The following is a 55,701-nucleotide window of genomic DNA, read 5'->3' as shown; positions in this document are numbered from 1 at the left end:
TACTCGTCCAGCTATCTCCAGGCGGCCGCACGCAAGGATCGTAACTACCTGCCTGTCGACGCTCGCTTATTTTCGGAGGCCCGGGCGCCGACCGAACCCTATTTCCCCAAGATTGGTCCGATTGTCGGTGCGGCCTTTGTCGGCTCGTTGCTCCTCATGGCGATCGTCACGTTGCTGCAGGAACTGTTTTCCGGCCGCGCCATGCGTCCGGCCGCCGGTGCCCATTTCGAACGCATCGAGCAGGTTGCGATGCCGGCTGTCCAGGCCGAACGCGTAGTGGCCGAGCCCGGCCCGCCGGTTGCCCGGCCCGAACCGGCAGTCGCCGTGATCGACCGGCTCGGTGAGTCCGACAACAGTGTCACTGAAACCAAACTGGAGCCGGAACCCGTCGCGGTGGCGGAAGCGGCTGCCGAGAAAATCGAACCGGAGTACTCTGAGATGGCTGCTGCAGACATTGAACCGGCACGTTCCACCCTCGGTGAGGTCGACATCGACAAGGCCGCGGAAAAACTGATCGCCACCGGTGCCGCCCGCGCCATATTCGTGTCGCCGGAAGGCGACGAGGCGGCTGCCTCGGCGGTGCTGGTGGCGCGCGCAGTCTCTGACGCCGGGCTACGCGTGCTGCTGCTTGATCTCACCGCTTCGGGTGCTGCCTCGCGGCCGATGCTGGACAGCGGGCTGTTTCCGGGCATCACCGATCTGCTCGCCTCGCAAGCGCAGTTCAGCGATGTGATCCACCCCGATCTCTATTCGGACTGCCACGTGATTCCCGTCGGCACAGCCGATCCGGTCCGTGCCATGCGCGCCGCCGACCGGCTGCCGATCATCATGCAGTCGCTGACCACCGCCTATGACCTGGTCGTTGTCGAATGCGGGCCAGCGGACGCGCAAGGCATCAGCCGCCTAGTGGGCGAGGGCACCGAGGTGCTGCTCTCCATGCTGGAGCCGGACGACGAGGTGACGCAAGCCGCAGTCGCGCTCATCGAGAGCGGCTATCCCGACCTGACGCTGGTCACGCCAATCGGCCATGTGGCGCCGGGGCCAATGCCGGGGCGGCGCTCGGCCGCCTGAGGCAGTTTTCTCAAATCGAAATCAGCTGTCGTCTTCGCCTGCGGCCGGTGCTGTCTGTCCCACAGCCTTGCGGCGCAGCAGCTTGGTCAGCTTCCAGACCATTGGGCTGTGCTTGATGAATGCTTTCAGGCTTGCGCCGTGCCTGAGCGCAAGCGCAAGCGCGCGGCCCTTCAGCGTCAGCGGAACCAGCACCTCGAAATGCTGCGTTTCGACATCGCACCACAATCGCTTATAGGGTTCGTCGCCGACTGAGAAATCATAGATTTCAAAACCCGTCTCGCAGGCTTCCTGGATGTTCTCGAAGAACAGGAAGTCGCCGGGGCTGGTGTGTGCGAGGTCGTCCTCGGCGATCGCCCCGAATTCGCAGATCAGCCGCTTGCCCGAGCGGCTCGACCCGGTGACCGCACGAAGCTTGCCGGCGACTTCCAGCCCATGCAGCACGAAGCACGGGTTTTCCTCTTGAAGCGCTTCGGCAAACAGCGAGCGGAAAAAGGCGCGCACCTCCGCTTCACCGAAAACATTGACGATGCCCATCTTGCGGAAGCGGAATTCCTTCATCTCGAAAAAGGCGTCGAGCAGCCTGTTCACCTCGTCCGCAGTCCTCGCCTCGATGCGACGATAGCTGCCGACGGCCTCGAACTTGCGCGCCTGCGAGCGATGCTTCTTGCGCCTGCGCTTGCCGCTCACGCGGGTGAGCAGTGCATCAAACCCTCCGACAAGACCGGCGGCCAGCGACAGATTGGGGCTCGAAAAATGCGGCAAGGCGGAGAGCGGGTTGGCAACGCCGTCGAGATCAGGCAGCAGCCGCTCTAGCGCGACAAGATCGATGTCGCGCCGCGCCTTGGCAATCGCGGCCAGCATCGAACGGATCGCCGCGATATCGGCATTCGCCAGCCATTGCAGGTCGGCAGCGGCAAAATTGCCGTTGGCATGCCGCCCGCCCATGAAGCGCGCAACGCGGAATGCTCCGCTGCGGGTGACCTCCAGCGCCAGCGAGAAAACCGGCCTGTCGTCGGCGCGCAGCGTCGCAACGACAACGTCGGCGCCGGTATGTGCGGCCCAGTTCAGGATCCAGCCTGCGCTCTGCGCCGGGGCAAAAAGCGCCGAACGGCAGAATTCGGCGTACGCCGCCAGCGCCGCACTATCGGCAACCGAGGTCGACAGGCCGGCTTTGCCGGCCGGCAAGGCACACGGCGACGCCTCGCTGCTTGCCAGCCGATTGCCGTCAAATGACGCGGTGGCGTCAACCATACCTCAATCCTTAGGGCGTATTCGTCGCGATTGGGGGTCCGCGCAGGCGCATTCCATGCTTGATGAGCTTAGGCGCAAAAGGTGAATGAATGATCGACGGGGGCGAGGCAATCCGCAAACTGGCGCTCAATCTCGCCCGCTATTCCGGTCTTGCGCCGCTGGCCAAGCCGTTCATCGGCGGCCTTGGCGCCATCCTGATGCTGCATCGGGTCACCGCGACGCCGGAAAAGCCGAACGGCGTCAACCGCCACTTGAACATCGCGCCTGGGTTCCTCGACATCGTGATCGCCGACATGAAGGCGAACGGCTACACGTTCGTTACTCTGGACGAGGCAATCGAGCGCATCAAGGCTGGCGACAAGGACGGCCAGTTCGCGACGATCACCGCCGACGACGCCTATCGAGACAACATGACCGAGGCGCTGCCCGTGCTGGAGAAGCACGGCGCGCCGATCACCATCTACGTCGCGCCGGGACTGATTGATGGCGCTGCCGATTTGTGGTGGGACGTGGTCGAGGACATCGTCAATGCGCGCGATCGCCTGACGCTGACGACGCCGGACGGCCCGGTGACGATCGATTGCTCGAACCCAGGAAAAAAGGTCCAGGCCAATGCGCGCCTGCACGCTCATCTGACGCTGAAGGTGCGCGAGCAGGACCAGCGTGCGGTATTGCGCGATCTGGCGCGTTCGAACGGCATCGAGTTGGGCGGTTCGCGCCCGAACACGCTGATGAACTGGGACGAGCTCCGCACCATGGCCGCGCACCCGCTGGTGACGATCGGAGCGCATAGCGTCAATCATTGCAATCTGAAGCGGCTTTCCGAGAGCGACGCGCGGCATGAGATCGGCGACGTCAAGCGCATATTGCAGGCCGAACTCGGCGAGGAGCCGCGCCATTTCGCCTATCCCTACGGTTATGCCAGCGCCGTCGGCCGTCGCGAAGTGGGCCTTGTCCGCGATGCCGGCTATGCCTCGGCCGTGACGACCCGCCACGGCATACTCCGCGCCGAGCATGCCGGGTTCCTGCATGCCCTGCCGCGCATTTCGGTCAATGGCCGCTATCAGAGCGTCGCCCACATCCGAACAATGTTGTCGGGCGTGACGACGCCGCTGGCCAATGCCGGCAAAACGGTGGTGACGATCTAACTGTTGCCTCGGCCCTTCGGCCGCGGCTCCAGGATCAGCCATTTGATGATGCCCATCGCCGGCAGCACCCACAAAAGCCCGCTCAGCAGGAAGAAGATGAAGTGCGCCAGCGGCCCGGACTGTGACAATTGGGCGACTGCCACGATCGAGGCGACCATCGCATAGACGACGACCAGCAGTACCAGCAGGAAGCTTCCGATCAGCTTTTTCAGGCGAATGGGCATAACGCGATCTCGTTGATCGCTATCGCTTAAGCCGAACAGCCAATACGCGCAACCCGCCAGAAACGGCGCGACGGCGTGCCGCGCTGTCCGGTCTTGCAAGCCGGGTTGCGATGGTTCACCAATCCGCGACTTCAACTGCCGGGACAAAGCCATGGCTGCTGCCATATCCGATGCTGTGCCTTTCGCAGCCCGCGATCGCGACCTTCGCAACCGCGCGCTGGTACGTGGTTGGCTCTATGTCGTGCTCCTCGTGCTGTTTGCGCTGGTGGTGGTCGGCGGCGCTACGAGGCTCACCGATTCGGGCCTGTCGATCACCGAATGGCAGCCGATTCACGGCGTCATCCCGCCACTCAATGATGCCGAGTGGCAGGAGGAGTTCCTGCGCTACCAGCAGATCCCGCAATATGCCGAACTCAACAAGGGCATGAGCATCGAGGCGTTCAAGTCGATCTTCTGGTGGGAGTGGGTGCACCGCATCCTGGCGCGTAGTGTCGGCGTGGTCTTCGCCCTGCCGTTGCTGTTCTTCTGGGCGACGCGCCGCATCGAGCGCGGCCTCGGCACGAAATTGTCGGGCATCCTCCTTCTCGGCGCCCTGCAGGGCGCGATAGGCTGGTGGATGGTGGCGTCCGGGTTGGCCGACCGGGTTTCGGTCAGCCAATACCGGCTGGCGACGCATCTGACGCTGGCGGCGCTGATCTTCACGGCGACCATGGTGGTCGCGCGCGGACTGGCCCCACACTCCGAACCGGCCGCCGACCGATCGACGCAACGTCTGGCCGGCTTTCTGGTGCTGCTGGCGCTGGTCCAGATCTATCTCGGCGGGCTGGTCGCAGGGCTCGATGCCGGCTTGAGCTACAACACCTGGCCGCTGATGGACGGCAAACTGGTCCCCGGCGACCTGCTGCTGCTCGAGCCGGCATGGCGCAATTTCTTCGAAAACCCGAAGACGGTGCAGTTCATCCACCGGGTCGGCGCCTACACGATCTTCGCGGTCGCGCTCTGGCACATGATTGCGACACGCCGGCGTCTGCCGGGCACGACGCATGCCCGACGCGCGACGCTGCTGTTCCTGATTGTCGTGGTGCAGGCGTCGATCGGCATCGGCACCCTATTGATGCATGTGCCGCTGCACATGGCCCTGACGCATCAGGCATTCGCGCTGTTCCTGCTGGGTTTTGCCGCCGCGCACTGGCGCGGCACCAAGGGCGCTTATCCGCTGCCCCACGAGATTGCTCTCAGAGGCTGAGCCGCACCGTCCGGATCGCCATGGCGATCGCCAGCTCGCGGTCCTCGTCGACCGCATTGCGATCTTCATGATGCCATGCAGCCGACAGGCAGCCATAGGCGATGGCGTGGTCCAGTATCGCGGGCGGCGACTGGCCGAGCGTTGCGGCAAAGACTTGCGCCATATGGCCGATCCGCCGCGTATCGAGGCAAAGATCGTCTCGGTCGAGTGGGTTGTAGAACATGTTGGCCGCGTCGAAGCCGGGGTCGCCGAGAACGCCCTTCGGGTCGATCGCCAGCCAGCCGCGCGGACCGTGCATGACGTTGTCGTGGTGCAGGTCGCCATGCAGCGGCCGCACGTCATGCGGATTGGACAGCAGCCGTTCCGCGATTTCGGCTGCTTCGACATACAGGCTCTTTTCGCCGGCGGCGCGATCGGCCTTGGCCTTTTTGAACAGGCTGGAGAACCGGGTCCGCAACGGCTGGAGATCCGGCGGGGCAGGGTGCTTCGACGGCGAGACCAGTCTTGCCATTACCTCGGCCGCGATCGCGGTGGCGGCATTGTCGCCTTGTTCGGCAAGATGGTGTGACAGCATCCTGTCGCCGGCGTATTCGAGCAGCATGCGGTGGCCGTCGCGGCCGAGCAGCCGCACCGCGCCTTCGCCGCGTCGCCAGGCGAGGAAATGCTCGCCACGCAACTCGTCCTCGACATCGTCGAAAGGCTTTAGATCCTTGACGATTGCCGGTGAGTCGTCCTCGCGAGCAACCTTCCAGATGCGGCTGCTGAAGGTTTCGGCGATGAGTTCGGGCGCGCCGACCTTCCAGCGCTTCGGAAATGCCGGCGCATCCATTCAGAGGCCGAGCATCAGATCCATGTTCTGCACGGCTGCACCCGAGGCACCCTTGCCGAGATTGTCGTAGACGGCAAGCAGCAGCGCCTGCGCCCTGTCGTCATTGGCAAAGACATAGAGCTTCATCCGGTTGGTGCCGTTGTAGATCTCCGGATCGATGTCAGGCATGCGTTCCTGATGCAGATACGGCGCCACCTCGACCACGCCACGATCAATGGAAGCAAAATGGTCGGCGATCGCCGCGTGAAGCTCAGCGCCGGTCGGTACATGGTCGAGACCGCCGAGTTGCAGCGGCACTACCGTGATCATGCCTTGCGCGAAATTGCCGACTGCCGGCTGCATGATCGGATCCTGCGAAAGCCTGGCATAGGTCCTGAGCTCCGGCACGTGCTTGTGCTGCAGCGTCAGCCCGTAGGGCAGGAATTCCGACGCATCCTCGCCCTTGGCGACATAATCCTCGATCATTGGCCGGCCGCCGCCGGAATAGCCAGAAATGCCGTTGACGGTGACCGGAAAATCGGCTGGCAACAGCCCCGCCGCAACCAGCGGCCGCAGCGTCGCGATCGGTCCTTGCGGCCAGCAGCCCGGATTGGCGACGCGCTTCGCCGAAGCGATCTTCTTCGCCTGGTCCTTGTCCATTTCGGCGAAACCATATTCCCAGCCCTCGGCGACGCGATGTGCCGTCGAGGCGTCGATCACCTTGGTGGTGTCATTGGCGATCAGCGAAACGCTTTCCTTGGCTGCCGCGTCCGGTAGGCAGAGGATCGCGACATCGGCGGCATTGAGGAACTCGGCGCGCGCTGCCGTTTCCTTGCGGCGCTCAGTCGGGATGGAGATGATTTCCAGGTCGCCGCGCTCGGCAAGCAGCGCCCTGATCTGCAGACCGGTGGTGCCGTGCTCGCCGTCGATGAAGATTTTCGGTTTCATTGCCTGCCAAAATTCCTGTTAGCTATATGCCGCTTGCCTGATTCAATCCGGCAACGCTGTGATTGCCCTGGTTCATTTCCTCGAGCCGGGCCTTTCGTTCCGCCAGCAGCCCGAGATAGTGCATGGCCACCATCGAGCCGGCAATTGCCGTTATATCGGCGTGATCATAGGCTGGCGCAACCTCGACGACGTCGGCGCCGACGATATCGACCTGGTTGATCTGGCGCAGCACCGACAGGATCTTTGCCGAAGACGGGCCTCCCGCTACCGGCGTTCCGGTGCCGGGCGCAAAAGCCGGATCCAGGCAATCGATGTCGAAAGTGACGTAGGTCTTCTTGCCGCCCGTACGGTCGACGATGGCATAGGCGATGTCGGACGCCCGCATTTCCTCCACTTCATGGCCATACAGGATCTTGATGCCGAACGTATCGGGCGCGTGGGTGCGGATGCCGATCTGGATCGACCGGTCGGGGTCGATGATGCCCTCCTTGACCGCACGGCCGACGAAGGAGCCGTGATCGATGCGCTTGCCGTCGTCGGGCCAGGTGTCCTGATGAGCGTCGAACTGCACCAGGGCCAGCGGGCCGTAGATGGCGGCATGCGCCTTGAGCAGCGGCCAGGTGACGAAATGGTCACCGCCGAGCGATAGCAGAAAGGCGCCGGATTTCAGGATCCTCGCCGCTTCGCGTTCGATCGTGGCAGGGGTCTTCTGGTGATTGCCGCTGTCGAGCAGGCAATCGCCAAAATCGACCACGGCAAGCTGTTCGAACAGGTCGCGCGAAAACGGATATTGCGGATCGTTGTCGAGGATGGCCGACGCGCGGCGAATCGCCTGCGGTCCGAAACGCGCGCCCGGCCGATTGGTGACCGCCGCGTCGAAGGGAATGCCCCACACCACCGCATCGGCGCCCTTCACATCCTTCGAATATTTGCGCCGCATGAACGACAGCGCGCCGGCATAGGTCGGCTCGAACGACGCGCCCGTCCTGGAGCGGGTGGTGAAGGCGTGATCGATGGTCCTTGGCGGCATGAAGCGATCTCCTGTGCGTCGACGCGCAACCTTATTGGCCATAATTCTCAGAATTGCGACCCCTTCGGAAGAACATGGCTATTCGGCCCGGTCACAAATCCTTGCTTGCCAGGAGAGCCCCGCATGGCTGGCCCGGAGATTGCCTAGTTAGCAACCGAAAGTAGCCGCTACGGCCGTTTCGGCCGGCATTAACCTGATTTTCCAGCGTTTGCGAAGCCGGCTTCGTTCACTAGGCTGTCACGAGCGTCGCTTAACCGGGTGTCGATCCGGTACGGAGCGATTCTCATGCGAACGACCTGTCTCATGCGAACGACTTGGCTGAGCCTTCTGCTTTCCGCGGCGCTGGCGGCCTCCCTTGGCCATGCATCGGCAGGCGAAACGCGCGCCAGGCAGATTCTCGACCGGTTCGAGCACGCCAACCAATGGCGCGACCATGTGATGGTGGCCGCGCACCGCGCCGGCGGCATGCAGGCCGGCAAGACGCTCTATCCCGAAAATTCGATCGCCGCCGTCGAGGCGTCGATTGCAATGGGCGCCGAAATCGTCGAGGTCGATATCAGGCGCTCGAAGGACGGACAGTTCGTCGTCATGCATGACAGCTGGCTCGACCGCACCACGAACTGCAAGGGCGAGGTGGTCAAGCGCACGCTGGCCGAACTCAAGACGTGCCGGTTGGTGATCGAAGGCACCGGCGCCTTTACGGGCGAGACAGTCTCGACGTTGCGCGAAATGTTGATGGCGACCAGGGACAGGATCCTCATCAATCTCGACGATAAGCTCGATACCGAAAGCCTCGCCGGCATGGTCGCGGTCGCGCGCGACCTCGGCATGGCCGAACAGGTGATCGTCAAGGAGAACCTGTGGGATGCGGAGAGGATCGCCACGGTTGCGGCCGCCATGGACGCGATCGACGGCGGCTTCCAGTTCATGCCGATCATTGCCGACGATGCGGTTCACGACGCCATGTTTGCCGAAAAAGTCAGCCGGGCGTTCCCGGTGCGGGCGATCGAACTGATCAATTGGCGGGCTGGCGCCGAGACACTGACCGAGACCGGCGGCCCGCTGTTCAGCCCGCGCATGCGCGCGCTGGCGGTGAGGGGTGACTGGCACATCTGGGCCGACACCTATGCCATCGTCAACAAGCCGGGTGGCTTCCTCGCCGGTGGCCGCGGCGACGAGCTGGCGGTCGCGGCCAGCCTGCCGCGCGAGACTTATGGCTTCTGGGTCGAGCGCGGCGCCACCATCATCCAGACCGACGAACCGAAGGCCGCCATCGATTGGCTGGCGGCGAACGGTTTTCGCGTGCCCTATGCCGGCCCGGCCGAGCCGGCGAATACGGCCAGCATTAACTAGGAGCGGCGGTCGCGCTGCCAATCTCCCCCCTTGTGGGGGAGATGCCCGGCAGGGCAGAGGGGGGCGCTGTCCCTCCAGCCTATCGGGTCGATTGAGATTGCAATTGGCGTCAATTGTCACGCAGGGTTCAACAAGAGGCAGGCGATCCTTCGCGCCCCCCTCTGTCCTGCCGGACATCTCCCCCACGAGGGGGGAGATTGGCTCATCACCGCCTTCGCTAGTCTCCAACACCGGCTGGCGGCACCTCGCGCCTCGTGCGCAGGTCAAGCGGCCATCGCCACGCCCTCTAGCGCCTCGAGCGCATCCTCCGGCAGCGCGAGATCGCCTGCGGCGAGGTTCTCCCTGAGATGCGCAACTGAAGACGTGCCGGGGATCAGAAGAATGTTGGGCGCGCGGCGAAGCAGCCAGGCGAGCGCGACCTGCATGCGCGTGGCGCCGAGGCGTGCGGTGACCTTGGACAAGGTCGACGACTGCAGCGGGTTGAAGCCGCCAAGCGGGAAGAACGGCACATAGGCGATGCCGCCGTGGGCCAGATCGTCGATCAACGCATCGTCGCCCCGATGCGCCAGATTGTACTGGTTCTGCACGCAGACGATCTTGCAAATCCTGCGGCCTTCGGCGATTTGTGCAGCGGTGACGTTGCTCAGCCCGATGTGACGCACAAGGCCCTGTCGCTGAAGCTCGGTAAGCGTTGCAAGCGGGGCCTCGATCGACCCTTCGGCGGGGCCATGCGCGTCGAACATGACTCGAAGGTTGACCACCTCCAGCACGTCGAGCCCGAGATTGCGCAGATTGTCGTGCACCGCCTTGGTCAGCTCGTCGGCCGAGAAGGCCGGCAGCCATGCTCCGTCCCGGCCGCGCCGGGCGCCGATCTTGGTGACGATAACGAGGTCGTCGCGATAGGGTGCGAGCGCTTCGCGGATCAACAAATTGGTGACGTGTGGGCCATAGAAGTCGCTGGTGTCGATGTGATTGACGCCCTGCGCAACGGCTTCGCGCAGCACGGCCAATGCCGCATCGTGGTCCTTTGGTGGGCCGAAGACGCCGGACCCTGCGAGCTGCATGGCGCCGTAGCCGAGCCGTCTGACTTTGCGGTCGCCGAGGGTGAATGTGCCGGACTGGTCGACGCTGGACATAGTCTTTCTCCTTCAGGGAATGGTGCACAGATAGACGGTGTCCGATCTCGCGATAATTGGGTACAATTCGCACGGGCTGTGCGGAATGACGAACAATGCAGATTGATCTCGGGGATCTGAACGCCTTCGTGGCCGTAGCGCGCGCCAAAGGTTTTCGGGATGCGGCACGCGCCAGCGGCGGCAGTGCGTCCGGCTTGAGCGAGGCGGTGCGCCGCCTGGAGACGCAGCTCGGTGTCAGGCTGCTCAACCGGACGACGCGCAGCGTCGTCCTGACGGAGGCCGGCCAAGGCTTGCTGGCGCGGCTCGGTCCAGCCTTGACCGAGGTGGAGTCGGCGCTGGACGTGGTGAACGGCTTTCGCGACAGGCCGGCCGGCTCGCTGCGCCTCAATGTGCCGGTCAGCGCGGCGCGACTGGTCCTGCCCAGCATCGTGCCGCGGTTCCTTGCCGCCTATCCCGGTATCCGGCTGGAGGTGATCGCCGAGGAGAGCTTTGTCGACGTGCTGGCGGCCGGCTGCGATGCCGGCATCCGTTACGACGAGCGGCTGGAACAGGACATGATCGCCGTGCCGATCGGGCCGCGCGTGCAGCGCTTCGCCACCGCCGCCAGCCCGGCCTACCTGGATCGTCATGGCCGGCCGCAACACCCGCGCGACCTGCTCGGCCACGCCTGCCTGCGCGGCCGCTTTCCCAGCGGTGCGATAACGCCATGGGAGTTCGAGCGCGACGACGAGGTGGTGCGGGTCGATCCGACGGGGCCACTGATTGTGGGGATCGGCGGAGCAGCCGATTTAGCCGTTGATGCAGCGATCGCCGGCACCGGAATCGTGAAGCTGTTCGAGGACTGGCTTCGCCCGCATTTCGAGAGCGGTGCACTCGAACCCGTCCTCGAACCCTGGTGGCAGAGCTTCTCCGGGCCGTTCCTCTACTATCCCGGCCGGCGCCTCGTACCGGCGCCGCTGCGGGCGTTCGTCGACTTCACCAAGGCATTGCCGATGAACTCTGACATCACGGGCACGGCACAAAGAAAAAGGCCACCCGAAGGCGGCCTTTGAACTCTGTGTAGCTTCGCAGCGCTTAGCGCTTGGAGAACTGGAAGCTCCGGCGGGCCTTCGCCTTGCCGTACTTCTTGCGCTCGACCACGCGGCTGTCACGGGTCAGGAAGCCGCCCTTCTTGAGCACGGCGCGCAGCGCCGGCTCGTAATAGGTCAGCGCCTTGGAGATGCCGTGGCGCACGGCACCGGCCTGGCCGGAGAGGCCGCCGCCGATGACGGTGGCAACGATGTCGTACTGGCCGGCGCGGTTGGCAGCGATGATCGGCTGGTTGAGAATCATCTGCAGAACCGGGCGCGCGAAATATTCGGCGAACACCTTGTCGTTGACGACGATCTTGCCGGAGCCGGGCTTCACCCAGACACGGGCGATGGCGTTCTTGCGCTTGCCGGTGGCATAGGCGCGGCCCGATTTGTCGAGCTTCTGGACATGGACGGGTGCAGCCGGCTGGGTGTTGGTGTTGCCGGTGGCAGTTCCGAGTTCTGCGAGCGAGGAAAGCTCAGCCATCTTACGAAACCTTCTTGTTCTTGGCGTTCAGCTTGGCCACGTCGAGGACGACGGGCTGCTGGGCGACATGCGGATGTTCCGTGCCTGCATAGACGCGGAGATTCTTCATCTGGCGACGGCCGAGCGGGCCGCGCGGGATCATGCGTTCGACGGCCTTCTCAACGACACGCTCGGGAAAGCGGCCCTCGAGCAGCTGCCGCGCGGTGCGTTCCTTGACGCCACCGGGGTGACCGGTGTGCCAGTAATAGACCTTGTCGGTGAACTTCTTGCCGGTGAACACCACCTTGTCGGCATTGATGACGATGACGTTGTCGCCGTCGTCGACATGCGGGGTGAAAGTGGGCTTGTGCTTGCCGCGAAGATGATTGGCGATGACAGTGGCGAGACGGCCGACGACGAGACCCTCGGCGTCGATCAGCACCCACTTCTTCACCACATCCGCAGGGTTCTGCGAAAAGGTTGTCATGGATTGTTGCTTTCGGTTCGGACCTTCAAAAGAAGGCGTTTCTTGTTGCTTGGATTGGCGAAAGGCACTTGCCCGCCGCCAATAACAAAACGGCGGCCTTTGCGGGCCGCTGTTCCGTGAGGGCTTATAGGAGAGAGCGGCGACTACGTCAAGGCGCGTGAAAAGCCATCTCTGGGGTAAAATCAAGCAAAAACAATGATTTGAGCACAAGGTATTATTTTACCACATCTCCAATCCGCTTTGGCGGGATCGAATAGGTGCCCGTTGCGTGCGCTACCGTGTGTCCCTCCGGGCCGGCGACGATGTCGATATCGAACACCATCAGGCTCTTGCCGAGCTTGAGGATGCGGCAATGGCCGTCGATCGGCCCGGCCTCGGCCTTGCGGACAAAATTGATGTTGAGACTGGTGGTGACCGAAAGTGCATCCGGTCCGGCATGCGAGAGCACGCAGACATAACCGCCTATGTCGGCCAGCGTGAACAGCGCCGAACCCGATACGGTGCCGCCGGGACGCAAATGGCGCTCGTCAGCATTGAGCCGCACAACACAGCCGCCTGGAAACACCTCCAACGCCTCGTAGAAGGTGAACTGGTCGTTGAGCTGCGGGAAAACAGTCGCCACAAGCGCGTTGACGTCAGCAGCCGTCAGCACCGGCTTGAGATTGCTTTGAGCAGGCATGGCGGTCTCTCGTTGTGCCTGCCTGTTTGAGCGCAGCGTGCCGTTTCTGGCAACAGCCATTCATTATGGCAGAGGCGGAGTGTTGGACGAAGCGAGACCCGCATACTAGATTAGTCCATCACCGATCCGGAATCGCGGAGGAATGACCCATGGCCGAAATCGTCGCCATCAAGCCTGCCGTTGCTGAAGGGCCGGTCGCCGCCCGGCTGGATAAGGGCGTGTTGCGCCTGACGCTCGCCAATCCGCCGGCCAATGCTCTTTCGCTTTCAGTGATGGCGGCGCTGATGGCGGAACTCGACCGCGCCAAGGCCGACAAGTCCGTCCGCGTCATCGTCCTTGGGGCGGTCGGCAAAGTGTTCTGCGCCGGGCACGACCTCAAGGAGTTAAGCACGCACCGCGCCGATGCCGATCACGGCAGGGCCTTCTTCGAAAAGACGTTTTCCGCCTGCGCTTCACTGATGCAGGCGATCGTTCGCCATCCCAAGCCGGTGATCGCCGAAGTCGACGGCCTGGCGACGGCGGCCGGATTGCAGCTGGTCGCCAGCTGCGATCTCGCCATCGCTTCGCACGAGGCGACCTTCTGCACGCCGGGCGTCAATATTGGACTGTTCTGCTCGACGCCGATGGTGGCGCTGTCGCGCAATGTCTCGCGCAAGCACGCCATGGAGATGCTTTTGACCGGCGAAACGATCGAAGCGGCAACCGCTAAGGAATTCGGCTTGGTCAACCGCGTCGTGCCGCGCGAATATCTGAATCAGATTGTCACCAAATACGCGCAAACCATTGCGTCCAAATCGTCCTTGGTCGTCAAGATCGGCAAGGAAGCCTTTTATGAGCAAGCGGAAATGGGGCTGGCCGAGGCCTATGATTACACCGGGCGCGTCATGGTCGAGAACATGCTGGCGCGCGATGCGGAAGAGGGCATTGGCGCCTTCATTGGCAAACGCAAGCCGGAATGGCCGGAGGAATAGGAGGCGGATATGGAACCGCGCATCTCCATCATCACCATCGCCACCGACGATCTCGACCGCGCCACGCGCTTTTATGAGGCGATGGGCCTGACCCGCCATGCCGGGATCACCGAGGGCGTTGCTTTCTTCCAGATGGGTGGCGCCATCCTTGCCCTGTTTCCGCGCCCAAGCGCCGAGGAGGATTCAGGCGTGACCTTCGGCAACGCGCCGTCGGCCGTCTACCTCGCCTACAACACCCGCTCCGACGCCGAGGTCGATGCAGTGTTGGCGCTGGCCAAGAAGGCCGGCGGCCGTATCGTCAAGCCGGCGCAACGGGCCTTCTGGGGTGGCTGGTACGGCTATTTCGCCGATGCGGACGGGCATGTCTGGGAAGTGGCGCACAATCCGGCTTTTCCGATCGCGGAAGACGGATCGATTTCGCTGCCGGCCTGACGAGGTTCCCCTCTGGCTCATCGCAAGCAACTGACGCGGCTGAAGGCACCCTATCTGAAGCGTATCCTGATCGAGCCCAGCCGGGTCGTCGATTGGGAAAAATATCCCTGGAACCTGCCGATCTTTCACCGCCATGAATTCGAGCTCGAATTCACCACGCCGATCACCATCATCGTCGGCGAGAACGGCACCGGTAAATCGACGCTGCTCGAAGCGATCGGCGCGCTGGCAGGCTACGATGAAGCCGGCGGCGGCAAGGGCTACATGCCGGTCGATCACTCCCGCGCCGTCGACAAGAGCGGCGCAGCGCTGGCGGCGACGTTGCGCGGCCACTGGCTGCCGAAGGTCACCGCCGGCTGGTTCTTTCGCGCCGAATCCTTCTATTCGGTTGCCCGCTATCTAGATCAGGCTGCCATCGACGCACATGAGGCGCCGCCCGACTTCCTGTCCTGGTCGCATGGCGAGGGTTTCATCAGATTCTTCGAGGAGCGCTGCCGCCGGCAAGGCATTTACATCCTCGACGAGCCCGAAAGCGCCTTGTCGCCGACGCGCCAGATCGAACTTCTCAAGATGCTGCGGCGGATGGACCAGTCCGGCACGGCGCAAGTGATCATGGCGACGCATTCGCCGCTGCTGATGGCCTGTCCCGGCGCGCGGCTGTTCCGCATCAGCCGGTCCGGGCTCGACCCGACCGATTTTCACGACACCGATCATTTCCGCATGATGCGCAATTTTTGCAACGATCCAGATGGTTTTTTCGCCGAAGCGCTGTATGAGGACGAGGCATGAACCACGACGCTTACGACAACGCCTATATCGCCGGCATCCTCAATTCGGTGAAGACCATCGCCATGGTCGGCGCGTCGGCTAATGACGTGCGGCCGAGCTATTTCGTGCTGAAATATCTGCTCGGCAAGGGCTTTTCGGTGTTCCCGATCAATCCCGGCCAGGCCGGCAAGGAGATCCTAGGCCAGATGACCTTTGCCAGGCTCGCCGACGTTCCGGGACCTGTCGACATGGTCGACGTGTTTCGCGCGTCCGCTGCCGTGCCGGGCATTGTCGACGAGGTGCTGCGGCTCGATCCGCTGCCGAAGGTCATCTGGATGCAGCTTGGCATACGCCATGACGAGGCGGCCACACGCGCCGAAGCCGCCGGCATCAAGGTGGTGATGAACCGTTGCCCCAAGATCGAATATGGCAAGCTGTCGGGCGAGATCGGCTGGACCGGCGTCAATTCCGGCGTGCTGTCGTCGAAGAAGCCGCTGATGCGGCCGGGTTTCCAGAGTTTCGGCGTTCGCCAGAAGTAGGTTCCCGCATCCGCATCTGGGAGAGCGGGAACCTCATCGTGCCGCCCGCCGATCGCTAGTACCGGGTCCACTGTCCGCCTTCGTACCAGAAGGCGGCCGAGATCCGTCCGCCGCCGTCGACCCACCACAGCTCCATGCTACTCGGGATACGGGAGACCGCGGCAATACCGCCATTGGTCGCGGCGCTGCCGTCCGGCGCGAGCTGATAACGGGTCCACTGTCCGCCCTCGTACCAGAACGCGGCCTCCATCGACCCATTCGGCCCCGTCCACCACACTTCCATACTGCCAGGGATGCGGGAAACTGCTGCAATGCCGCCATTGATCGCGGCGCTGCCGTTCGGCGCGAGCTGATAGCGGGTGGGCTGGCCGCCTTCATACCAGAAGTTGGCTTCGACCGATCCGTGCGGCCCGATCCACCAGAGCTCGAGGCTGTTCGGGATGCGCGACAGCGTGGCGATGGTGCCGCCGACGGCGGCGCTGCCGTCCGGTGAAAGCTGATACCGCGTCCATTGGCCGCCCTCATACCAGAAGGCGACTTCGATCGAGCCGTTGGGCCCGATCCACCAGACCTCCATGCTGTTCGGGATGCGCGAGACGGCTGCGATACTGCCGCCGCGCGCCGCGCTGCCGTCCGGTGCCAGCTGATAACGTGTCCACTGGCCCCCTTCGTACCAGAAGGCCGCCTCGATCGAGCCGTTGGGACCGATCCACCAGACCTCCATGCTGTTCGGGATGCGCGATACCGCTACGATGCCGCCATCGGGAGCGGCGCTGCCGTTCGGCGCCAGCTGATAGCGGGTCGGCTGGCCCCCCTCGTACCAGAAGTTGGCTTCGACCGATCCAGCTGGGCCGATCCACCATTCCTCCATGCTTTGCGGGATACGTGAGACGGCGGCGATGGCGGTGCCAGGCGCGGCACTTCCGTCCGGTGCCAGGCGATAGCGGTTCCAACGGCCACCGTCGTACCAGAAGCCGACCTCGATCGACCCGCTGGGGCTGGTCCACCAGATTTCCATGCTTCCCGGAATGCGGGCCAGCGATGCGATGCCCTTGACGCCGGGCACGTCGCGCAACGTCCCGACGAAGGTGATCCGGAAGATCAGCTCGTAGGTTCCGCCGTCGCCTTCGATGATCATGCGCCGGTCCCTGACGCCGAAATCTATCAGGTCTGCCCCCTCCAGCCTGAGCTCCTGCGTGCCGAGATGGTCGTCGTCGAGCGCGAAGGGGATCGGCAGGTCGATGCCGTTCAACACGCTGCCGATGTCGCTGGTTAGCCGCGCCGCGCGATTGCGCGGGTCGGGGTCACCGAGCGACGCCGTAAGCGAGGCCGCCCCCCTGATGCTCACCAGGTTCCGGTATTGATTTGGCGAGCCGTTGTCCTGCTCCATCAGCGAGACGACAATTGCCACGTCGGCCGGATTCTGGATGGGCTGAGGGGTTCCGTTCGTGCCCCAGAACGGTTGCCCGTTCACGGTGACGGGATGCTCGTCATCGTCGTCCATGTCCTCGAAGATGCCGAAGCTGAAGACCTGGAGGTCCGGCACGGCGGGCAGTCCCGGCGCGGTGGGGCGCATGTTCGCCACGCTCACCAGGACGTAGACTTCGTCGGAAGCCGAAAGCTCGTTGGTCTCGTTGAGGCACTTGATGCTTTGCAGATTGATCAGCAGCGTCATTGAGATACTCCTTGAATAATCGCCTTTGTCCATCAGCGGATGCTTGGGAGTCCCATGGTTGTTGCCATGGTCGGAGGCAGTAAATTGCTGCCGACGCGCAGGCTGACAGAGCCGGACTTACGGATGGCTTATGGAAGAAGGCGGCGGCTTCGCGGGGTGGCGAGCCGGCGAAGCAGGCTTGTGGCGGGGAGCCACGCCGGCCCAATCTTTTGCGAGGCGCAAATCCATTCTCCTCAGCCCGCGATGCCCGAGCCGGTTGCACCGAAGGAACAAGTCGGCTGGAATTTTTCTCCTTTGCATTCGCGCCAATGATCGGCCAACAATGCCGGCCGTATCAGTGGGCAGGAGAGGAATATCGACATGGTTCAGCGCACGCCCGGGTTCAACACGCTCGCCGTCCATGCCGGCGCCAAGCCGGATCCGGCGACTGGGGCGCGAGCGACGCCGATCTATCAGACGACCTCCTTTGTCTTCGACGATGCCGACCACGCCGCCTCGCTGTTCGGGCTGAAGGCGTTCGGCAACATCTACACCCGCATCATGAACCCGACACAGGCGGTGCTGGAAGAGCGCATCGCGGCACTCGAAGGCGGCACGGCAGGCCTTGCGGTCGCCTCCGGCCATGCCGCGCAGGTGCTGGTCTTCCACAATCTGATGCAGCCCGGCGACAATTTCGTTTCAGCGACAAAGCTTTACGGCGGCTCGATCAACCAGTTCGGCCACGCCTTCAAGAATTTCGGTTGGCAGGTGCGCTGGGCCGACACCAATGACATCTCGACCTTCGAGAGCCAGATCGACGACAGGACCAAGGCGATCTTCATCGAAAGCCTGGCCAATCCGGGCGGCGTCTTCGTCGATATCGAGAAGATCGGCGACATTGCCTGCAAGCACGGCCTGCCGCTGATTGTCGACAACACGCTGGCCTCGCCCTACCTGCTGCGGCCAATCGAGCATGGCGCCGACATCGTCGTGCATTCGCTGACGAAGTTCATCGGCGGCCATGGCAATTCGATCGGCGGCGCCATTGTCGACGGCGGCACGTTCGACTGGTCGAAGTCGGGCAAATATCCGATGCTGTCGGTGCCGCGCCCCGAATATGGCGGCCTCGTCCTGCATGAGACCTTCGGCAATTTCGCCTTCGCCATCGCCGCGCGCGTGCTCGGCCTGCGCGACATCGGCGCGGCGATTTCGCCGTTCAATGCATTCCTTATCCTGACCGGTCTGGAAACCTTGCCGCTCAGGATGCAGCGCCACTGCGACAATGCGGCGGCGGTCGCCGGATGGCTTTCCAACCATCCCAAGGTCGCCTGGGTGTCCTATCCCGGCCTGCCCAGCGACAAGAACAATGCGTTGCAGAAGAAGTACTCGCCGCTGGGCGCCGGCGCGGTGTTCACTTTCGGGCTGAAGGGCGGCTACGCGGCGGGCATCAAGTTCGTCGAGGCGCTCGAGCTGTTCTCGCACCTGGCCAATGTCGGCGACACCAAGTCGCTGGTCATCCACCCGGCATCGACCACGCATCGCCAGCTTTCCGACGAGCAGAAGATCAATGCCGGGGCAGGGCCGGACACGGTCAGGCTTTCGGTCGGCATCGAGGACGTCAACGACATCGTCGCCGATCTGGAACAGGCTCTCGCCAAGGTCTGATCGCCATGACCACGCCGAGATTTCTTTCCGTCGGCGTCGACACCGTCGCACCGGAACTTGGCGCACCCGCGCCGGATCGCCTGATTTCGGGCGATCCGAAATTCCGCACCTGGAATGTCGAGGAACAGGACGGCGGCCTCTATGCCGGCATTTGGGAAGCGACGCCAGGCAAATGGCGCATCGAATATGATGAATGGGAGTTCTGCCACATCCTGTCAGGGGTTTCGGTGATCGCCGAAGACGGCGGCAAGGCGCGCACCGTCAAAGCCGGCGATAGTTTCGTGCTGAGGCCGGGCTTCAAGGGGAGCTGGGAAGTGCTTGAAACGACTCGCAAGGAGTATGTGATCAAGCTTTGATCGCCTGTCGGCTGAGCCTATCGGATCGAATCCTCAAAAGCCCACGGCGAGCGTTTCCAGCCCATGGAAATGATAGCTGTCGCGAAAGCGTGGTTGTTCGGCAAGATGCAGCTGCGGCAGGCGTTCGAACAAGGTTTTCAGCGACACCTGCAATTCGAGCCGGGCGAGCGGCGCGCCGATGCAGAAATGAATGCCGGCGCCGAACGACAGGTTTTTCTGGTCGGCGCGGTCCGGCCTGAAGGCGAGGGGCTCGGTAAAGGCGACGGGATCGCGATTGGCCATGCCGAGCAGCAGACCGATCGTCTCGCCAGGGCCTACGATGATCCCAGGCCCAGCCTCGACCTCCTGATAGGCATAACGCGTGAACATGTGCAGCGGCGCGTCGAAGCGCAGGCACTCTTCGACCGTCGCGGCTGTTGCTTCCGGTGAGGCGAAGAAGCGGCGCGGGTCGCCGCCTTGCGCAAGGATCGAGCGCACCGCATTGCCGGTCTGGTGGACGGTTGCTTCATGGCCGGCATTGAGCAACAGGATCGCCGACGATACCAGCTCGTCCTCCGACAGTTTCTGGCCATCCTCCTGTGCCGCAATCAGCAGCGACAGAAGATCCTCGCCCGGCCTCTTTCGCCGCTCGGCGACGTAGCCGCGCAAAAAATTCGAAAAGTCGCGCGCGGCGCGATTGGCCGTGTCCTCCGTCTCGCGGGTGCGGCCATGCATGTACATGGCGACCATCCGATGCGACCAGTCGAGCAGCTGCGGACCCATGTCGACCCGTACGCCGAGCATCTCGGCAATGATGGTGATCGGCAAGGGAGCTGCGAACGCCGGCAGCAGGTCGACTTCCCCTGGTTCGAAACGGTCGATCAGTTCGTTGGCCAGCGCCTCGACGCGCGGCCTGAGCCGCTCGACCTGGCGCGAGACGAAGGCCCGGTTGACCAGCGTTCTGAGCCGTGTGTGGACGGGCGGTTCCAGCTCCAGCATCGAATTGGCCTCGATGCCGTCGAAGGCGCTGAGATGCGTGCGATCCTGGCCGATGCCCCGGCTGTCCGGAATGCCGGCCGGGTTCTGCCGGCCGAAGCGGCGATCGCGCAGCAGACGGTTGACGTCGTCGAAGCCGCCAAAGCACCAGAAACCAAATTCTTCCCAGAAGATGGCGCTCGATGCACCGTGCAGGTAAGCGTAGGCTTCGTAAGGGTCCTGAAAAAAAGCCGGCTCGTGCGGATCGAGCCGCAGTCGGCGGGTGGCTGGATCAAAGGCAAGGTAGGGCGGCTTCAATTCGGTCATGCCAGACCATTAGCGCATGACCCCGAAAACCGGAATCGGTTTTCGGAAAGGATCATGCGCAGTTTCAAAGTGTTGGAGCGTCCTTTGCGCGTCGAAGGACGCGCGGCGCTCCAAGGCTTGCCAGTCTGGTGCCAGACCGTATGTTGGCCCTCCCGTGAGGTGAGCCACCAAAGCGGTTGTGGAAGGACGGTTTTCATGAATGTGATCGTGGTCGGTGCAGGCATTGCCGGGCTTTCCACGGCGTGGTCGCTGGTCAAGGCCGGTCACCTCGTCTCGATCGTCGAGCAGGGACCGATCCCCAATCCGCTCGCCGCCTCCGGCGACCACCATCGCATCATTCGCCGCGCCTATCGGGCCAGGACGGGCTACGGCCGGCTGATCACCAACGCCTATGAAGCCTGGGACGAAATGTGGGCCGATCTCGGCGAAAGCCATCTCGATCCGCGCGGCTTCATCTGTATTTCGCGCGAGCCGGGAGATGAGGCCGAGGAATACCGCGAAGGCATGGAAGCCGGGAACTACCCGTTCGAATTGTTCGAACCGGACGCCGCGGTCGACCGCTGGCCGTTCCTAGAACCCGGTTCATTCCGCTATGCATATTTTTCACCGGACGGTGGCGCCTTGCACTGCCGCAAGATCGCCTCGGGCCTCACCAGATGGCTGCGCGCGAACGGCGCCAATGTCTACGAAAACAGCAAGGTGGTCGAGATCGACGCCGACGCCGGACATGTCGTGCTTGCGAGGGGCGAAACGATGCAGGCCGACCGGATCGTCGTCGCTGCCGGCGCCTGGGTGCTAAAACTGTTCCCGGAGCTGGATGGCGAGCTGAAAACCTGGCGCACCGCGCTCGCCTATGTCGAGCCGCCGGTGGACCTGAAGGCAGCCTGGCAGGCAGCACCGGTTGTGCTCGACGTCGGTGGCTCCGTCGACGGCTACGTGATCCCGCCCTCCGGCGGCGCCGGCATGAAGTTCGGCTCAGGCCTGCACCGAGTACCGACCAGCGATGCCGACTGGAACCGTCAACCGGTACCGGGCGAGGGTGAGGCGATCCGCAACCTGTTTTCGCCGCCGATTGCCCGTATCGCGGAGTACAAGGTCACCGAGGTGGTCACCTGCGCCTACACCTTCACCGCCGACCAGAAATTTCTGGCCCACCAAAAGGGCAGATGCCTGGTCGTCTCGGCCTGCTCCGGCCACGGCTACAAGTTCGGCGCGGCAGTTGGCAGAAGGGTTGCGGCCTGCGTCGGCAATGGCGATGTCGACGGCCTGAAGAAATGGCTCAGGGCCGAGGCGGCCTGAGCGCCTAGTATCGGCAATGCCTCGGAATATGCACGCGCCGCCAGCTGGATGAGCCCTCCCTGACCACCACGCGGCGCGCCACTGTCTGATAAGACGCTGGAATGTCGATGATGCGCCGTTGCTCCGGCCGCACCTGCACCTCTTCGGCGACGCTCTCGTATTCGGCGGGGAGGACAACGCGCCGCCGGCGTTCCGGCTCAACCACGACGATCTCGGCCACACGTTCATAGCGCGCCTTGTGCCTGACCTTGCACAGGACCTTGCGACCATTGATGATGCGCCATTCCCAGGAATAGCCGCCGTCGTCGACCCTCACGGACCGGTAGATGGTGCGGGTGATGGCGGGCGCGATCTCGTAGCTGACGCGCGCCGGCGCGATCTGCACTACGCGCTCGCGCGTCCCGTAGATTGGCGCCTCGTATTCCACCTGCTGGCCGGCCGGACTGACGAGCACGTCCTCATAGACCGTGTCGTAGACGGCCGGCCGGTTGACCTTCTCGTAGCATTCAACCGCGCGTCCGCTGGCAGCCGTTTCGGATGCCATGCCGAGTACGGCGAGGCCGGTAAGAGCCAAGGAAGCAGTTTTCCTGATCATCGCACTCCCCCTGTTTGAACTGCGTGAAGCGGGTTCAACGTTGGATTGTAGGGCAAGCCGCGGCTGGAAAAAGCGGTTTCACCGCTTTTCGTTAAGCGATGCGGTTAAGAAACTGCTAAACAACGGCCAAGCATGAGCGTCCCTTCCGGCGGCAGGAGAGGGCTGCCGGCACGGCGACGGGCGAAACTTGGTTTGGAAACCTTGATTCGACTTAACCGGATGGCTAGGAGAGGCGGCCTTGCGCTAGGGTGAGCCGGCATCCTATTTACACAATAACGATCCAGAACCGATTCTGCCCGATTGCAAATCTCCGGCGCCGGAATCCCATCCTCAAAAAGGGATAGTCCATGAAGAACCCCGTCGAAACCTACATGAACCTCGTTCCGATGGTGGTCGAACAGACCAATCGCGGCGAGCGGGCCTATGACATTTTCTCGCGGCTCCTCAAGGAGCGCATCATTTTCATCACCGGCCCGGTCGAGGACGGCATGGCGACGCTGGTCTGCGCGCAGCTGCTGTTCCTCGAGGCGGAGAATCCGAAGAAGGAAATCAACCTTTATATCAACTCGCCCGGCGGCGTCGTCACCTCCGGCATGGCGATCTACGACACCATGCAGTTCATCAAGCCCGCCGTGTCGACGCTCTGCATCGGCCAGGCCGCATCGATGGGATCGCTGCTCTTGACGGCGGGCCACAAGGACATGCGCTTTGCCACGCCGAACGCCCGCATCATGGTCCACCAGCCGTCCGGCGGCTTCCAGGGCCAGGCCTCCGACATCGAGCGCCATGCCCAGGACATCATCAAGCTGAAGCGCCGCCTCAACGAGGTTTACGTCAAGCACACCGGCAAGAGCTACGATGAGATTGAAAAAACGCTCGACCGTGACCATTTCATGACTGCCGACGAGGCCAGGGATTTCGGCCTTATCGACAAGGTCATTTCGTCACGTGAGCCGGTCGAAGGTATTGCCTTATAGGCACGCGGTGGCCCCGCGGTGGCAGTGAGTGGCGGGATCACACGCTTTTGGCGCAGCTTGCGGCATTTCGGCCACAATTGGCTGTTCCCTCGACGGGTGCAATTGCCTACGTTAAGGCTATGTTGATTTTCGACGGCTTAGCTTTGCGTGGGGTTGTTCGAATCATTGCCCCGTTTTCCGATTTGTGTTTCGTACGGAATGCGTTGCGGGAGCCGGGGCACTGGCGGCGGCGGATTCCCGCGATAGATTGAATATGCGCCCTTTCAACCAGACCATCGGCGGGCGGCCATGAAAGGACATGAAAATGAGCAAGGTCGGCAACAACAGCGGTGATTCCAAGAACACGCTTTATTGCTCGTTTTGCGGCAAAAGCCAGCACGAAGTGCGCAAGCTGATCGCCGGGCCGACGGTGTTCATCTGCGACGAATGCGTCGAGCTGTGCATGGACATCATCCGCGAGGAGAACAAGACCTCGATGGTGAAGTCGCGCGAGGGCGTGCCGACCCCGCAGGAAATCCTCAAGGTTCTCGACGACTACGTCATCGGCCAGCCCTACGCCAAGCGCGTGCTGTCGGTGGCCGTCCACAACCACTACAAGCGCCTCGCCCATGCCGGCAAGAACAACGACGTCGAGCTGGCGAAGTCGAACATCCTGCTGATCGGCCCGACCGGTTGCGGCAAGACGTTGCTGGCGCAGACGCTGGCCCGCATCATCGACGTTCCCTTCACCATGGCCGACGCGACGACGCTGACCGAGGCCGGCTATGTCGGCGAGGACGTCGAGAACATCATCCTGAAGCTGTTGCAGTCGGCCGACTACAATGTCGAGCGCGCCCAGCGCGGCATTGTCTATATCGACGAGATCGACAAGATCTCGCGCAAGTCGGACAACCCGTCGATCACCCGCGACGTCTCGGGCGAGGGCGTGCAGCAGGCACTTTTGAAGATCATGGAAGGCACCGTTGCCTCCGTGCCGCCGCAGGGCGGCAGGAAGCATCCGCAGCAGGAATTCCTGCAGGTCGACACCGCCAACATCCTGTTCATCTGCGGCGGCGCTTTTGCCGGCCTGGACAAGATCATCTCGGATCGCGGCAGGAAGACCTCGATCGGTTTCGGCGCCATCGTCGCTTCGCCCGAGGATCGCCGCACCGGCGATGTTTTCCGCCTGGTCGAGCCTGAGGATCTGTTGAAGTTCGGCCTCATTCCCGAGTTCGTAGGCCGTCTGCCTGTCTTGGCGACGCTGGAGGATCTCGACGAGCCGGCACTGATCCAGATCCTGACCGAACCGAAGAACGCGCTGGTCAAGCAGTATCAGCGGCTGTTCGAGATGGAGAATGTTGACCTGACCTTCCACGAGAACGCGCTGTCGGCGATCGCCAAGCGCGCCATCGAGCGCAAGACCGGCGCGCGCGGCCTGCGTTCGATCATGGAAGCGATTCTGCTCGACACCATGTTCGAGCTGCCGGCGCTCGAAGGCGTGCGCGAAGTGGTTATTTCGGAAGAGGTGGTGTCAGGCAACGCCAGGCCGCTCTACATCTATTCCGAGCAGAAGGAAAAGAAGGGCAACGTCAGCGCCTGACGTGAGCCGGCAATGGATTTTTCTGAAACGGCGCCGCGGGGCGCCGTTTTGCTGTCGCACACCGCGTACGGCGCCGCGTAATGGCTGCGGATTGGAGGGACGGACCGTGTTGACCCTTGATCTTTACCCGCCGTGCCTCCAACTAAAGGCAGAAGGCCGTGGTGCCGAATTCTGTGCTGTAAAACTCCCGTCACAAACGGTGGTAGGCGGAACGATCCCCGGTCGTTAATATGAGATTCGCGGTTGGCCGATTGGCGGCCGCGACATGAAAGGTTGGACAATGGCCAAATTATCCAAGGCTCCCAGCGACGGCGTCTTCGCAGTCCTCCCACTGCGCGACATCGTGGTGTTCCCGCACATGATCGTTCCGCTCTTCGTCGGGCGTGAAAAGTCGATCAAGGCGCTGGAAGAAGTGATGGGTCAGGAAAAGCAGATCCTGCTTGCGACCCAGATGAATGCCGCCGACGACGATCCGGAGCCCGATGCCATCTTTGACATCGGCACGCTCGCCAATGTGCTGCAATTGCTGAAACTGCCAGACGGCACCGTGAAGGTGCTGGTCGAAGGCGCCTCGCGCGCGAAAATCGTTGCGTTCACCGACCGTCCCGACTTCCATGAAGCCCGTGCTGCGGCGCTGGTCGAACCGGAGGAGGAAGAGGTCGAGGTCGAGGCGCTGGCCCGTTCCGTCGTCACCGACTTCGAGAACTACGTCAAGCTGAACAAGAAGATCTCGCCCGAAGTGGTGGGTGCCGCCAGCCAGATCGACGACTATTCCAAGCTCGCCGACACGGTCGCTTCGCATCTTGCCATCAAGATCCCCGAGAAGCAGGAGATGCTCGCCACGCTTTCCGTCAAGGAACGGCTGGAGAAGGCGATGGGCTTCATGGAAGCCGAAATCTCGGTGCTCCAGGTCGAGAAGCGCATCCGCTCGCGCGTCAAGCGCCAGATGGAGAAGACGCAGCGCGAATACTACCTCAACGAGCAGATGAAGGCGATCCAGAAGGAGCTCGGCGAAGGCGAGGACGGCCGCGACGAGGCCGCCGAGATCGAGGCGCGCATCAAGAAGACCAAGCTCTCCAAGGAGGCCCGCGAAAAGGCAGAAGCCGAACTGAAGAAGCTGCGGACGATGTCGCCGATGTCGGCTGAATCGACCGTCGTGCGCAACTATCTCGACTGGCTGCTGTCGATCCCGTGGGGCAGGAACTCCAAGGTCAAGCAGGATCTGGCCTTTGCCCAGAACGTGCTCGATACGGATCATTTCGGCCTCGACAAGGTCAAGGACCGCATCGTCGAATACCTCGCCGTGCAGAGCCGCCAGAAGAAGCTGAAGGGGCCGATCCTGTGCCTCGTCGGACCTCCCGGCGTCGGCAAGACCTCGCTCGGCAAGTCGATCGCCAAGGCGACCGGTCGTGAGTTCATCCGCATGGCGCTGGGCGGCGTGCGCGACGAGGCCGAGATCCGTGGTCACCGCCGCACCTATATCGGCTCGATGCCCGGCAAGGTCATCCAGTCGATGAAGAAGGCGAAGAAATCCAACCCGCTCTTCCTGCTCGACGAGATCGACAAGATGGGCCAGGATTTCCGCGGCGATCCGTCATCGGCTTTGCTCGAGGTGCTCGATCCCGAGCAGAACTCGACGTTCATGGACCATTACCTCGAGGTCGAATACGACCTGTCGAGCGTGATGTTCGTGACGACGGCGAACACGCTGAACATCCCTGCGCCCTTGATGGACCGCATGGAGATCATCCGTATCGCCGGTTACACCGAGGACGAGAAGATCGAAATCGCCAAGCGTCACCTGATGCCCAAGGTGATCCGCGACCACGCGTTGCAGCCGAAGGAGTTCTCCGTCGGCGAGGACGCGATCCGCGGCATCATCCAGACCTACACCCGTGAAGCGGGCGTCAGGAGCCTGGAGCGCGAGCTGATGAAGCTCGGGCGCAAGGCGGTGACCGAGATCCTGAAGACGAAGAAGAAGACGATCAACATCACGGCGGACAATCTTGCCGATTACCTTGGTGTTCCGCGCTTCCGCTTCGGCCAGGTCGAGAGCGACGATCAGGTCGGCGTGGTCACCGGGCTCGCCTGGACGGAAGTCGGCGGCGAGCTGTTGACGGTGGAAGGCGTCATGATGCCCGGCAAGGGCCGCATGACGGTGACCGGCAATCTGCGCGACGTGATGAAGGAATCGATCTCGGCGGCGGCGTCTTACGTCCGCTCGCGGGCCATCGATTTCGGCGTCGAGCCGCCGCTGTTCGACAAGCGCGATATCCACGTGCACGTGCCAGAAGGCGCAACGCCTAAGGACGGACCGTCGGCTGGCGTGGCGATGGCGACGGCGATCGTCTCGGTGTTGACCGGTATCCCGGTCAAGGCCGATGTGGCGATGACCGGCGAGATCACGCTGCGCGGCAGGGTGCTGCCGATCGGCGGCCTTAAGGAAAAGCTGCTTGCCGCACTGCGCGGCGGCATCAAGAAGGTGCTGATCCCGGAAGAGAACGCCAAGGATCTGGCGGAGATTCCGGAGAACGTGAAGAGCGGCATGGAGATCATTCCGGTCTCACGCGTTGGCGAAGTGTTGCGCCATGCGCTGGTGCGCATGCCGGAACCGATCCAGTGGGTCGAACCCGTCAATGCGCCGGCCGTGGTCGATGTCGGAGACGAGGCAGGTAAATCGCTGGCGCATTAGTTCTTGCTAAAGTTGCAATGCACAAGAGAGAGCCGGGCCTTGAGCCCGGCTTTTTCATGTGAAGAACCCCGGATTTCCGGGCTTTTTTCGACTTTCTTGGCGCTTTTCGACTTGGTTGGCGGAGCGCTTCTTTCTAAAGTCCGTTTCCTGCCGGATGAGTCGAGTGTTCCGGTTTTCTCATGGAAGGGAATTTTTATGAACAAGAACGAACTGGTGTCCGCTGTCGCCGATGCCGCGAGTATTTCGAAGGGTGACGCGCAGTCGGCGGTTGATGCGGTGTTTTCCGTCATCACCGGCGAACTGAAAAAGGGCGGCGATGTCCGGCTTGTCGGCTTCGGAAATTTCACCGTGTCAAAACGCGCCGCGTCGACCGGCCGCAATCCGCAGACCGGTGCGGAAGTGAAGATCCCGGCGCGCACCGTGCCGAAGTTCTCGGCCGGCAAGGGCCTCAAGGACGCGGTCAACTAAGCGCCTCCTTAAGTCTTTCAGAGAAAAGAAAAGCCGGCATATCCGGTTTTTCTTTTCTGTGCCCGCAGGTCGTTGGAAAGGCGGCGCTATGCCGTCGGCGCATCCGTGCGCATCAAGCCTTCTTTCTTGAGATCGGCCCACAGCGCCGATGGCAGTTTTGTGTCGAGCAGCGAGCGATTGCTTTCGACTTCGCCCGGCCGCTGGCCGCCCGGGACTACCGACACGACCGAAGGATGCAGCAGCGGAAACTGCAGCGCCGCCTCGATCAGGCGCACGCCGTGGCGCTTGCAGACGGCCTCGATGCGGGTGACGCGGTCCATGATATCCTGCGGCGCTTCCGAATAATTGTAGTAGGCGCCGGGCTTCGGCCCGGTTGCCAGAATGCCGGAATTGTACGGCCCGCCGAGAACGATGCCGATGCCGCGTTGCTGGCATAGAGGCAGGAAAGACTGCAGCGCCTCCTGCTCCAGCAGCGTATAGCGCCCGGCAAGCAGAAACAGGTCGAAATCGCCGCGCTCGGCCAGCGTCTGGGCAACCGGCCACTCATTGATGCCGCCGCCGAACGCCTTGATTACGCCCTGGTCGCGCAGTGCCAGCAATCCATAGTAGCCCGAGCTCATGAATTCCTGGATGCGCTGGTCCGAGGCTTCCTTGCTGCCATGAGTGAAGATGTCGACATCGTGCACGAAGAGGATGTCGATGCGGTCGACGCCGAGCCGTTCCAGCGAGGCTTCGAACGAGCGCATGACGCCGTCATAGCTGTAGTCGTAGACCTCGCGGCGCGACGGCGTGTCGAAGAACTTGCCGATGCCGGTGCGCTGTTCCGGCGGGCAGGCGCGCATGATGCGCCCGACCTTGCTCGACAGCACGTAGTCGTCGCGCCTCTTCGAACGCAGGAACGGATTAAGCCGCGTTTCTGCGAGGCCGAGCCCATAGAGCGGTGCTGTGTCGTAGTAGCGGCAGCCGACCCGCCATGCCGCCTCCAGCGTGGCATTGGCATCCTCATCGGACACGGCGCGATAGAGATTGCCGAGCGGCGCGGTGCCGAAGCCGAGCTCGGTGAAGTTGATGCCGCCATTGCCGATGCGGTCGAAATGCCGTGTCTTCATATGCTGTCGTTTCCTCATTTACGATTTGCCGTGACACTATCACGGCTGTAGCGCATCAAAAGCACTGCGTGCCGTTGGACACCAATTTTCGCGGTGATAGCATGAATGAAAACAAGCTGTTCGGGGCAAATGTGACTGAGATGTTCATGTGGTTCTCCGGTACCTGCAAGCTGGTGCAAATGTCATGACGGACGACGGCGAAAACCTGTTTGGGATTGCGCTGAGCGAGCTTGGCACCGTGCTGGAGCGTATCAACGAAAGCCGCATTGACGCGGCTTGCGCCATCTTGGCCGGCGCGAAAAAGATCGTCACCTATGGCTGCGGCCGCGAGGCGCTGCAGGTCCAGGGTTTTGCCATGCGGCTCTACCATCTCGGTCTGCCGGTGTCGGTCGTCGGCGACATGACCACGCCGCCGCTGGGCGCGGGCGATGTCTTCCTCGCCAGCTCCGGCCCGGGCGAGACATCGACGGTGCTGACCTTGATGCGGGTCGCGCGCGAGGCCGGTGCCGTCGTCCTGCTGCTCACCGCGCAAGCCGACAGCACTGCCGCGAAGCTGGCCGACTTCACGCTGCTTATCCCGGCTCAGACCATGGCCGACGACCAGGGTCCGGAAAAGACATCCGTCCTGCCGATGGGCTCGGTGTTCGAAGGCGCGCTGTTCGTCCTCTTCGAAGTGATGGTGCTGAAGCTCAGGGATCTGACCGGCGTCTCGCCGGAAGCGATGCGCGCCCGCCACACCAATATGGAGTAGGTGTCATGCGCTACGAACTGATGCTGCCGCACCAGATCCGCAAGGCGATCGCCGAGAACCGGCCGGTCGTGTTGCCGCTCGGTGTGCTCGAATATCACGGCGAGCACATGGCCGTCGGCATGGACACGCTGGCCGTGGTCAAGAGCCTGGAACTGTTCGAAACGGAGGCCGAAATCGTCATTCTGCCGCCCTTCTATTACGGCGCGGCAAGCTATGCCGTTGCGGCGCCGGAAGGCAGCGGCTCGGTGCAGGTCGGCGGCAATGTGCTGGCGCCATTTGCGGAAGAATTGTTCTACAGCTTGCTGCGCATTGGCTTCCGCAACATCCACGCCATCATTCACCACCAAACCGAGAATTTTGCTGCCGGCATGCCAACCGATCTCGCCTTCAAGGCCGCCGGCCGACAAGCGATCTTCCGCTTCCTGGAGAAAGAACGCGGCGAAGGCTGGTGGGGCTCTGCGGCGATGGCTGACTATTATGCCGAGCACGCCGAGGGCAGCAATTTCTTCAACTGGGTACAGGTGCATCCGCTGATGCCGGCTTCAATGCACAGCCAGTACCCGTTCGACCATGCCGGCACCGGCGAGACGTCACTGATGCTGGCGCTGTGCCCGGAAGCGGTGGATGCCGGCCGCTTCGCCGACAACACCGGCTGGTACACGGCAAGTGCGCCCGAAGCCTCGGCGGAACTGGGGCAAAAAGGGGTTGCCATGATCCTCGATCATTTGCGGGCAACACTTTTGGGTTAGGTGCTGTCTAGATCCCGGACGACCGGGCTCTTAGCCTTTCCGCCTGATAGTCGGCCATGGTCTTTTCGGGATCGACCTTGGTCGCCGCAGCCCAGATGAACGTGCCGGCGCCGCAGATAGCCAGCAGGACGTAAATCACGATGCCGAGTGCCATCAGGTTCGCGTAGAGGCCGAGAAGCAGCATGATCAAGCCGCCGGCAATCATCGCCATCACAAAACCGGCGACTACGGCCCGGCCTTCCCAACTGATCGGCATCACGCCTTTGGCGTAGCCGCTGCCGCGCCTGTTGCGTGCGAACCAGTATTTGTTGGCCATCGCCTATTTCACCGCGCCCGCCGTCATGCCCATGATCAGGTAACGCTCGAGCGCAATGCCGATGACGGCGAGCGGTGTGATGGCCGCGGTGGCAAGCGCTGCCATCGACCACCAGTTGATGCCTTGTGAGCCGGTCTGGCTCGCCACCATGACAGGAATGGTCTTGGCATCGGTCGAGGTCAAAAGCGCGGCGAAGAAATACTCGTTCCAGCACAGCACCATCGCCAGGATGAAGGCCGCGACCATGCCCGGCAGCGCGATCGGCATGACGATGCGCAAGAAGGCACCCCAGATCGACAGGCCATCGACGAGTGCTGCCTCCTCCAGCTCGACAGGGATCGAATTGAACTGGTCGCGCATGATCCAGATGACGATCGGCAGTACCATCAGCGTGTAGAGCAGGATCAGCCCGACGCGCGTGTCGAGCAGGCCGACTTCCCGGTAGAGCACGAGGAAGGGCAGGGCCAATACCACCGGCGGCAGGATCAACTGCGACAGGAAGAAGAAGGAAATGTCCTCGTTCCTGAACCAGGCGAACTTGTAACGATAGCGGGTCAGCCCATAGGCGGCGAGGCTGCCGATGACGATGGCGAGGGTCGACGCGCCGACCGAAGTGATGACCGAATTCATGAAGCGCTTGATGAATTCGTCGCGCACCGTCGACGTCCGAAAGATCGAGTCCGGCGACAGGCCAAGCGAACGCCAGCCCTTCCAGTCGGGTTTGAAATCGACGAACGGGATCAGATGGCCCTGGGTGACGTCGACCGCGGTCTTGAACGAGGTGGTTATCGTCCAATAGATTGGGAACAGGCAGATGAAGGCCCAGAAGATGAGGGCACCGTAGATGAAGACGCGGTTGGCGAAGAACGCCGCCGGCGAGCGGATTTCGGAGGCGGCAAAGTCGGTGGTTTGAACGCTCATCTTGCCGGCCCGATCAGTTGACGTTGCGCACGAAGCGGCTGGCGAATTTCAGTAGCCAGGTCACAAACACGATGATGATGATCAAATAGGCCATCGCCAGCATCGTGCCGTAGCCGACATTCGAACGGTCGCGATATTCGCGGTAGATGAAGCTCGACACCGAATCAGTCGCGCCGCCCGGGCCGCCGGAGGTAACGGTGATGATGATATCGGCGAGCTTCAGCTTGAAGATGATGCGCAGGATGACCGCCGTCACCGAGACCGGCAGCATCAGCGGGAAGGTGACCTGCCAGAAGGTCTGCCAGGCGGTGGCGCCATCGACACGCGCTGCCTCGAGCACCTCGCGCGACATCGCCTGCAGGCCGGCAAGCAGCATGATCATCATGAACGGGATGAACGTCCAGGCATCGAGCACCATGATCGAGATGCGGGCGGTGATCGGATTGGAGAAGAAGGCCGGGTTTTCCCAGCCGAGATGCCGCGCCAGCGTTGCGGCCGGCCCGAAGCGGTATTCCATCAGCGACTTGCCGATCATCCACGACACAGCCACCGGCGACAGCATCAGGGGCATGAGAAAGACGACGCGGAAGAATTTTCGCGCCCGGATCTGCGCGTTGAGCAGCAGCGCCAGGCCAAAGGCGATGACATATTCGACGAACACGGCCAGCACGTAGAGCACCATGTTGAACAGGGCGTTGCGATAATAGGCGTCGTTCAGCATCTGCCAGAAATTGTCGAGCCCGTTGAACTGCCGGCCGCTGAAGGAACTGAGGTTCCAGTCGGTCAGCGCGATGTAGAAGCCGAACAATGTCGGGAAGATCACCATGGCAATGGTGAACAGCAGCGCCGGCAGCAGGAACAACGCGCGCTGGCCATCCTCGCCGCGCGTCAGCACCTGGCCGATGCCGAGCGCGACACCCCACAGCACATAGGCGTAGACCACCGGCCGCCACGTCTCGAAGCCGATAGTGTCGACATCGCTCTTGTAAAGGATTTGCAGCGCAATCACCGCCAGAAGGCCTAGCGTTGCAGCAGCCATCAGCGCCCAGCCAAGCCGTTTGCGGCTCCGCGGTATCAGGTCGGATGGCACGGCGCCTGCCGGCCATTCACTTGTCGACAGAGTCTGGTCAGCCAGGGTCCGGTCAGCCACGCGTCTTGCCCGTTCACAGGAGGCTCGATGACCGGCCGAGCCGGTCGAGGCCAAGTCGGTCAAGGGTAGGTCCGGCGGCTGTACGCCGCCGGACCAAGTTTCACTATCTCAACCTACATGCCGAGTGAGGCCTTGTAGAGCTTGATCTGGTTGTCGCGGCCGATCTGGTCGGTCAGCTTCTCCCAGGCGGCTGCGATGGCGTCGGCGCCTTCCTGCGCCTTCATCTTGCCGGCAAAGGTGTTGGCCAAAATGTCCTCGGCGGCGCTGTAATACTGGAAGATGCCGGGGATACGCGGCTCGATCGCCGCGTTCGGATGGTTGTAGCTGTCGGCTTCCGACTTCAGATACGAGGTGATGAACGCCTCGTCGTAGCCCGCCGCCACCCATTCCGGAATGTTGAAATGCGAGTTGCGATAGGGCTGGAAACCCGACGGATAGGCCGCGCACCAGAGCGACAGGTCCTTGCCGCCGAGATGGGCGGCGGCAGACCAGGCCGCCTTCTTCTTCTTTTCGTCGCCGTCGACGCGGGCCATGACATAGACGCCCCAGCCGAGATAGGCGCAGTTCGGCGCATGGTTCGGCCCGCTGGCGAGCTTGTCCCACTGGCCGGTCTTGGAGTTGTAGACATCGTCCGAGCCCGGCAGGATCGAGAAGCCGGTGATGTCGCCGACGACCGAGGAATCGTTGGTCTTGACGTTCGAACCGACGTCGCCCCACCAGGTGACCATCGAACCGGTGCCTGCCAGGAATTGCTGGAAGGCGGTGGTATTCGGGTCGGCGTTGATCTGGTCGGCAGGTTCGGAGGGCAGGGCATCGATGACGTCCTGGATCGCCCGCACCCATGCCGGATTGTTGACGCGCGGCTTCATCGTGTCGGCATCGAACAGCCATGCCTTGTCATCGGGATGCTTGGCGTAGGCGCTGGCGCGGCTGCCGAGGAAATAGAAGCCGAAACCGCCCCAGGGCTTGGGCGCATCGAGGTAGCCAAAGACATCCTGGCCGTTTACCTGCTTGCCCTTGAGGAATTTCGTCACCGCCTGCACCTGCTGCCAGGTCTTCGGCACGCCCCATTCGCCTTCTCCGCCGCCGTCCTTCCAGGCCTTGGCGAGGTCGGCATCGGCGAACACGTCGGTGCGGTAGTTGAAGTTATGCGCGTCGCCGTCAACGGTGACGCGATATTGCTTGCCGTCCCAGGTGCCGACCGGCGGCTGCAGATAGGCCACGACGTCCTTCATGTCGATCTGGTCCTTGACCCAGTCCGGCATCTCGGAGGTGAGACCCTTGCCGCAGACGTCGCCTTCGAACGGTGCTCCCATTTCGATGATGTCGAAATCGACGGTGCCGGTCGCAATCGACTGCTGCAGGCGGGCGTTGTAGTCAGCCTGCGCCAGGTCGATCCAGTTGATCTTGGCGCCGGTATAGGTCTCCCACGGCTTCAGGAAGCCGCGAAACAGCACATTGTGCAGGTTCTGATTGTTGAGGCCCATGAAGGTGAGTTCGACACCGGCGAATTCGCCTTCCTTGACATTGGCCTTGGTGGCGCCCAGGCAAAGCTCGCCGACCTGCTGGAAATCGGCATCGGTCGGCTGACCCTTGCCGACGCCCGGGATCTGCAGGATCTGCGCGCGCAGGTCATCGGCGGCCGCAGCCGGGCGCGTCAGGGCACCAAGTCCGGCGCTTGAGGCCGCGGCGAGGGCGGCCATGCTGGCCGCTCCCTTCAGCACGTCGCGGCGGGTGGCCCCGGCGCGGACAAGTTGGTGATAAAGGCTGACTTTCATCTCGTTCCTCCCAGAAGATCAATCGTGAATTGGTTCAGATGGTGGAGCGCCGATTATGTTCCCCAACGACAGCGACTCCCGTAAATAGCGGCCCGAATTCTCCCTCCCGCGACGCCTCGCATTGAGTGCCGGACAAGCGTACCGGTGCGCCCGGAACAGGGTCATAAGCCGGGCACTGTCACTATTCGCACAACGAAGTGCGGTGTCAACGTGAATGGGTTTTTTATCTATAAGAGACCGACTTGCCCTCGCCGTTTGCGTTGTTTAGCTTCACGGCAACTGAAGGGGGAATGATGGCTCAAGTCGCGATCCGCAATGTGGCCAAGGCGTTCGGAACCGTCAAGGTTCTGCACGATGTCAGCGTCGACATCGCCGACGGACAGTTCGTGGTGCTGGTCGGGCCTTCCGGCTGCGGCAAGTCCACGCTGCTGAGGATGGTGGCCGGGCTGGAAACGGTTTCCGGCGGCACCATCGCCATCGGCGAGCGCGTCGTCAACCATTTGCCGCCGGCCAAGCGCGACATCGCCATGGTGTTCCAGAACTACGCGCTCTATCCGCACAAGACGGTCGAGCAGAACATGGCCTTTGCTCTCAAGCTGCGCAAAACTGATCCGGCGGTGGTCACTGAGCGGGTCAAGCGCGCCGCCGACATCCTCGACCTCAACCCCTACCTCAAGCGCTATCCGCGCCAGCTCTCGGGCGGCCAGCGCCAGCGCGTCGCCATGGGTCGCGCCATCGTGCGCAACCCGCAGGTGTTCCTGTTCGACGAGCCGCTCTCCAATCTCGATGCCAAGCTGCGTGTCCAGATGCGCACCGAGATCAAGGAACTGCACCAACGACTGAAGACCACCACCATCTACGTCACCCACGACCAGATCGAGGCCATGACCATGGCCGACAAGATCGTGGTGATGCGCGACGGTCGCATCGAACAGGTCGGCGCGCCGCTGGAATTGTTCGACCGGCCGGCCAATCTGTTTGTCGCCGGCTTCATCGGCTCGCCCTCGATGAACCTGCTCAAGGGCGTCGTGCGCAAGGGCGACAAGCCCGTCGTCGAGATCGCCGGGACGCCGTTCCCGATCGCATCGAGCAATACCGTGGAAGATGGCCGCAATGTCGTCTACGGCGTGCGGCCCGAGCATCTCGAAATCCATCCAGATGGTGTCCCAGCGAAGATTTCGGTGGTCGAGCCGACCGGTTCCGAGACTCTCGTGTTCCTGCGCTTCGGCGAGGGCGAGATGGTGGCGCTGTTCCGTGAACGCCACGAGTTCAAGCCGGGCGACACACTGCACCTGAAACCGCGGCTCGACCAGGTGCATCTCTTCGACGCAGAGAGCGGCAAGCGTCTCTGATTTCGCCCAGCAAACTTCGCGAGGAATACCATGCTCAAAGGAATCAATCCGCTGCTCAATGCCGATGTGCTGCAGGCGCTGCGGGCGATGGGCCACGGTGACGATCTGATTATCGCCGATACCAATTTCCCGTCCGATTCGGTGGCGCGCCAGACCGTGCTTGGCCGGCTGCTGCGCATCGATGCGTCGGCGGCCGATGTGGTCAAGGCGGTACTGTCGCTCTATCCGCTGGACACCTTCGTCGACGACGCGGCCGCGCGCATGGAGATCGTCGGCAAGCCGGACGACATTCCCGCCGTGCAGCAGGAAGTGCAAAAAGAGATCGATGCCGCCGAGGGCAAGGCCTGGCCGATGATCTCGGTCGAGCGCTACGCCTTCTACGAACGCGCCAAGAAGGCCTATTGCGTCATCCAGACCGGCGAGCGCCGCTTCTATGGCTGTTTTGCGTTCCGCAAGGGCGTCGTGCCACCGGATGCGGAGTAGCGGCATGCCGGCGAAACCGATCGTCATGAAGCCGGTTGTCATATTGGGCGTCTTCGTCGCCGATACGGCCTACCGCGCCGCCCGCCAGCCGCGCATGGGCGAGACGATCCTGGGCACGTCCTTCACGCTCGGCCCCGGCGGCAAGGGCTCGAACCAGGCGGTGGCGGCCGGCCGGCTCGGCGCCGATGTCACCTTCCTTACCCGCCTCGGCGTCGATCCCTTTGCCGAGATGGCGAGACAGACCTGGAACGCGGCCGGCGTGAAGAGCGCTGTCATCGACACACCGGAAAGCTACACCGGTGCCGCCTATATCTTCATCGAGGAGACGAGCGGCAACAACGCCATTATCGTCAGTCCCGGCGCGGCCATGCTGATTTCGCCCGCCGATATCGAGGCAAATGCCGAACTGATTCGCGCGGCCGGGGTCTTCGTCACCCAACTCGAACAGCCGATCGAGGCGGCGCTGCGGGCGCTGGAGATCGCGCGCGGGGCAGGGGTGACCACCATCCTCAACCCGGCGCCGGCGGCCAAGCTTCCGGACCGCATCTACACGCTTTGCGACTATGTCACGCCGAACGAGACTGAGGCCGAGGAACTGACCGGCATCAAGGTATCCTCCATTGACGATGCCCGCCGTGCCGCCGACAGCCTGCTTGAGAAGGGCGTTGGGGCGGTCATCGTGACGCTTGGCGAAAACGGTGCGCTGCTGCACACGGCCGATCGTTCCGAGCATGTCGCAGCGGTCGCCGCCGGCCCGGTGGTCGAGACCACAGGCGCTGGCGACGCCTTCAACGGCGGCCTGGCTGCCGCGCTGTCGAGGGGGATCGAACCTCTGGAAGCGGTGCGCTTCGCCTGCGCCGTCGCCGGCATCTCGGTGACGCGCCCGGGCACCGCGCCGTCCATGCCGACGCTGCAGGAAGTCGAGGCGCTGCTCGCCGAGGGGTGAAGCCCGGCACTGCGAGATGAGACTGTAAGCGGGAGCGAATGGGTTAGACCCGACTCTTGTCCGAGAAGCTATTGTCTTCTGGCTCGACCACAAACAGGCGGGCAGGTCGATGGATGAGGATCAATGCCAGAATTCGAAAGGAATGGACCTAGACTGGGTCACGAAGAAGATGATTTTTGACAAATCAACGTCGACATTTCTCCGACATCAAGGGGACGTGACCCCAAAGGAGAAATGGCGCGAGTGACGGGGCTCGAACCCGCGACCTCCGGCGTGACAGGCCGGCACTCTAACCAACTGAGCTACACCCGCGCATGGACGAGCACGTGTCAGCCGTGTTCGTCGTTGGGGCGGTGGATAAGGGGTAACCCACCGGGTGTCAAGCGGACCCGGACAGCATAACAGCAAACAGGAGAAGGTTTTTTGACAAGCCGAACTTTGTTGCCGAAACCGGCTCCCGGCCAAGCCACTCGCCGCTCATTTGGCCTTGCGAAGCCGGCCCTAACTGCTTAAAGGTCCGGCCCGGGGCGGGCGATTAGCTCAGTTGGTAGAGCGCTTCGTTTACACCGAAGATGTCGGCGGTTCGAGCCCGTCATCGCCCACCATTTTCCTCGATGTGTTCAGTTTGGGCTACACCGCTCAAGCTGATCGCCCAGGTGAGACGCGTCCGACCACTGTGCTACTCGGACTTTGGTCTGATTCAAACTGTCTTTCCGCAGGGACTTAAGTCTGATCTGCTTGCCTCTCATGAGGGAAACGATTGCCGAAAGCTACAACTTGCAGTATCTCAATTGCGTATGGGCATGGGCGGGAGCGAAAATATTCCTGGATGGCTTGCGAGTCATCTTCCGGACGATCCCGTGATCGCAGGAGATCTCGCGGATAAGATATCGAAGGAAGCTGAAAAAAACCGGCTTCCAGGCGAACGGGTTGTGAAGACAACCCGTAACGAAGAAGACACCTTCAAGAAAGAACAAGTCGAAGCTTATCCCGACGCCGCGGTTGCAGGAGTCTTTGCCAGCGGTTCATTCCTCGCCCTGTTGGTATTAGCCATTTATCTGCTTTATGTGCTCTCGATTGTGGCCGGGGGAACGGTCGTGGATGTTCCCTTGCCGCCCATACTGAACTAGTAGACGCTCCGCCAACACTCGGATTAGCCCCGCACCGTGTTGATGCTGGTGACTTTCGTGTCTGCGGTGGAGCACGCGACGAAGGTTTCGTTCCCGCGGCAAAGGTGTTCACGCGGGCAACTGGCTGCTGCAGAACGGCAGCATTGTACTTCCATAGGCCTCCCGGTTCTTTGCAACTTGGGCGATTGGCTTGTCGCAGATCAGCCTGCAATCGCCGGAGCGTGAGCAATCCGTTTCGCCACATAAACACAACGCTTTGATGAATCAGCGTCCTGCACCACCTCAAATCCAATCGCCTTGTAGAACCTTAGCGCGCCATCGTTCTCCGGCATGACTTCGAGGTGGATGCCGGTCGAGCCGCTCGCGGCAAGCCCCTGCTCGAGGAAGGCCATCGCGCGCCGGCCGATGCCTTTCCCGCGCGCCTGCGGCAACAGGTCGATATGGCCATGCGACGGATAGGCGGTCAGCGCAGGCGGAACAGCGAAATCGGGATGATGGACCCGATGCCGCGCCCAGTCGCTGCCGCGCCAGCGCGAGCTGTCGGGTCCGGGGTCTGCCACGCGCCGCTGAAGGTCGGGATACCAGTCTGATGCCAGGCTGGCATTGAAAGCGCCCGTATCGGCCGCGCCAAGCAGGTAGCCGGCCGCACCTGCGGGACTATCGATAATGAAGGCCAGCTCGGGTTCGAGCACCTGGTAGGGAATGGTGTAGAGGAGGCCGAGCAGGTCCGGGTCGTCCTCGCGGCCGCTGGCGTCCTTGCCGGCATCGCCGGTCTTGAGACAGATCATCGCAAGCGCTGCATGATCGGCGGTGGTCGCCCGGCGCAGGAAGAAACCGCCGCCGAAATCGACGATCATGGCGGCAGCAGCCGGAAATCCTTGCCCTCGGGCAAAAGCTGCCCGCCGTCGACGATAATGGTCGTGCCGGTGATGTAGCTGGCGTCGTCGGAGGCCAGGAACAGGAAGGCATTGGCCACGTCGCGCGGGCTGCCGAGGCGGCCGAGCGGGATGGCGTCTTCCATGTTCTTGATGAAGGCCGCACCGCGATGCTGCTCTATGCCTTCGGTGAGGATGTTGCCGGGCTCGACGCCGTTGACGGTGATGCCGTAGCCGGAGAATTCGAGCGCAGCCGAACGGATCAGCCCGTTGATGCCGGCCTTGGTCGCCGAATAATGGCCGTGGCCGGGACTGGTGACATGCGGGCCGGTGATCGAGGAGGTGAACAGCATGCGGCCAAAACGCTGTGCCTTCATCGGCACCAGCGCCGCGCGTGCGGCGACAAAGCTGCCGCGCAAATTCACCGCCATGACCCGGTCCCAATCGTCGGGACTGGTGTTTTCCAGCAATTGCCAGGGATAGATGCCGGCATTCTGGACCATGATGTCGAGCCGGCCGTGATGCGCTAGCGCCAGCGCCACGGCGGCTTGCGCATCGGCCATCTGTGAAATGTCGGTGTGTATGAAGGCGGCGCCGAGCTCGTCCGCAGTCGCTTGCCCGGCCTCAACCTCGGTATCGGCCAGGACAAGCGTCGCGCCCTCTTCGGCAAAGCGTTGTGCGATGCCCTTGCCGATGCCGCGCGCACTTCCGACGATCAGCGCGACCTTACCTTCCAGACGGCCGGTCATGCGAGCCTCTGGCGGATGGTTTGCTTGAAGGCGTCGAGCAGCACGGCGGCGAGGACGAGCAGGCCGTGGATCACCTGGGTGAAGTTGGCCGGCAGGCCCATCAAATTAATCGCCGTATTGATGGCGGAGAGCAGCAGCACGCCGGCATAGACACCGGGCAAGGTGCCGACGCCGCCCTTCAGGCTGACGCCACCGATGACGACCGCGGCGAAGGCGTTGAACAACAGGCCGACGCCCAGATTGGCGGTGGCGCCGGAGGTACGGATTGCCAGCAGCCAGCCGGCAAGGCCGGCGATGGCACCGGCGAGAACAAAGGCTATGACCAGGTTGCGATTGACGCGGATGCCGGCGCGGAACGTCGCCGTCTCGTTGCCGCCGATCATGACCAGGTGCCTGCCAAAGGGCGTCTTGGCCATGATCAGCGAGAACACCACGAAGCACGCAATGGCGATCCAGGCCGTCAACGGCAGGCCGCCCAGGCGCTGGATGCCGAACCAGCGGATTGCCGGCGCAAGGTCTTGTGCCGAGCGGCCACCGGAGATGACCAGCACCAGGCCGCGTACCCAGATGTAGGAGGCCAGCGTGATGATGAAGGCGCTCATCTTCACCCTGACCACCAGATAGCCGTTGAAAGCGCCGATGAGGGCGCCGACGGCAAGCGCGATGAGCAGCGAAACCGGAACCATCAGCCATTGCGGCTGCAACTGGATGCCAAGGCCGATGCCCGACGAGCAGAACAGGATGCCGACCGCCATGGCGCTGAGCGCCGCCACCGATTCGACCGACAGGTCCATATGGCCGGCGATGATGACCAGCGCCAAGCCGATCGACATGACGCCGAGCACGCTCGAGGCCTCGATGATGTTGGCGAAGATGCCGAGCTGAAAATAGTTCGGGATGAGGATGGAAAAGACCACCAGCACGAAGACCAGCATGAACCAGACAAGATTGTCGAGGATGAACTCGAGGGTTTGGCGCGTGCGAGGGTTCATCTGCGGATCCGGTTGGCGCATGACCCGAAGAACCACTCGGTCGTCGGAAAGATCAGGCGCGGTTGAAAATTGCTGCAGCATTCCCGTGCGCGTCCGTTTGAACGCACCGGGCTGCAGGGCTGGGCTCCGGGCCTGCGTGGCCCGGAGCTTCTGGCGAGTTCGCTATTCGACCGGCTTTATGGTTTCGGCCGGCGGCTTCATGTTGCCCCAGAAGGCTGGGTTATCGACATTTTCCTTGGTGATCGCAGCGCCGGGGATCTTGATGTTCGGCCCCCACGCTTCCTTGGTCAGGGTCGATTTCAGGCCAAGCACATCATATTCGCCGGGCTTGATCTCCTGCTTGTTGACCACCTTGTCCATGAACATGGCGACCGCCGCGGCCTGGGCGTAGAGCGGCTGCTCGACTTCGACATTGAGCCAGCCCTTGCGGATCAGGTCGAGGCCGACCGGAGCGCCGTTCGAACTCATCAGCATGACGTCGCCCGGTTTCTTGCCGGCGGCCTCGAGCGAGGCGACGGCAGCGACCGAAAGATGCGCGGCGTGGCTGAAGATCAGGTCGATGTCGGGGTTGGCGAGCAGCTGGTCGTTGACGATGGTCCCGGCTGCATCCGCCGCCCATTGCATGGCCGGCAGCGAGATGATCATGACGTCCGGGAACGCCTTCATCTTCTCCTCGAAACCCTTCTGGATGTCGAGCGTGTAGGGGTCGCCCGGATCGCCGAGCACCTGCAGGATCTTGCCTTTCACCGAGCCGTTCTTCGCGGTCAGGAGTTTTTGCGCCTGATCGGCGGCGACGTAGCCGATCTCGACGGTTCCGGCCACCGAGGTGAAGTCGGAAGGCGTCGAGGTGATCTGGCGGTCGAACTCGACGACCGGGATGCCGGCGGCACGGGCGGCCTCGATCGACGGTTTCAGCGCATTGAAATCGACGGCGGCAAGGATGATCGCCGACGGCTTCAGCGCGATGACGTCGTTCATCTGCGATTGCTGAGCGTCGGTCTTGTTGTCGGCGTTCAGCGTCTTCATCTCGTAGCCGACCTGCTTCAGGAACAATTCCAGCGCGCTCACCGAGCCGGTCTGGAACTCATCGAGCAGTGTCGGCACCATGTAGTAGACGGTGCCCTTGGACTGAGCGAATGCCGGCGTGAGCGTGGCAAAGGCCAGTGCCAGGATACCGAAGACGGAAAGAAGTATTTTCTTCATGTCGTTCGCTCCTCTTGCGCCGGACCCCTCATTTGTCCCTCAGCTCGCCGGTCCGGCACCGGCAAGCGTCTCTCCGGTGATCATGTTGATCACCGCGTCGGGACTTGTTTTGCTGCGTGCGACATCGCCAGCCACGACGCCTTGCCGGATCACCACGATCCGGTCGGCAACCTGGAAGGCCTGTTGCATGATATGAGTGATGATGACGACGCCGATACCCTGGCTCGCCACCTGGCGGATCATGTCGAGGCCGCGCCGCGTCTGCTCGACGCCGAGCGCTGCGAACGGCTCGTCGAGAAGCACCAACTTGCCGCCAAAATGCACGAACCGGTTGAGCTCGATGGCCTGCCGCTGACCGCCGGAGAGGTGCTCGACATTGGTGCGAAGCGAGGGAATGCGGGTGCCGGCGCTGGCCAGCGCCTTTTGCACCACCTGCTCCATGGCGCGCTCGTCGAGCACCGGAATGCCGAGAACCTTCCTGGTGATCTCGCGGCCCATGAAGAAATTGGCGACCACGTCGACATTGGTGCAAAGCGACAGGTCCTGGTAGACGGTCTCGATCCCCGCGGCCTTGGCCTCGGCAGGGGATTTGGCGAGGAATTCCTTGCCTTCGAACAGCATGCGGCCGGAACTCGGCTCGAGCCCGCCGGCAATGATCTTGACCAGCGTCGATTTGCCGGCGCCGTTGTCGCCGAGCAGCGCCACCACTTCGCCCTTGCCGATCGAAAAGCTGATGCCTTTCAGTGCTTCGATGGCACCGTAATTCTTGGCAACGTTATCGAGCACCAGCAGCGGTTCGCTCATGCCGCGATCCCCTTGTTATGCAAGAGATCCCGCCCGCGTTCGCGTTCGGCGGTGAAGATCTGGCCGAAGCGTGGCGAAAGCACCCCTGAGACGGCAAGCGCTGCGGCGCCGCGCAACACCGCATGCTGGCCGCCGCGCGCGACGCTGACGCGGGGCGTCGTGCGGTCGCTTCGCGCCGAGACCGAGTTGGGCAGGTGCGCAGCTGCGCCGGCCAGCCTTTCGAGCAGGTCGGTGGAGGCCAGCCCGCCAAGGATGATGGTTTCGGGGTCGAACAGGTTTTCGATGATGGTGATGGCGTTGCGGAAGATCGGCGCGATCTCGCTCACCCAGTCGGCGTCGGCAATGTTGCGGCGCCGCAGCGCCTCGAGCGAGAGATACCGTTCGAGGCAGCCGCGATTGCCGCACGGGCAGGGCTCGCCGCCCGGCACAGCGGGAATGTGGCCGATTTCGCCGGCATTGCCCCAGGCGCCGCGCAATGCGGCTCCGTCATGCACCATGACGCCGCCGAGGCCGACACCGAAATAGAGATAGTAATATTCGGAATAGGCCGTGCCGAGGCCATAGAGGCGCTCGCCGATGGCAGCCGCCGCCATGTCGGTTTCGAAAAAGGCCGGCAGCCCGGTCGAGGCGGCCAGCCGCTCGCGCAGCGCCACATCCTTCCAGCCGGTCATGGTGGTCGGACCGACAAAGCTCATGGACTCCACGCCAAACGGCCCGGGCAACGCCATGCCGATGCCGAGGACGCGGCCACCGGGCCGCAGTGCTGTCAATTCGAGCACCATGGCGCCGATCAGCTCGAAGGCGTGGTCGGGCGTTGCATTTGGGGCCTCGCGGTAGCTGCTCTCGATGACATCGCCGCTGAGGTTGATCAGCGCGGCATTGATGCCGAGCGGGGTGACGTGAATGCCGACGGCATAGCCGCCTTCCGGATTGATCCGCAGCGTTGCCGGGGGCAGTCCGCGCCCCTTGGGCTCTTCGCGCAGCGACAACACGTAACCGTGCTCTTCCAGCTCGCGAACGATGGTCGACACCGTCTGCACGGTGAGCCCGACCCGCCTGGCAATGTCGCCGCGGGCGATCGGCCCGTGAAGGCGAATGGATTCGAGCACGATGCGCCGGTTGTACGGCCGCCCGAACTCCTGATTGGTTCCCCGCAGTGCCATGCCTTGCGCCCTCGAGAGAGGCCAGACTGGCACCGAAGATTTATTCAGTCAAATGGAATTCAAAAATAAATTTACAGCCCGCGCACAGCGAACCTGGCGGATGGCCGCTCGACGGAATGGTCAATAGCGGATGGCACGGCGCTCCAGCAGAACCACGATTGAGAACATCGCGATCGACAAGGACGACGACAGCACGATTGCCGCATAGAGCCGGTCCGACTGATAGTTAAAGGTCGCCTGGATGATGAGCGCGCCGAGGCCCTTATCCGACCCGATCCACTCGCCGACAATAGCGCCGATCACGGCCGTGGCCGAAGCAATTCTCAGCGAGGAGAACAGCATCGGCAATGCTCTTGGCAGGCGCAGGCTCCAGAAGATCTCCCAGCGCGTAGCCGATAGCACCCGGAACAGTTCGTGCTCGTTGTCGCTGGCCGAGTCCAGCCCGCGGATCATGTTGACCAGCGTCGGGAAGAAGCAGATCACCGCCGCGATCACGATCTTCGGCGTCATGCCGAGCCCGAAGATCAGGATGATAATCGGCGACAGCGCCAGGATGGGAATGGTGTTGAAGAACAGCACGACCGGAAAATAGGCCGCCTGCAGGATGCGGCTGTGCACGAACAGCACCGCCAGCAGCACACCGGCAAGATTGCCGATGACAAATCCCGCCAGCGCCTCGATCAGCGTCGGCCAGAGATTGCTGAGCAGCAAAGCAAGACTCTTCCGGAACACGCCTGATATGGCCGTCGGCGTCGGTACGATATAGGCCGGCACGCCGAGCCATGGCAGCAGGAACTGCCAGGCGAGCAGGATCGAGGCCGCGCCAAAAACGGGCAGGGCGACGGCCAGCGCCGATGGCAAGGGCGCCTGCCTCATGAGGCCTGTTCCAGCGCGCCGCGCAGTTCGGCCATCGCGGCAACGATCGCCGGATCCTCGCGCGAACAGCGGTTGCCTGCCTGCTTGAACGGCCGCATGTCGAGGTCTCTCGCCAGGCGGCCCGGATTGGCGGCGAGAACGATGACCCGTTCTCCGAGATAGGCGGCTTCGGCGATCGAATGAGTAACGAAAAGGATGGTCGCGCCGGTGCGCCGCCACAACGACAAAAGCTCGTCGTTGAGGCGGTCGCGGGTGATCTCGTCCAGCGCACCGAAGGGCTCGTCCATCAAAAGCAGCCTGGGTTGCCCGAGCAGTGACCGGGCGATCGCCACGCGCTGGCGCTGGCCGCCGGACAATTGGTGCGGCAGACGCTCACCGAACCCGGCAAGCCCCATCAGATCAAGCAGCTCGTCGGTTCGATCGTCTATTGTCCGGGTAAGCCGGCCTTGTCCGACATCGAGCGGCAGGCGGACGTTGTCGCGCACGGTGCGCCAGGGCAGCAGGGTCGAGTCCTGGAAGACGAAACCGACATCGCGCCGCGAACGGACAGCATGCGGTGTGTCGCCAAGCACGGTGATCGAGCCGCCGAGCGGATCGAGCAAGTCGGCCACCACCCTGAGGAACGTCGACTTGCCGCATCCCGAAGGTCCAAGGATCGACAGGAAGGAGCCGGCCTCGACCGACAGGTCGAGACCGGAGAGCACTTTCACCACCGGCTGCCGGCCGCTATAGCCGACATCCAGCCTGCGGGCCTCGATCGCCTTCGCCATCAAGCGGCGGGCGCGTCGAGCTTGGGTCGGTCGGCGGCCGACAATTCGAGTATCTTGGTGGTGTAGACATCGGCTGCCGCGGGCCGGCCGTTCGGGTATTGGCCGACCTTGTCCAGCAGCGCCAGCTGCTCCTCGATCGAGGCGGGATCCAAGGTTCCCCATCCGTCCTTGGCGGTTGCACCGTCAAAGGAGAGTTTCAGCACCAGATTGATCGTCTTCTGCTCCCAGCCAAGGTCCATTTCCGGATAGGCTTCGACCATCTTCTTGACGGCTTCCTGCGGATTGGCGTGCACCCAGCCCCAGCCCTTGGCGACGGCGCCGATGAATTTCGCCAGCATTTCCGCATCCTGTTCGATCGCTGTGTCGGTAGCGAAATAGACGTCGGCATAGGAGTTCAGCCCGAGGTCGCGCACCAGAAGATCGATCCTGTCGTCGCCGACGACGCTCAGCGCCTGGGTGTTGGTGATCCATCCGCCAATCGCGTCGACGTCGCCGCGCACCAGCGGCGCCTTGTCGAAGCCGACATTGACGACGGTGACCTCGGACGGATCAATGCCGTTCTTGGCCAGGATCTCATCGATGACGAAGCGCGCCGTCGGCTGGATGCCGATCTTTTTGCCCTTGAGGTCGGCCACGCCGCGGATCGGCTTGGCAGGCTTCGAGGTGAAGGCATAGGGACCGGTGCGGAAGCCACAGGCGATGATCTTCACCGGCACGCCGCTGGCACGCGCCGCGTAGAGCTGCGGCGTTTCGGAAAACTGGCCGAGTTGTGCGGCGCCCGAAATCACCGGCGGCACCGTCGCCGCATTGGGACCGCCCGGGCTGAATTCCACCTCGAGGCCCACCTCCTTGAAATAGCCGTTGGCGACCGCGGCGATGTCGCCAATCTGTCCGTTGGACATCAGCCAATCATACTGGATGACGACCTTTCCGGCAGCCTTGGCGCCCGGCGCCAGCACGAGCTGCATTCCGGCCGAAGCTGCCGCGACAGCGGCGAAGCCGGCTTTCACGAAGCTGCGGCGGTTCATGTCGTAGTCTCTGTTCCCACTCATTTTTTGCTCCTGTTGCAAGACGTTCTCGTCTCTTCATTGCGCGCCGTTCCCGTGGCGCGGCGTCGTCTACGGCTGTTCGTCGTGATAGTCGCCGGGGCCGCCGTCGAGCCAGGCGTATAGTTCCCAAAGCGTGTCGTCGGGATCGGTGAAATATGCGCAGCGCGCGTTCCAGACATAATCCTCCGGCGGGCCGTAGAAGGGCACGCCCTTGGCTGCCAGTTCGCCATGGAGCCGGTCGATCTCGCCGGGCGCGTCTAGCCTGACCGCCACGCAGACCTTGTGCGCCTGGCGCGGCGACCTCAACTTCGAGACGCCGGTGTGCCGGTTGATGTGATCGATCTCCCACGCCGCCAGCGTGACGCCCTCGCCATGAAAGTCGGCAAAGCCCTCGGCGCGACGCCGCAGGCGGAAGCCGAGTTTTTCGACATAGAATTCAACCGTCCGCTCGATATTTTCGACGAGCAGGCAGACGTCCGAAATCGCATATGCGCCTCCGACCGGCATGGCTACCTCCCTGTGCTGTGCGCGGCGCGCGATGCTGGCAGTTTGACGCCGACGCGGTCGGCGGCGCCCACGATGTGGGCGCGCATCGCCGCCTCGGCGGCCGTGGGATCGCCCGCGACCAGCGCCTCGTAGATGCGCACATGCTCCCCGACATTGACTTCGACCAGGTCGTGCAGCGGATTGGTGAGGCGCGCGTAGTGGATCGAGCGGCGGATCTGCTCGCAAACGAAGGAGATAAAGGTGTGGATGTAATTGTTGCCGGTCGCCCGTGCGATCTCGCGATGGAACAAAAGGTCGGCGTCGATGCTGCCTTCTTCCCAGCGCTCCTCGCCGCTCATCCGGTCTAGCGCCGCCTTGATTGCGTCGAGGTGCTCCTGCCCGCGCCGTTCGGCGGCGAGCGCAGCTGACTCGGCTTCCAGTATGCAACGCAGCTCGAACAGCCGCTCCATATTCCCGGTCGCTTTCAGCGCCTCGCCATCGATCCGGATCGAGGCGCGCTGCTCCGGCGCCAGCACGAAGGCGCCGACGCCTTGCCGGGCTTCGATCATGCCATCGGCCCTGAGTTGAGCGATCGCCTCGCGCACCACATTGCGACTGACGCCGAATTTTTCCGAGAGCTGCTGCTCGGTCGGCAGCCGCGTGCCCGGATTGAGGTCGCCGGATTCGATCTCGCGGCTGAGGAATGCGGCGACGCGATGCGGCAGCGCCTCGACCGTGCCGATAGCGGCCAGTCTTTGCTTCATGGAAAGGTCTCCGTCGATGGCAGAAGGCAGCCGGGATTCATCAATCCCTGAGGGTCGATCGTTGTTTTGAGCGCCGTGACGAGCCGGCGATGGGCAGGCGCCAGGCCGGCCCAGAAAGTGCGATGACGGGTGCGGCCGATGCCGTGCTCGGCGCTGATCGACCCGCCAAGCGCGCCGACGATCTGGTAGAGTCCGGCAGTGATCTCCGCGCCCTGGGCACGAGCTTCCCCCTCGGCGAGCCCAAGCGGTGGCAGGACGTTGAAATGGACGTTGCCGTCGCCGGCATGGCCATAGGCCTGCGGCAGCCAGCCTGGATGTTCCAGCGCCACGAATTGGCGGGCCTGATCGATGAGGGCAGGGATGTCCGATATCCTGACCGCAAGGTCGGTGCGCACATGGTAGCCGCGTCTTACCTGGCCCTCGACCAGCCCTTCGCGGATCGCCCAGAAGGCCCTGGCCTGTGCGACGCTTTCAGCAAGGACGGCCTCGGCGACCAGACCGCTCTCAATGGCTCCGGCCAGGAAATCGACCAGCATGGAGCGCAGATCGACCGTAGCACTTGCGGAGAGTTCGATCAGCACGTGGACGGGAGCTTCGACCGGCGAAACGATGTTGGCATCGATCAAGCGCGCGAGCGCGATGCACTCCGATCCAATGATCTCGAAGGCCGAAATCAGATCGGATGAGGCCCGGCGAGCCTGCCGGAACAGGGTGATGGCCGCTTCGAACGAAACGAGACCGAGATAAGCGGTCTCGACCCGGGCCGGTTTCGGAAACAGCTTGAGCTCGACGCCGGTGATGATGCCGAGCGTTCCTTCGCTGCCGATGAAGAGCTGCTTCAGGTCGTAGCCTCGATTGTCCTTGCGCAGGCCGGAAAAGCCGCTCCACAACTCGCCATCGGGCAGGACGACTTCGAGGCCGAGGATGATATCGCGCGCCATGCCATAGCGCAGCACGTTGGTGCCGCCGGCATTGCTGGCCGCATTGCCGCCGATCTGGCAGCTTCCCTGCGCGCCGAGCGCCAGCGGAAACAGGCAATCCTCTGCTTCTGCCGCATCCTTGATGTGCTGCAGGATGCAGCCGGCATCGGCCTGCAGGACGAAATTGTCGGCGTCGACGAGACGGATGCCGTTCAACCGCTCCAGACTGACGACCACCGCGCCACGGGAGTCGATGTCGATTGCACCCGCCACCAGCCCCGTGTTCCCGCCCTGTGGGATGATTCCGAGCCCGAGCGTGCCGCAGAGCCGCGCCACAGCCTGGACTTCGCTGACGGAAGCAGGCTTCAGCACCGCAAGGGCTCCGCCGCGATGATCCCCGGACCAGTCCAAAAGGTATTTCGCCATGCCGGCAGCGTCGGCGGTCACGCCGCTTTGTCCGACAGCGCCCTCCAGAGCATTCAGAATTTCAGGCGGGATACCATGAACGGTCATTACAAGCCTGCTGGACTGAGGCATAGGCTTATACATATCATCCTACAACTGCGTCGGAGTCAACGCTGTGGGGCAGAGGCCCTCAAGGGCTGGAGCCGAATGTTTGCTGGGGAGAATAGAGCGAAGGGCGATCGCCCGAGGATACTTAGGTGAGGCCGCCTTGGCCTGGCTGCGCCGGCCCGATGCCGCTCAATTGCTGGGTCGTCTGAGGAGCAGCCCGGCTCCTAGAGATACCGCTCGACCTTCTTGCCGACGGTCAAAAACCGCAGCGGGTCGATCGCCTCGCCATTGTGGCGAACCTCGTAGTGCAGATGCGGGCCGGTCGAGCGGCCGCTGTTGCCGGTCTTGCCGATGATGTCCCCGGCATCGAGCTTCTGGCCGACGGCGACGTCGATTTTGCTGAGATGTCCGTAACGCGTCACAAAACCGTTGCCGTGGTCGACCTCGACCATGCGGCCGTAGCCGCCGTTCCAGCCGGCCTTGACGACGACGCCGGCTGCCGTGACCTTGGCCGGCATGCCGACCGGCGCCCTGAAATCCATGCCGGAATGCAAGGCGGCCGTGCCGAGGATGGGGTCGGTGCGCACGCCGAACGGGCTGGTGACGCTATGGCCGGGGGCGGGGTTGGCGAGCGGCAGCCGGCGCGCCTCCTTTTTCAGATGATCCAGCGCGTCAAGCGCCTCGTCCAACTCCTTGACCTTGCTGTCAAAGACCAACGAACTGTCGAGCGGTATCAGCGGGCCGCCGACATCGCTCTTTTCGAATTCGCTGTCGACCGGCAGGCCGGCGGCGTCGAGCGCCTGCGAGATCGCGTCGGCGCTCTTGTAGGCATTGTCGGCAAGTGCCGCGATGCGGGTGAGCTGCTGGCTCTCGATGGTCTTCAGCGAGTTGTTGATCGAAACGAAGAGCTTGTCTGCCCGGTCGGCCGCGCTTTCACTCGGCAGCGGATTGGCGCGGGTCGACCACAGCGAGAACGGCCTCGTGTCGTTGCTGGCAAGGGGGGCAGCAAGGCTGGCGACGGAATAGGCCATCGGCTGGATGCTGCCGGTCGCGTCGGCATGTTCGTCCGGCTTTGCCGTCGGCACGGGCGGCGTTGCGACCTCATTTTCTGCTCGTTCGAGGATCGGGCCGAGGCGGCCGTGACGCAGGCTGAGCTGGCTCTGCCGTTCCAGCAATTCGCTGACCTTGGTTTCCATCAACTGCTGATCGAGAAGCTGGCGGCTGGTGATGCGGTCGACCTGGCCGCGCAATGCCGAGATGCGGTCTTCATAGGCCTGCTGCATGCGCGCCTGCCGCGCCGTCGTGGCGCCGATCAGGTCGTCGCGCAGCACCAGATAAGAGGTCGCCAGCAGGTAGCCAATGACGATCGCCGCCAGCGCCGAGCCGCAAAATGCGGCCAGCCACGGACGTATGGTGAAATGCCTTATCTGGTCGCCCCGGGCGATGATGACGGTGTGGGGCTCTCTGCGTCTGCCGAAGACCGCTGACTGACTGGCTACGTTCACGGGACCAAGCTTTCGTTACGACACCAACGACGAGCCTGATTACACATTATTAGGGTTAACAAAGTTTTGCCGGACCGAACGACGGGCAAAGGTATTCGCGCAAAACGGGCATCGAATTGCAGCGGCGTGCCGCAGCTCTCAAAGGGCGCGAACCGCCTCCAGCACCGCTTCGGCGTGGCCTTTGACGCGGACGTTACGCCAGATCCTGGCGATGCGTCCGTCCCGGCCGACCAGGAACGTCGCCCGCTCGACGCCCATATAAATGCGGCCGTAGAGCTTCTTTTCGACCCACAAATGGTAGGCCTCGATCACCTTGCGCTCTTCGTCGGCGACCAGGTCGATGCTCAGATCGTATTTCGCCTTGAACTTGTCGTGCTTCTTGACGCTGTCCGGCGACAGCCCGATGACGACAGCGCCGGCCTTTTCGAATTCCGGCTTCAACTGCGAAAAGCCGATCGCCTCGCTGGTGCAGCTTGTGGTGTCGTCCTGTGGGTAGAAATAGAGTACGATGGGTTTTCCCAGCAATGCGGCGAGGCTGAGTGAACCGCCGCCGTCGCGCGGAAGATCGAATTGCGGCGCAACATCGCCCACGTCGAGGTCAGCCATACCGATGCCCTTGTTTGAGGTTACGCGCCAGGCTGCATCGATATAATGTCGAGCGGGGATTCGTCCACGATCGAATTCGTTTCAACGGAAGATTGCGTGGATCAGGAGCTACCGCAGCACGAGAAGATCAGGTTCAGGCGTGACGAGATCACCGACCTGGGAACCTTTCCGTCCGCGTGCCGCGTCCCGCCGCTCGGCCAGGCGTCGATCGGTCGCGGCGTTCGTTTGATGGCGCGGCTGTTTGCCGGCCTCGTCGCCCTTGTGCTGCTGGCTGCGGCCGGTGTCTATGCGATCGGCGTGTCCGGTTTCGGCTCGGAGCGGCTTCGCGCGGAAGCCGAGACGGCAATCGAGAAATTGGCCGGCTTCGATGTCGATGTTGCCGTCGGGCCGGCCCGGCTGACGCTTGACGGGTCGAGCTTCATTGCGCTGCAGGTCAGCGACGTCAGCCTCAAGACCGCCGACGGCAAACCGATGGCCGATGCCGGCCGGGTCCGCTTCGGCATCCGGCTCATCCCGCTGCTTTCGGGCGAGGTGCGGCTCACCAGCGCCCGGATTTCCGACGCGCACATCGTCATGGCGGCAATGCCGTCCGGCGGCGACTGGACGGCCGGGCTGCGCAACCAGGACGGTCTCATCGATCCGGAAAAACTTTCCGTCGCCGTCTTCGCCAACGTCAACCGCGCGCTCGATGCGGTGCGCGAGGATTCGGTGCGCCAGATCGATCTGCGCAACGTCGAGCTGGCACTGCCCGAGAACGGATCGGTCAAGTCGGTCACCATCGCCGACGCCTCCGTGTCGCAGTCGGGACCGGGAAGCATGGAGTTTTCATCCGACGCGGATGTCGACGGCAGGGCGCTCACCATCGCCGCTTCCGCCACCCGCGATCCGGCGACGCGACGCATCACCACGCTGGACGCCAGCATCCAGGCGGCCGACGCCGACACTGCGGCTGCAGGTGGCAAATTGGGCGCAATCGCCTTGAAGCTGGCGGGGTCGGAAGCGGCCGGCGACAACGGCTCGCGGCTGACCGCTGCCCTGTCGCTGACCGGATCGGTGCTCGATCTCGGTTCGCGCGGCCTGCTTCCGGCCGACGTCGATCTCGATGCAACGCTCGTCGCCGGTTCGAACAAGATCCAGGTCGATGGATTGCTGGTGAAGACCGGCCGCTCGACCTTCGATTTTGCCGGTTCGATCGGGCCGAAGCCGGCGACCGGCACAGCGGGCGAGGAGCCATCCTATCGCTACGACCTGACCAGCGACGGTTCGACCTTGGCGCCGTCGGATTCGCCGGAACCGGCGCTCAGCTTCATTGCCCGTATTGCCGGCATCTACCAGCCGACGAGCCAAAAGCTGGTCGCCGAGCAGATCGGCGTCCGGTCCGGACCGGGCAGCGAAGTGCTGGGCACGGCTTCGGTTTCATTCGTCGCCAACCAGGCGCCGGGCATTTCGGTGGCGCTCAATGTCCACGACATGCCGGTCTCGCACGTCAAGCAATTATGGCCGTGGTTTTCGGCGCGCAATGCCAGGCTGTGGGTGCTTAAGAACCTGTTCGGCGGCCGCGTCGTCGATGGCAGCCTGCAATTCCAGGTCGTACCCGGACGGCTCGGCAACGGCGTGCCGCTTTCCGCCGATGAAGTCTTCGGCCGATTCCAGGTTGAAGGATCGCGCTTCGACACGGCCGGCCGTATTCCGCCGATCCGCGATGCCGTCGGCGTTGTCGGCTTCCACGGCAACGACGTCGACGTCGCGCTGTCCTCGGGCAGCGTCTATATGCCGAGCGGCCGTACCGTGGCGGCAAGCAACGGCACGCTCACCGTCAAGGCGGCGAACCATCCGCCGGTGATCGGCGCGCTCGACATCGATGTCGCCGGCGAGGCGCCGGCGATCGCCGAACTGGCATCCTATGACCCGATCAACGCCATGCGCCATGTCGGCCTGCTGCCGGACGACCTGTCCGGCACGGTGACCGGCCACGTCAAGGCCGATATTCCGCTGCAGTCCGGCGTCGACTCCTCCAAACTCGATTGGCTGGTGGCGCTCGACTACAAGGACCTGTCGCTGGCCAAGCCGTTCGAGGGCCAGACGGTCAGCCATGCCGACGGCTCGATCACCGTCGCACCCGACCGGGCGGTGATCTCGGCCAAGGCGCTGCTCAACGGCATTCCGGCCGAGCTCGACCTGATCGAGCCGCTCAGGGATGGCGGCCCGCCGCGCAGTCGTAAAGTAGCGCTGGTGCTCGACGACAAGACCCGCGCCACCGCCATGCCTGGCCTGTCGACGCTGCTTTCCGGAACCATCAAGGTGGCGATCGACAAGAGCGGCACCGGCAACCAGAACGTGTCGGCCGACCTGACCAATGCCAGGCTGGACATTCCCTGGGCCGGCTGGAGCAAGGGCCCCGGCATTCCCGCCAAGGTCACCTTCGCCATGGCGAAGACCGGCGACACCACGACGCTGTCCAATTTCGAACTCGACGGCAAGACCTTCTCCATCGACGGCAGCGCGGTGCTGGTCAACGGCGCCTTGTCCTCGGCCCGGTTCAGCAAGGTCACGTTGAACAGGGGCGACGACGTCGCCGTCTCGGTGAAGCGGTCGGGCAAGGCCTATGCGGTCGAGGTTAGCGGCAGCGCGCTGGACGCACGCTCGCTGATCAAGCAATTCACGTCCGACGTCGACACCGCCACCAAGACCACCGGCGTCGATACGATCTCGGTCAGCGCCGACGTCAGTTCCCTGACCGGCTTCCATGACGAGGTGCTATCGAATCTGAAGCTCGACTACAGCGCCGCCGGCTCCAGGGTGAACGGGCTCAAGGTGAGCGCCACGGCAGATTCGGGAGCCGCGATCACCATCAGCAATACGACCGGCGGCGGCCTGCGCGCGCTCAACATGAAGTCGGCCGATGCCGGTGCCATACTGCGCTTCCTTAACATCTACGAGCACATGGAAGGCGGCTCGATCACGCTGGCACTCACCGGGGCCGGCGACGGGCCGATGAAAGGCCAAGTCGACGCCAAGAACTTCTTTATCGTCAACGAGCCGAAGCTCGCCTCGATCGTGTCGACGACGCCGGCTGGCGACAGCCGTAGCCTCAACGAGGCGGTCAAAGGCAATCTCGACACGTCGAGGGTGAAGTTCGAGCGCGGTTTCAGCGAAATCGAGAAGGGCAGCGGCTATCTGAAGCTGCGCAACGGCGTGCTGCGCGGCTCGCGCATCGGCACCACCTTCCAGGGCACGCTCTACGACCAGAACAACAATATGGACATCACCGGCACGTTCATGCCGGCCTACGGCGTAAACCGCATCTTCGGCGAACTGCCGCTGATCGGCGCGCTGCTCGGCAACGGCCGCGACCGCGGCCTGATCGGCGTCACCTACAGGCTCAAGGGCAACGCCAACAAGCCCAACCTGGAGGTCAATCCGCTATCGGTGATCGCGCCCGGGATATTCCGGTCGATCTTCGAGTATCGGTGAGGCGGCCAGGGTAGGCGGGCAGGGTAGGCGGGTGGACACCGACGCTCTGTAGTGATCCTTCGCGCCCCCCTCTG

Annotated in this window: 54 protein-coding genes and 2 tRNA genes (1 of these 56 cut by a window edge); 24 read left to right on the top strand and 32 right to left on the bottom strand. The window is 63.1% G+C overall.

The window, feature by feature from the left end:
• Positions 1 to 1,071, top strand: the final stretch of a protein-coding gene (locus tag NKH89_RS16420) for a GumC family protein (protein ID WP_352495315.1). 1,185 nt of this gene lie to the left of the window's left edge; the window shows 1,071 of its 2,256 coding nt (coding positions 1,186-2,256); its start codon lies off the left edge, out of view; its stop codon occupies positions 1,069 to 1,071.
• Between the two features lie 21 nt (positions 1,072 to 1,092).
• On the opposite strand, the gene NKH89_RS16415 is transcribed toward NKH89_RS16420, so the two are convergent.
• Entirely contained in the window at positions 1,093 to 2,322 is a 1,230-nt protein-coding gene (locus NKH89_RS16415) for a GNAT family N-acetyltransferase (protein WP_352481216.1), read from the bottom strand.
• Between the two features lie 89 nt (positions 2,323 to 2,411).
• Between NKH89_RS16415 and NKH89_RS16410 the strand changes: the two genes are divergently transcribed.
• Positions 2,412 to 3,470 carry a polysaccharide deacetylase family protein gene (locus NKH89_RS16410; protein WP_023717308.1) on the top strand — a complete coding sequence of 353 codons (1,059 nt, stop codon included), beginning with the start codon at positions 2,412 to 2,414 and terminating at the stop codon, positions 3,468 to 3,470.
• On the opposite strand, the gene NKH89_RS16405 is transcribed toward NKH89_RS16410, so the two are convergent.
• Positions 3,467 to 3,694, bottom strand: a complete 228-nt coding sequence (locus NKH89_RS16405; protein WP_023717309.1) for a DUF2842 domain-containing protein — start codon at positions 3,692 to 3,694, stop codon at positions 3,467 to 3,469. The two genes, NKH89_RS16410 and NKH89_RS16405, sit on opposite strands and share 4 nt — an antisense overlap.
• Positions 3,695 to 3,845: 151 nt before the next feature.
• On the opposite strand from NKH89_RS16405, the gene NKH89_RS16400 reads away from it, so the two are divergent.
• Positions 3,846 to 4,940: a COX15/CtaA family protein gene (locus tag NKH89_RS16400; protein ID WP_352495317.1), complete on the top strand. Its 1,095-nt coding sequence runs from the start codon at positions 3,846 to 3,848 to the stop codon at positions 4,938 to 4,940.
• On the opposite strand, the gene NKH89_RS16395 is transcribed toward NKH89_RS16400, so the two are convergent.
• The 3 genes from NKH89_RS16395 to speB are packed head-to-tail and all read right to left on the bottom strand — an operon-like array spanning position 4,930 to position 7,726.
• Entirely contained in the window at positions 4,930 to 5,769 is an 840-nt protein-coding gene (locus NKH89_RS16395; protein WP_023717310.1) for an aminoglycoside phosphotransferase family protein, read from the bottom strand. The genes NKH89_RS16400 and NKH89_RS16395 overlap by 11 nt on opposite strands.
• Complete coding sequence (argC, locus tag NKH89_RS16390) at positions 5,770 to 6,696, bottom strand: N-acetyl-gamma-glutamyl-phosphate reductase (protein WP_023717311.1); 927 nt, start codon at positions 6,694 to 6,696, stop codon at positions 5,770 to 5,772.
• Between the two features lie 22 nt (positions 6,697 to 6,718).
• Positions 6,719 to 7,726 carry an agmatinase gene (gene speB, locus NKH89_RS16385; protein WP_352481211.1) on the bottom strand — a complete coding sequence of 336 codons (1,008 nt, stop codon included), beginning with the start codon at positions 7,724 to 7,726 and terminating at the stop codon, positions 6,719 to 6,721.
• 303 nt (positions 7,727 to 8,029) lie between these two features.
• Between speB and NKH89_RS16380 the strand changes: the two genes are divergently transcribed.
• Complete coding sequence (locus tag NKH89_RS16380; protein ID WP_352909325.1) at positions 8,030 to 9,079, top strand: glycerophosphodiester phosphodiesterase family protein; 1,050 nt, start codon at positions 8,030 to 8,032, stop codon at positions 9,077 to 9,079.
• Positions 9,080 to 9,342: 263 nt separating this feature from the next.
• On the opposite strand, the gene NKH89_RS16375 is transcribed toward NKH89_RS16380, so the two are convergent.
• Positions 9,343 to 10,215, bottom strand: a complete 873-nt coding sequence (locus tag NKH89_RS16375; RefSeq protein WP_352717534.1) for an aldo/keto reductase family oxidoreductase — start codon at positions 10,213 to 10,215, stop codon at positions 9,343 to 9,345.
• A gap of 95 nt (positions 10,216 to 10,310) precedes the next feature.
• On the opposite strand from NKH89_RS16375, the gene NKH89_RS16370 reads away from it, so the two are divergent.
• Positions 10,311 to 11,267, top strand: coding sequence for a LysR family transcriptional regulator (locus NKH89_RS16370; protein WP_352909324.1), 957 nt, complete (start codon positions 10,311 to 10,313; stop codon positions 11,265 to 11,267).
• 22 nt (positions 11,268 to 11,289) lie between these two features.
• Here the strand turns inward: NKH89_RS16370 and rpsI are convergent, their stop codons facing one another.
• The 3 genes from rpsI to NKH89_RS16355 all read right to left on the bottom strand — a co-directional run bounded on the left by rpsI (position 11,290) and on the right by NKH89_RS16355 (position 12,917).
• Positions 11,290 to 11,772 carry a 30S ribosomal protein S9 gene (gene rpsI / locus NKH89_RS16365; protein WP_023717316.1) on the bottom strand — a complete coding sequence of 161 codons (483 nt, stop codon included), beginning with the start codon at positions 11,770 to 11,772 and terminating at the stop codon, positions 11,290 to 11,292.
• 1 nt (position 11,773) lies between these two features.
• Positions 11,774 to 12,238, bottom strand: coding sequence for a 50S ribosomal protein L13 (gene rplM, locus NKH89_RS16360; RefSeq protein WP_352909323.1), 465 nt, complete (start codon positions 12,236 to 12,238; stop codon positions 11,774 to 11,776).
• 214 nt (positions 12,239 to 12,452) lie between these two features.
• Positions 12,453 to 12,917 carry a PaaI family thioesterase gene (locus tag NKH89_RS16355; RefSeq protein ID WP_023717318.1) on the bottom strand — a complete coding sequence of 155 codons (465 nt, stop codon included), beginning with the start codon at positions 12,915 to 12,917 and terminating at the stop codon, positions 12,453 to 12,455.
• A gap of 149 nt (positions 12,918 to 13,066) precedes the next feature.
• Between NKH89_RS16355 and NKH89_RS16350 the strand changes: the two genes are divergently transcribed.
• The 4 genes from NKH89_RS16350 to NKH89_RS16335 are packed head-to-tail and all read left to right on the top strand — an operon-like array spanning position 13,067 to position 15,627.
• On the top strand, positions 13,067 to 13,888 hold the full coding sequence (locus tag NKH89_RS16350) for an enoyl-CoA hydratase (protein WP_352909321.1): 822 nt from the start codon (positions 13,067 to 13,069) through the stop codon (positions 13,886 to 13,888).
• Positions 13,889 to 13,897: 9 nt separating this feature from the next.
• Positions 13,898 to 14,320, top strand: coding sequence for a VOC family protein (locus NKH89_RS16345; protein ID WP_023717320.1), 423 nt, complete (start codon positions 13,898 to 13,900; stop codon positions 14,318 to 14,320).
• Between the two features lie 12 nt (positions 14,321 to 14,332).
• Positions 14,333 to 15,109: an AAA family ATPase gene (locus NKH89_RS16340; protein WP_352481312.1), complete on the top strand. Its 777-nt coding sequence runs from the start codon at positions 14,333 to 14,335 to the stop codon at positions 15,107 to 15,109.
• The gene (locus NKH89_RS16335; protein WP_023717322.1) at positions 15,106 to 15,627 is read left to right on the top strand and encodes a CoA-binding protein; all 522 of its coding nucleotides are present in this window, start codon (positions 15,106 to 15,108) and stop codon (positions 15,625 to 15,627) included. Before NKH89_RS16340 ends, NKH89_RS16335 begins: the two co-directional genes overlap by 4 nt.
• Before the next feature lie 55 nt (positions 15,628 to 15,682).
• Here NKH89_RS16335 and NKH89_RS16330 read toward each other — a convergent pair whose 3' ends face one another.
• Entirely contained in the window at positions 15,683 to 17,302 is a 1,620-nt protein-coding gene (locus NKH89_RS16330) for a PLL family lectin (RefSeq protein WP_352640072.1), read from the bottom strand.
• A gap of 360 nt (positions 17,303 to 17,662) precedes the next feature.
• Between NKH89_RS16330 and NKH89_RS16325 the strand changes: the two genes are divergently transcribed.
• Entirely contained in the window at positions 17,663 to 18,946 is a 1,284-nt protein-coding gene (locus tag NKH89_RS16325; RefSeq protein WP_352909320.1) for an O-acetylhomoserine aminocarboxypropyltransferase, read from the top strand.
• A gap of 5 nt (positions 18,947 to 18,951) precedes the next feature.
• Positions 18,952 to 19,302: a cupin domain-containing protein gene (locus NKH89_RS16320; protein WP_352640074.1), complete on the top strand. Its 351-nt coding sequence runs from the start codon at positions 18,952 to 18,954 to the stop codon at positions 19,300 to 19,302.
• Between the two features lie 33 nt (positions 19,303 to 19,335).
• Here NKH89_RS16320 and NKH89_RS16315 read toward each other — a convergent pair whose 3' ends face one another.
• Positions 19,336 to 20,583 carry a cytochrome P450 gene (locus tag NKH89_RS16315; RefSeq protein ID WP_023717326.1) on the bottom strand — a complete coding sequence of 416 codons (1,248 nt, stop codon included), beginning with the start codon at positions 20,581 to 20,583 and terminating at the stop codon, positions 19,336 to 19,338.
• A gap of 195 nt (positions 20,584 to 20,778) precedes the next feature.
• Here NKH89_RS16315 and NKH89_RS16310 point away from each other — a divergent pair, with 195 nt between their 5' ends.
• Positions 20,779 to 21,882, top strand: coding sequence for an NAD(P)/FAD-dependent oxidoreductase (locus NKH89_RS16310; protein ID WP_352481203.1), 1,104 nt, complete (start codon positions 20,779 to 20,781; stop codon positions 21,880 to 21,882).
• Between the two features lie 4 nt (positions 21,883 to 21,886).
• Here the strand turns inward: NKH89_RS16310 and NKH89_RS16305 are convergent, their stop codons facing one another.
• Entirely contained in the window at positions 21,887 to 22,477 is a 591-nt protein-coding gene (locus tag NKH89_RS16305; RefSeq protein ID WP_352909319.1) for a hypothetical protein, read from the bottom strand.
• A gap of 347 nt (positions 22,478 to 22,824) precedes the next feature.
• On the opposite strand from NKH89_RS16305, the gene NKH89_RS16300 reads away from it, so the two are divergent.
• The 4 genes from NKH89_RS16300 (at position 22,825) to NKH89_RS16285 (ending at position 28,193) form a co-directional block, all read left to right on the top strand.
• Positions 22,825 to 23,454 carry an ATP-dependent Clp protease proteolytic subunit gene (locus NKH89_RS16300; RefSeq protein ID WP_023674655.1) on the top strand — a complete coding sequence of 210 codons (630 nt, stop codon included), beginning with the start codon at positions 22,825 to 22,827 and terminating at the stop codon, positions 23,452 to 23,454.
• A 304-nt stretch (positions 23,455 to 23,758) separates the two neighbouring features.
• Positions 23,759 to 25,033, top strand: coding sequence for an ATP-dependent Clp protease ATP-binding subunit ClpX (gene clpX / locus NKH89_RS16295; RefSeq protein WP_006332719.1), 1,275 nt, complete (start codon positions 23,759 to 23,761; stop codon positions 25,031 to 25,033).
• Positions 25,034 to 25,313: 280 nt separating this feature from the next.
• The gene (lon, locus tag NKH89_RS16290) at positions 25,314 to 27,725 is read left to right on the top strand and encodes an endopeptidase La (protein WP_023674656.1); all 2,412 of its coding nucleotides are present in this window, start codon (positions 25,314 to 25,316) and stop codon (positions 27,723 to 27,725) included.
• A gap of 195 nt (positions 27,726 to 27,920) precedes the next feature.
• Complete coding sequence (locus tag NKH89_RS16285; protein ID WP_006201846.1) at positions 27,921 to 28,193, top strand: HU family DNA-binding protein; 273 nt, start codon at positions 27,921 to 27,923, stop codon at positions 28,191 to 28,193.
• Positions 28,194 to 28,279: 86 nt separating this feature from the next.
• Here the strand turns inward: NKH89_RS16285 and NKH89_RS16280 are convergent, their stop codons facing one another.
• Entirely contained in the window at positions 28,280 to 29,302 is a 1,023-nt protein-coding gene (locus NKH89_RS16280; RefSeq protein WP_352481200.1) for an aldo/keto reductase, read from the bottom strand.
• A 184-nt stretch (positions 29,303 to 29,486) separates the two neighbouring features.
• On the opposite strand from NKH89_RS16280, the gene NKH89_RS16275 reads away from it, so the two are divergent.
• On the top strand, positions 29,487 to 30,053 hold the full coding sequence (locus tag NKH89_RS16275) for an SIS domain-containing protein (protein ID WP_023717330.1): 567 nt from the start codon (positions 29,487 to 29,489) through the stop codon (positions 30,051 to 30,053).
• Between the two features lie 5 nt (positions 30,054 to 30,058).
• Positions 30,059 to 30,802 carry a creatininase family protein gene (locus tag NKH89_RS16270; RefSeq protein ID WP_023717331.1) on the top strand — a complete coding sequence of 248 codons (744 nt, stop codon included), beginning with the start codon at positions 30,059 to 30,061 and terminating at the stop codon, positions 30,800 to 30,802.
• 7 nt (positions 30,803 to 30,809) lie between these two features.
• Here NKH89_RS16270 and NKH89_RS16265 read toward each other — a convergent pair whose 3' ends face one another.
• The 4 genes from NKH89_RS16265 to NKH89_RS16250 form a co-directional block, all read right to left on the bottom strand.
• Positions 30,810 to 31,118 carry a hypothetical protein gene (locus NKH89_RS16265; protein WP_023717332.1) on the bottom strand — a complete coding sequence of 103 codons (309 nt, stop codon included), beginning with the start codon at positions 31,116 to 31,118 and terminating at the stop codon, positions 30,810 to 30,812.
• 3 nt (positions 31,119 to 31,121) lie between these two features.
• Positions 31,122 to 32,039: a carbohydrate ABC transporter permease gene (locus NKH89_RS16260; RefSeq protein ID WP_352456619.1), complete on the bottom strand. Its 918-nt coding sequence runs from the start codon at positions 32,037 to 32,039 to the stop codon at positions 31,122 to 31,124.
• A gap of 13 nt (positions 32,040 to 32,052) precedes the next feature.
• A complete protein-coding gene (locus NKH89_RS16255; RefSeq protein WP_031193505.1) occupies positions 32,053 to 33,174 on the bottom strand; it encodes a carbohydrate ABC transporter permease in 1,122 nt (373 codons plus the stop codon).
• 128 nt (positions 33,175 to 33,302) lie between these two features.
• Positions 33,303 to 34,967 (bottom strand): ABC transporter substrate-binding protein, encoded by a 1,665-nt coding sequence (locus tag NKH89_RS16250; protein WP_352909317.1) that lies wholly within the window; start codon positions 34,965 to 34,967, stop codon positions 33,303 to 33,305.
• Between the two features lie 293 nt (positions 34,968 to 35,260).
• Between NKH89_RS16250 and NKH89_RS16245 the strand changes: the two genes are divergently transcribed.
• The 3 genes from NKH89_RS16245 to rbsK are packed head-to-tail and all read left to right on the top strand — an operon-like array spanning position 35,261 to position 37,748.
• Positions 35,261 to 36,319, top strand: coding sequence for an ABC transporter ATP-binding protein (locus tag NKH89_RS16245; RefSeq protein WP_352857697.1), 1,059 nt, complete (start codon positions 35,261 to 35,263; stop codon positions 36,317 to 36,319).
• A 30-nt stretch (positions 36,320 to 36,349) separates the two neighbouring features.
• The gene (locus tag NKH89_RS16240; RefSeq protein WP_023674665.1) at positions 36,350 to 36,802 is read left to right on the top strand and encodes an RbsD/FucU family protein; all 453 of its coding nucleotides are present in this window, start codon (positions 36,350 to 36,352) and stop codon (positions 36,800 to 36,802) included.
• Between the two features lie 4 nt (positions 36,803 to 36,806).
• The gene (gene rbsK, locus NKH89_RS16235; protein ID WP_352909316.1) at positions 36,807 to 37,748 is read left to right on the top strand and encodes a ribokinase; all 942 of its coding nucleotides are present in this window, start codon (positions 36,807 to 36,809) and stop codon (positions 37,746 to 37,748) included.
• Positions 37,749 to 37,983: 235 nt separating this feature from the next.
• Here the strand turns inward: rbsK and NKH89_RS16230 are convergent.
• Positions 37,984 to 38,060 (bottom strand) — tRNA-Asp (locus tag NKH89_RS16230).
• Positions 38,061 to 38,277: 217 nt separating this feature from the next.
• Between NKH89_RS16230 and NKH89_RS16225 the strand changes: the two genes are divergently transcribed.
• A tRNA-Val gene (locus NKH89_RS16225) sits at positions 38,278 to 38,353 on the top strand.
• Between the two features lie 198 nt (positions 38,354 to 38,551).
• The gene (locus NKH89_RS16220) at positions 38,552 to 38,878 is read left to right on the top strand and encodes a hypothetical protein (RefSeq protein WP_352515772.1); all 327 of its coding nucleotides are present in this window, start codon (positions 38,552 to 38,554) and stop codon (positions 38,876 to 38,878) included.
• 200 nt (positions 38,879 to 39,078) lie between these two features.
• On the opposite strand, the gene NKH89_RS16215 is transcribed toward NKH89_RS16220, so the two are convergent.
• The 14 genes from NKH89_RS16215 to NKH89_RS16150 form a co-directional block, all read right to left on the bottom strand.
• Complete coding sequence (locus NKH89_RS16215; protein WP_352495335.1) at positions 39,079 to 39,735, bottom strand: GNAT family N-acetyltransferase; 657 nt, start codon at positions 39,733 to 39,735, stop codon at positions 39,079 to 39,081.
• Positions 39,732 to 40,502, bottom strand: coding sequence for an SDR family oxidoreductase (locus NKH89_RS16210; RefSeq protein ID WP_352495336.1), 771 nt, complete (start codon positions 40,500 to 40,502; stop codon positions 39,732 to 39,734). The genes NKH89_RS16215 and NKH89_RS16210 overlap by 4 nt, the downstream gene beginning before the upstream one ends.
• Positions 40,499 to 41,494, bottom strand: a complete 996-nt coding sequence (locus tag NKH89_RS16205) for an ABC transporter permease (protein WP_352495337.1) — start codon at positions 41,492 to 41,494, stop codon at positions 40,499 to 40,501. Before NKH89_RS16205 ends, NKH89_RS16210 begins: the two co-directional genes overlap by 4 nt.
• Before the next feature lie 162 nt (positions 41,495 to 41,656).
• Entirely contained in the window at positions 41,657 to 42,697 is a 1,041-nt protein-coding gene (locus NKH89_RS16200) for a sugar ABC transporter substrate-binding protein (protein ID WP_352640082.1), read from the bottom strand.
• A gap of 39 nt (positions 42,698 to 42,736) precedes the next feature.
• Positions 42,737 to 43,501: an ATP-binding cassette domain-containing protein gene (locus NKH89_RS16195; RefSeq protein WP_352640083.1), complete on the bottom strand. Its 765-nt coding sequence runs from the start codon at positions 43,499 to 43,501 to the stop codon at positions 42,737 to 42,739.
• The gene (locus NKH89_RS16190; protein WP_352792001.1) at positions 43,498 to 44,664 is read right to left on the bottom strand and encodes an ROK family transcriptional regulator; all 1,167 of its coding nucleotides are present in this window, start codon (positions 44,662 to 44,664) and stop codon (positions 43,498 to 43,500) included. Before NKH89_RS16190 ends, NKH89_RS16195 begins: the two co-directional genes overlap by 4 nt.
• Positions 44,665 to 44,784: 120 nt before the next feature.
• Entirely contained in the window at positions 44,785 to 45,540 is a 756-nt protein-coding gene (locus NKH89_RS16185) for an ABC transporter permease (protein ID WP_352481189.1), read from the bottom strand.
• Complete coding sequence (locus NKH89_RS16180; protein ID WP_352481188.1) at positions 45,537 to 46,310, bottom strand: ABC transporter ATP-binding protein; 774 nt, start codon at positions 46,308 to 46,310, stop codon at positions 45,537 to 45,539. The genes NKH89_RS16185 and NKH89_RS16180 overlap by 4 nt, the downstream gene beginning before the upstream one ends.
• Positions 46,310 to 47,338, bottom strand: a complete 1,029-nt coding sequence (locus NKH89_RS16175) for an ABC transporter substrate-binding protein (RefSeq protein ID WP_352857728.1) — start codon at positions 47,336 to 47,338, stop codon at positions 46,310 to 46,312. The genes NKH89_RS16180 and NKH89_RS16175 overlap by 1 nt, the downstream gene beginning before the upstream one ends.
• A 90-nt stretch (positions 47,339 to 47,428) precedes the next feature.
• The gene (locus NKH89_RS16170) at positions 47,429 to 47,866 is read right to left on the bottom strand and encodes a VOC family protein (RefSeq protein ID WP_023717347.1); all 438 of its coding nucleotides are present in this window, start codon (positions 47,864 to 47,866) and stop codon (positions 47,429 to 47,431) included.
• A gap of 2 nt (positions 47,867 to 47,868) precedes the next feature.
• Positions 47,869 to 48,609, bottom strand: coding sequence for a FadR/GntR family transcriptional regulator (locus NKH89_RS16165; protein WP_352481187.1), 741 nt, complete (start codon positions 48,607 to 48,609; stop codon positions 47,869 to 47,871).
• Positions 48,606 to 50,042 (bottom strand): FAD-binding oxidoreductase, encoded by a 1,437-nt coding sequence (locus NKH89_RS16160; protein ID WP_352857715.1) that lies wholly within the window; start codon positions 50,040 to 50,042, stop codon positions 48,606 to 48,608. Before NKH89_RS16160 ends, NKH89_RS16165 begins: the two co-directional genes overlap by 4 nt.
• A 224-nt stretch (positions 50,043 to 50,266) precedes the next feature.
• Positions 50,267 to 51,547 (bottom strand): M23 family metallopeptidase, encoded by a 1,281-nt coding sequence (locus tag NKH89_RS16155; RefSeq protein WP_352909313.1) that lies wholly within the window; start codon positions 51,545 to 51,547, stop codon positions 50,267 to 50,269.
• Between the two features lie 138 nt (positions 51,548 to 51,685).
• Positions 51,686 to 52,153 (bottom strand): peroxiredoxin, encoded by a 468-nt coding sequence (locus NKH89_RS16150; protein ID WP_023717351.1) that lies wholly within the window; start codon positions 52,151 to 52,153, stop codon positions 51,686 to 51,688.
• 96 nt (positions 52,154 to 52,249) lie between these two features.
• On the opposite strand from NKH89_RS16150, the gene NKH89_RS16145 reads away from it, so the two are divergent.
• The gene (locus NKH89_RS16145) at positions 52,250 to 55,627 is read left to right on the top strand and encodes a hypothetical protein (protein WP_352909312.1); all 3,378 of its coding nucleotides are present in this window, start codon (positions 52,250 to 52,252) and stop codon (positions 55,625 to 55,627) included.
• Positions 55,628 to 55,701 lie beyond the last annotated feature (74 nt).

It is taken from the genome of Mesorhizobium sp. M0923, from assembly GCF_040319365.1.
Classification (GTDB): Bacteria; Pseudomonadota; Alphaproteobacteria; order Rhizobiales; family Rhizobiaceae; genus Mesorhizobium.
The sequence above is the reverse complement of the archived record's forward strand: the minus strand, read 5'-3'. Positions and strand labels throughout refer to the sequence as shown.

Bases quoted from the DNA above. Each gene is read 5' to 3' on its own strand.
- NKH89_RS16415 (WP_352481216.1), bottom strand. From the start codon at position 2,322: ATGGTTGACGCCACCGCGTCATTTGACGGCAATCGGCTGGCAAGCAGC.
- NKH89_RS16410 (WP_023717308.1), top strand. From the start codon at position 2,412: ATGATCGACGGGGGCGAGGCAATCCGCAAACTGGCGCTCAATCTCGCC.
- NKH89_RS16405 (WP_023717309.1), bottom strand. From the start codon at position 3,694: ATGCCCATTCGCCTGAAAAAGCTGATCGGAAGCTTCCTGCTGGTACTG.
- NKH89_RS16400 (WP_352495317.1), top strand. From the start codon at position 3,846: ATGGCTGCTGCCATATCCGATGCTGTGCCTTTCGCAGCCCGCGATCGC.
- NKH89_RS16395 (WP_023717310.1), bottom strand. From the start codon at position 5,769: ATGGATGCGCCGGCATTTCCGAAGCGCTGGAAGGTCGGCGCGCCCGAA.
- argC (WP_023717311.1), bottom strand. From the start codon at position 6,696: ATGAAACCGAAAATCTTCATCGACGGCGAGCACGGCACCACCGGTCTG.
- speB (WP_352481211.1), bottom strand. From the start codon at position 7,726: ATGCCGCCAAGGACCATCGATCACGCCTTCACCACCCGCTCCAGGACG.
- NKH89_RS16380 (WP_352909325.1), top strand. From the start codon at position 8,030: ATGCGAACGACTTGGCTGAGCCTTCTGCTTTCCGCGGCGCTGGCGGCC.
- NKH89_RS16375 (WP_352717534.1), bottom strand. From the start codon at position 10,215: ATGTCCAGCGTCGACCAGTCCGGCACATTCACCCTCGGCGACCGCAAA.
- NKH89_RS16370 (WP_352909324.1), top strand. From the start codon at position 10,311: ATGCAGATTGATCTCGGGGATCTGAACGCCTTCGTGGCCGTAGCGCGC.
- rpsI (WP_023717316.1), bottom strand. From the start codon at position 11,772: ATGGCTGAGCTTTCCTCGCTCGCAGAACTCGGAACTGCCACCGGCAAC.
- rplM (WP_352909323.1), bottom strand. From the start codon at position 12,238: ATGACAACCTTTTCGCAGAACCCTGCGGATGTGGTGAAGAAGTGGGTG.
- NKH89_RS16355 (WP_023717318.1), bottom strand. From the start codon at position 12,917: ATGCCTGCTCAAAGCAATCTCAAGCCGGTGCTGACGGCTGCTGACGTC.
- NKH89_RS16350 (WP_352909321.1), top strand. From the start codon at position 13,067: ATGGCCGAAATCGTCGCCATCAAGCCTGCCGTTGCTGAAGGGCCGGTC.
- NKH89_RS16345 (WP_023717320.1), top strand. From the start codon at position 13,898: ATGGAACCGCGCATCTCCATCATCACCATCGCCACCGACGATCTCGAC.
- NKH89_RS16335 (WP_023717322.1), top strand. From the start codon at position 15,106: ATGAACCACGACGCTTACGACAACGCCTATATCGCCGGCATCCTCAAT.
- NKH89_RS16330 (WP_352640072.1), bottom strand. From the start codon at position 17,302: ATGACGCTGCTGATCAATCTGCAAAGCATCAAGTGCCTCAACGAGACC.
- NKH89_RS16325 (WP_352909320.1), top strand. From the start codon at position 17,663: ATGGTTCAGCGCACGCCCGGGTTCAACACGCTCGCCGTCCATGCCGGC.
- NKH89_RS16320 (WP_352640074.1), top strand. From the start codon at position 18,952: ATGACCACGCCGAGATTTCTTTCCGTCGGCGTCGACACCGTCGCACCG.
- NKH89_RS16315 (WP_023717326.1), bottom strand. From the start codon at position 20,583: ATGACCGAATTGAAGCCGCCCTACCTTGCCTTTGATCCAGCCACCCGC.
- NKH89_RS16310 (WP_352481203.1), top strand. From the start codon at position 20,779: ATGAATGTGATCGTGGTCGGTGCAGGCATTGCCGGGCTTTCCACGGCG.
- NKH89_RS16305 (WP_352909319.1), bottom strand. From the start codon at position 22,477: ATGATCAGGAAAACTGCTTCCTTGGCTCTTACCGGCCTCGCCGTACTC.
- NKH89_RS16300 (WP_023674655.1), top strand. From the start codon at position 22,825: ATGAAGAACCCCGTCGAAACCTACATGAACCTCGTTCCGATGGTGGTC.
- clpX (WP_006332719.1), top strand. From the start codon at position 23,759: ATGAGCAAGGTCGGCAACAACAGCGGTGATTCCAAGAACACGCTTTAT.
- lon (WP_023674656.1), top strand. From the start codon at position 25,314: ATGGCCAAATTATCCAAGGCTCCCAGCGACGGCGTCTTCGCAGTCCTC.
- NKH89_RS16285 (WP_006201846.1), top strand. From the start codon at position 27,921: ATGAACAAGAACGAACTGGTGTCCGCTGTCGCCGATGCCGCGAGTATT.
- NKH89_RS16280 (WP_352481200.1), bottom strand. From the start codon at position 29,302: ATGAAGACACGGCATTTCGACCGCATCGGCAATGGCGGCATCAACTTC.
- NKH89_RS16275 (WP_023717330.1), top strand. From the start codon at position 29,487: ATGACGGACGACGGCGAAAACCTGTTTGGGATTGCGCTGAGCGAGCTT.
- NKH89_RS16270 (WP_023717331.1), top strand. From the start codon at position 30,059: ATGCGCTACGAACTGATGCTGCCGCACCAGATCCGCAAGGCGATCGCC.
- NKH89_RS16265 (WP_023717332.1), bottom strand. From the start codon at position 31,118: ATGGCCAACAAATACTGGTTCGCACGCAACAGGCGCGGCAGCGGCTAC.
- NKH89_RS16260 (WP_352456619.1), bottom strand. From the start codon at position 32,039: ATGAGCGTTCAAACCACCGACTTTGCCGCCTCCGAAATCCGCTCGCCG.
- NKH89_RS16250 (WP_352909317.1), bottom strand. From the start codon at position 34,967: ATGAAAGTCAGCCTTTATCACCAACTTGTCCGCGCCGGGGCCACCCGC.
- NKH89_RS16245 (WP_352857697.1), top strand. From the start codon at position 35,261: ATGGCTCAAGTCGCGATCCGCAATGTGGCCAAGGCGTTCGGAACCGTC.
- NKH89_RS16240 (WP_023674665.1), top strand. From the start codon at position 36,350: ATGCTCAAAGGAATCAATCCGCTGCTCAATGCCGATGTGCTGCAGGCG.
- rbsK (WP_352909316.1), top strand. From the start codon at position 36,807: ATGCCGGCGAAACCGATCGTCATGAAGCCGGTTGTCATATTGGGCGTC.
- NKH89_RS16220 (WP_352515772.1), top strand. From the start codon at position 38,552: ATGGGCGGGAGCGAAAATATTCCTGGATGGCTTGCGAGTCATCTTCCG.
- NKH89_RS16215 (WP_352495335.1), bottom strand. From the start codon at position 39,735: ATGATCGTCGATTTCGGCGGCGGTTTCTTCCTGCGCCGGGCGACCACC.
- NKH89_RS16210 (WP_352495336.1), bottom strand. From the start codon at position 40,502: ATGACCGGCCGTCTGGAAGGTAAGGTCGCGCTGATCGTCGGAAGTGCG.
- NKH89_RS16205 (WP_352495337.1), bottom strand. From the start codon at position 41,494: ATGAACCCTCGCACGCGCCAAACCCTCGAGTTCATCCTCGACAATCTT.
- NKH89_RS16200 (WP_352640082.1), bottom strand. From the start codon at position 42,697: ATGAAGAAAATACTTCTTTCCGTCTTCGGTATCCTGGCACTGGCCTTT.
- NKH89_RS16195 (WP_352640083.1), bottom strand. From the start codon at position 43,501: ATGAGCGAACCGCTGCTGGTGCTCGATAACGTTGCCAAGAATTACGGT.
- NKH89_RS16190 (WP_352792001.1), bottom strand. From the start codon at position 44,664: ATGGCACTGCGGGGAACCAATCAGGAGTTCGGGCGGCCGTACAACCGG.
- NKH89_RS16185 (WP_352481189.1), bottom strand. From the start codon at position 45,540: ATGAGGCAGGCGCCCTTGCCATCGGCGCTGGCCGTCGCCCTGCCCGTT.
- NKH89_RS16180 (WP_352481188.1), bottom strand. From the start codon at position 46,310: ATGGCGAAGGCGATCGAGGCCCGCAGGCTGGATGTCGGCTATAGCGGC.
- NKH89_RS16175 (WP_352857728.1), bottom strand. From the start codon at position 47,338: ATGAACCGCCGCAGCTTCGTGAAAGCCGGCTTCGCCGCTGTCGCGGCA.
- NKH89_RS16170 (WP_023717347.1), bottom strand. From the start codon at position 47,866: ATGCCGGTCGGAGGCGCATATGCGATTTCGGACGTCTGCCTGCTCGTC.
- NKH89_RS16165 (WP_352481187.1), bottom strand. From the start codon at position 48,609: ATGAAGCAAAGACTGGCCGCTATCGGCACGGTCGAGGCGCTGCCGCAT.
- NKH89_RS16160 (WP_352857715.1), bottom strand. From the start codon at position 50,042: ATGACCGTTCATGGTATCCCGCCTGAAATTCTGAATGCTCTGGAGGGC.
- NKH89_RS16150 (WP_023717351.1), bottom strand. From the start codon at position 52,153: ATGGCTGACCTCGACGTGGGCGATGTTGCGCCGCAATTCGATCTTCCG.